This window comes from Pseudomonas sp. No.21, from assembly GCF_054558415.1.
This window is the reverse complement of sequence record NZ_BAAJNO010000001.1, coordinates 227,726-283,408: the sequence shown is the minus strand read 5'-3', so window position 1 is coordinate 283,408 and position 55,683 is coordinate 227,726. Positions and strand designations below refer to the sequence as shown.

At 65.8% G+C, this 55,683-nt stretch carries 54 protein-coding genes (2 of these 54 only partly in view); 35 read left to right on the top strand and 19 right to left on the bottom strand.

The genetic code is table 11. From position 1 onward, the window contains the following. Positions 1 to 949, bottom strand: the 5' portion of a protein-coding gene (locus tag ACYJSS_RS01265; RefSeq protein ID WP_111262131.1) for a pectin acetylesterase-family hydrolase. It extends 446 nt beyond the left edge of the window; only the first 949 of its 1,395 coding nucleotides appear in the window; the start codon lies at positions 947 to 949; its stop codon lies beyond the left edge, outside the window. 562 nt (positions 950 to 1,511) lie between these two features. Between ACYJSS_RS01265 and ACYJSS_RS01260 the strand changes: the two genes are divergently transcribed. The 13 genes from ACYJSS_RS01260 to nuoN all read left to right on the top strand — a co-directional run bounded on the left by ACYJSS_RS01260 (position 1,512) and on the right by nuoN (position 16,373). Next, the gene (locus ACYJSS_RS01260; RefSeq protein ID WP_111262130.1) at positions 1,512 to 1,925 is read left to right on the top strand and encodes an NADH-quinone oxidoreductase subunit A; all 414 of its coding nucleotides are present in this window, start codon (positions 1,512 to 1,514) and stop codon (positions 1,923 to 1,925) included. Between the two features lie 10 nt (positions 1,926 to 1,935). Then, the gene (locus ACYJSS_RS01255; protein WP_111262129.1) at positions 1,936 to 2,613 is read left to right on the top strand and encodes a NuoB/complex I 20 kDa subunit family protein; all 678 of its coding nucleotides are present in this window, start codon (positions 1,936 to 1,938) and stop codon (positions 2,611 to 2,613) included. A 64-nt stretch (positions 2,614 to 2,677) separates the two neighbouring features. Next, on the top strand, positions 2,678 to 4,459 hold the full coding sequence (gene nuoC / locus ACYJSS_RS01250) for an NADH-quinone oxidoreductase subunit C/D (protein WP_111262128.1): 1,782 nt from the start codon (positions 2,678 to 2,680) through the stop codon (positions 4,457 to 4,459). Position 4,460: 1 nt separating this feature from the next. Next, positions 4,461 to 4,952, top strand: coding sequence for an NADH-quinone oxidoreductase subunit NuoE (gene nuoE, locus ACYJSS_RS01245; RefSeq protein WP_111262127.1), 492 nt, complete (start codon positions 4,461 to 4,463; stop codon positions 4,950 to 4,952). After that, positions 4,949 to 6,295: an NADH-quinone oxidoreductase subunit NuoF gene (nuoF, locus tag ACYJSS_RS01240; protein ID WP_111262126.1), complete on the top strand. Its 1,347-nt coding sequence runs from the start codon at positions 4,949 to 4,951 to the stop codon at positions 6,293 to 6,295. Before nuoE ends, nuoF begins: the two co-directional genes overlap by 4 nt. A 98-nt stretch (positions 6,296 to 6,393) precedes the next feature. After that, positions 6,394 to 9,102, top strand: coding sequence for an NADH-quinone oxidoreductase subunit NuoG (nuoG, locus tag ACYJSS_RS01235; RefSeq protein WP_111262125.1), 2,709 nt, complete (start codon positions 6,394 to 6,396; stop codon positions 9,100 to 9,102). Further along, a complete protein-coding gene (gene nuoH, locus ACYJSS_RS01230; protein WP_111262124.1) occupies positions 9,099 to 10,091 on the top strand; it encodes an NADH-quinone oxidoreductase subunit NuoH in 993 nt (330 codons plus the stop codon). The genes nuoG and nuoH overlap by 4 nt, the downstream gene beginning before the upstream one ends. A gap of 11 nt (positions 10,092 to 10,102) precedes the next feature. Continuing rightward, a complete protein-coding gene (gene nuoI / locus ACYJSS_RS01225; protein ID WP_021219042.1) occupies positions 10,103 to 10,651 on the top strand; it encodes an NADH-quinone oxidoreductase subunit NuoI in 549 nt (182 codons plus the stop codon). A 10-nt stretch (positions 10,652 to 10,661) separates the two neighbouring features. Continuing rightward, positions 10,662 to 11,162, top strand: coding sequence for an NADH-quinone oxidoreductase subunit J (gene nuoJ, locus ACYJSS_RS01220; protein WP_021219043.1), 501 nt, complete (start codon positions 10,662 to 10,664; stop codon positions 11,160 to 11,162). A 7-nt stretch (positions 11,163 to 11,169) separates the two neighbouring features. Further along, a complete protein-coding gene (gene nuoK, locus ACYJSS_RS01215) occupies positions 11,170 to 11,478 on the top strand; it encodes an NADH-quinone oxidoreductase subunit NuoK (protein WP_031287559.1) in 309 nt (102 codons plus the stop codon). Next, positions 11,475 to 13,322, top strand: a complete 1,848-nt coding sequence (nuoL, locus tag ACYJSS_RS01210; protein ID WP_111262123.1) for an NADH-quinone oxidoreductase subunit L — start codon at positions 11,475 to 11,477, stop codon at positions 13,320 to 13,322. The genes nuoK and nuoL overlap by 4 nt, the downstream gene beginning before the upstream one ends. Positions 13,323 to 13,347: 25 nt before the next feature. Further along, the gene (gene nuoM, locus ACYJSS_RS01205; protein ID WP_111262122.1) at positions 13,348 to 14,877 is read left to right on the top strand and encodes an NADH-quinone oxidoreductase subunit M; all 1,530 of its coding nucleotides are present in this window, start codon (positions 13,348 to 13,350) and stop codon (positions 14,875 to 14,877) included. Positions 14,878 to 14,897: 20 nt separating this feature from the next. Continuing rightward, entirely contained in the window at positions 14,898 to 16,373 is a 1,476-nt protein-coding gene (gene nuoN, locus ACYJSS_RS01200; protein ID WP_111262121.1) for an NADH-quinone oxidoreductase subunit NuoN, read from the top strand. Positions 16,374 to 16,468: 95 nt separating this feature from the next. Here nuoN and ACYJSS_RS01195 read toward each other — a convergent pair whose 3' ends face one another. Continuing rightward, positions 16,469 to 17,671 carry an alpha/beta hydrolase family protein gene (locus tag ACYJSS_RS01195; RefSeq protein ID WP_146603019.1) on the bottom strand — a complete coding sequence of 401 codons (1,203 nt, stop codon included), beginning with the start codon at positions 17,669 to 17,671 and terminating at the stop codon, positions 16,469 to 16,471. Between the two features lie 154 nt (positions 17,672 to 17,825). Between ACYJSS_RS01195 and ACYJSS_RS01190 the strand changes: the two genes are divergently transcribed. After that, positions 17,826 to 18,350: an alpha-ketoglutarate-dependent dioxygenase AlkB family protein gene (locus ACYJSS_RS01190; protein ID WP_111262119.1), complete on the top strand. Its 525-nt coding sequence runs from the start codon at positions 17,826 to 17,828 to the stop codon at positions 18,348 to 18,350. A 7-nt stretch (positions 18,351 to 18,357) separates the two neighbouring features. On the opposite strand, the gene ACYJSS_RS01185 is transcribed toward ACYJSS_RS01190, so the two are convergent. The 3 genes from ACYJSS_RS01185 to ACYJSS_RS01175 form a co-directional block, all read right to left on the bottom strand. Then, a complete protein-coding gene (locus ACYJSS_RS01185; RefSeq protein ID WP_111262118.1) occupies positions 18,358 to 19,425 on the bottom strand; it encodes an AI-2E family transporter in 1,068 nt (355 codons plus the stop codon). A gap of 145 nt (positions 19,426 to 19,570) precedes the next feature. Continuing rightward, on the bottom strand, positions 19,571 to 21,253 hold the full coding sequence (locus tag ACYJSS_RS01180; RefSeq protein ID WP_111262117.1) for a methyl-accepting chemotaxis protein: 1,683 nt from the start codon (positions 21,251 to 21,253) through the stop codon (positions 19,571 to 19,573). 124 nt (positions 21,254 to 21,377) lie between these two features. Next, positions 21,378 to 22,697, bottom strand: coding sequence for a Na+/H+ antiporter family protein (locus ACYJSS_RS01175; protein WP_111262116.1), 1,320 nt, complete (start codon positions 22,695 to 22,697; stop codon positions 21,378 to 21,380). Between the two features lie 239 nt (positions 22,698 to 22,936). On the opposite strand from ACYJSS_RS01175, the gene ACYJSS_RS01170 reads away from it, so the two are divergent. Together ACYJSS_RS01170 and ACYJSS_RS01165 are read left to right on the top strand one after the other, a co-directional pair. Beyond that, positions 22,937 to 25,081 carry a methyl-accepting chemotaxis protein gene (locus ACYJSS_RS01170; RefSeq protein ID WP_111262115.1) on the top strand — a complete coding sequence of 715 codons (2,145 nt, stop codon included), beginning with the start codon at positions 22,937 to 22,939 and terminating at the stop codon, positions 25,079 to 25,081. 134 nt (positions 25,082 to 25,215) lie between these two features. After that, positions 25,216 to 25,812 (top strand): NADPH-dependent FMN reductase, encoded by a 597-nt coding sequence (locus ACYJSS_RS01165; protein ID WP_111262114.1) that lies wholly within the window; start codon positions 25,216 to 25,218, stop codon positions 25,810 to 25,812. 159 nt (positions 25,813 to 25,971) lie between these two features. On the opposite strand, the gene ACYJSS_RS01160 is transcribed toward ACYJSS_RS01165, so the two are convergent. Then, positions 25,972 to 26,724, bottom strand: coding sequence for an anti-sigma factor family protein (locus ACYJSS_RS01160; RefSeq protein ID WP_236205239.1), 753 nt, complete (start codon positions 26,722 to 26,724; stop codon positions 25,972 to 25,974). Further along, entirely contained in the window at positions 26,721 to 27,230 is a 510-nt protein-coding gene (locus tag ACYJSS_RS01155) for a sigma-70 family RNA polymerase sigma factor (protein ID WP_111262112.1), read from the bottom strand. Before ACYJSS_RS01155 ends, ACYJSS_RS01160 begins: the two co-directional genes overlap by 4 nt. A gap of 135 nt (positions 27,231 to 27,365) precedes the next feature. On the opposite strand from ACYJSS_RS01155, the gene ACYJSS_RS01150 reads away from it, so the two are divergent. The 5 genes from ACYJSS_RS01150 (at position 27,366) to ACYJSS_RS01130 (ending at position 30,859) form a co-directional block, all read left to right on the top strand. Further along, positions 27,366 to 28,424, top strand: a complete 1,059-nt coding sequence (locus tag ACYJSS_RS01150) for a catalase family peroxidase (RefSeq protein WP_236205238.1) — start codon at positions 27,366 to 27,368, stop codon at positions 28,422 to 28,424. Next, entirely contained in the window at positions 28,421 to 28,966 is a 546-nt protein-coding gene (locus tag ACYJSS_RS01145) for a cytochrome b (protein WP_111264186.1), read from the top strand. Before ACYJSS_RS01150 ends, ACYJSS_RS01145 begins: the two co-directional genes overlap by 4 nt. An 88-nt stretch (positions 28,967 to 29,054) precedes the next feature. Further along, positions 29,055 to 29,378, top strand: a complete 324-nt coding sequence (locus tag ACYJSS_RS01140) for a hypothetical protein (protein ID WP_236205237.1) — start codon at positions 29,055 to 29,057, stop codon at positions 29,376 to 29,378. Positions 29,379 to 29,481: 103 nt separating this feature from the next. Further along, positions 29,482 to 30,477: an alpha/beta fold hydrolase gene (locus ACYJSS_RS01135; protein WP_236205236.1), complete on the top strand. Its 996-nt coding sequence runs from the start codon at positions 29,482 to 29,484 to the stop codon at positions 30,475 to 30,477. Between the two features lie 61 nt (positions 30,478 to 30,538). Further along, positions 30,539 to 30,859, top strand: a complete 321-nt coding sequence (locus tag ACYJSS_RS01130) for a DUF5629 family protein (protein WP_111264183.1) — start codon at positions 30,539 to 30,541, stop codon at positions 30,857 to 30,859. 4 nt (positions 30,860 to 30,863) lie between these two features. Here the strand turns inward: ACYJSS_RS01130 and ACYJSS_RS01125 are convergent, their stop codons facing one another. After that, positions 30,864 to 31,454 carry a helix-turn-helix domain-containing protein gene (locus tag ACYJSS_RS01125; RefSeq protein WP_111264182.1) on the bottom strand — a complete coding sequence of 197 codons (591 nt, stop codon included), beginning with the start codon at positions 31,452 to 31,454 and terminating at the stop codon, positions 30,864 to 30,866. Between the two features lie 65 nt (positions 31,455 to 31,519). On the opposite strand from ACYJSS_RS01125, the gene rhtA reads away from it, so the two are divergent. Beyond that, positions 31,520 to 32,407: a threonine/homoserine exporter RhtA gene (rhtA, locus tag ACYJSS_RS01120; RefSeq protein WP_111264181.1), complete on the top strand. Its 888-nt coding sequence runs from the start codon at positions 31,520 to 31,522 to the stop codon at positions 32,405 to 32,407. 78 nt (positions 32,408 to 32,485) lie between these two features. Further along, on the top strand, positions 32,486 to 33,427 hold the full coding sequence (epsC, locus tag ACYJSS_RS01115) for a serine O-acetyltransferase EpsC (protein ID WP_111264180.1): 942 nt from the start codon (positions 32,486 to 32,488) through the stop codon (positions 33,425 to 33,427). A gap of 50 nt (positions 33,428 to 33,477) precedes the next feature. Here the strand turns inward: epsC and ACYJSS_RS01110 are convergent, their stop codons facing one another. Next, positions 33,478 to 33,996 carry a DUF3592 domain-containing protein gene (locus tag ACYJSS_RS01110; RefSeq protein WP_236205235.1) on the bottom strand — a complete coding sequence of 173 codons (519 nt, stop codon included), beginning with the start codon at positions 33,994 to 33,996 and terminating at the stop codon, positions 33,478 to 33,480. Between the two features lie 336 nt (positions 33,997 to 34,332). Between ACYJSS_RS01110 and ACYJSS_RS01105 the strand changes: the two genes are divergently transcribed. After that, entirely contained in the window at positions 34,333 to 35,949 is a 1,617-nt protein-coding gene (locus ACYJSS_RS01105; protein WP_236205234.1) for a sensor domain-containing diguanylate cyclase, read from the top strand. Positions 35,950 to 36,031: 82 nt separating this feature from the next. Here the strand turns inward: ACYJSS_RS01105 and ACYJSS_RS01100 are convergent, their stop codons facing one another. The 3 genes from ACYJSS_RS01100 to ACYJSS_RS01090 are packed head-to-tail and all read right to left on the bottom strand — an operon-like array spanning position 36,032 to position 37,760. Then, entirely contained in the window at positions 36,032 to 36,694 is a 663-nt protein-coding gene (locus ACYJSS_RS01100; RefSeq protein WP_373874013.1) for a DUF799 domain-containing protein, read from the bottom strand. After that, positions 36,691 to 37,044, bottom strand: coding sequence for a DUF4810 domain-containing protein (locus ACYJSS_RS01095; RefSeq protein WP_111264187.1), 354 nt, complete (start codon positions 37,042 to 37,044; stop codon positions 36,691 to 36,693). The genes ACYJSS_RS01100 and ACYJSS_RS01095 overlap by 4 nt, the downstream gene beginning before the upstream one ends. Positions 37,045 to 37,076: 32 nt before the next feature. Next, the gene (locus ACYJSS_RS01090) at positions 37,077 to 37,760 is read right to left on the bottom strand and encodes a CsgG/HfaB family protein (protein ID WP_111264177.1); all 684 of its coding nucleotides are present in this window, start codon (positions 37,758 to 37,760) and stop codon (positions 37,077 to 37,079) included. 585 nt (positions 37,761 to 38,345) lie between these two features. Here ACYJSS_RS01090 and ACYJSS_RS01085 point away from each other — a divergent pair. Further along, positions 38,346 to 39,179 (top strand): hypothetical protein, encoded by an 834-nt coding sequence (locus ACYJSS_RS01085; RefSeq protein ID WP_236205233.1) that lies wholly within the window; start codon positions 38,346 to 38,348, stop codon positions 39,177 to 39,179. Between the two features lie 100 nt (positions 39,180 to 39,279). Here the strand turns inward: ACYJSS_RS01085 and ACYJSS_RS01080 are convergent, their stop codons facing one another. The 3 genes from ACYJSS_RS01080 to ACYJSS_RS01070 form a co-directional block, all read right to left on the bottom strand. Next, entirely contained in the window at positions 39,280 to 39,717 is a 438-nt protein-coding gene (locus tag ACYJSS_RS01080; protein WP_236205232.1) for a GNAT family N-acetyltransferase, read from the bottom strand. A 280-nt stretch (positions 39,718 to 39,997) separates the two neighbouring features. Further along, positions 39,998 to 40,525, bottom strand: a complete 528-nt coding sequence (locus tag ACYJSS_RS01075) for a response regulator (protein ID WP_236205231.1) — start codon at positions 40,523 to 40,525, stop codon at positions 39,998 to 40,000. Positions 40,526 to 40,542: 17 nt separating this feature from the next. Beyond that, the gene (locus ACYJSS_RS01070) at positions 40,543 to 41,874 is read right to left on the bottom strand and encodes an HD domain-containing phosphohydrolase (RefSeq protein ID WP_236205230.1); all 1,332 of its coding nucleotides are present in this window, start codon (positions 41,872 to 41,874) and stop codon (positions 40,543 to 40,545) included. Between the two features lie 365 nt (positions 41,875 to 42,239). On the opposite strand from ACYJSS_RS01070, the gene ACYJSS_RS01065 reads away from it, so the two are divergent. The 6 genes from ACYJSS_RS01065 to dusA all read left to right on the top strand — a co-directional run bounded on the left by ACYJSS_RS01065 (position 42,240) and on the right by dusA (position 50,436). After that, complete coding sequence (locus tag ACYJSS_RS01065; RefSeq protein ID WP_236205229.1) at positions 42,240 to 44,102, top strand: GGDEF/EAL domain-containing response regulator; 1,863 nt, start codon at positions 42,240 to 42,242, stop codon at positions 44,100 to 44,102. Next, positions 44,099 to 45,064 (top strand): cytochrome-c peroxidase, encoded by a 966-nt coding sequence (locus ACYJSS_RS01060; RefSeq protein WP_373874014.1) that lies wholly within the window; start codon positions 44,099 to 44,101, stop codon positions 45,062 to 45,064. The genes ACYJSS_RS01065 and ACYJSS_RS01060 overlap by 4 nt, the downstream gene beginning before the upstream one ends. Continuing rightward, positions 45,061 to 46,878 carry a DAHL domain-containing protein gene (locus tag ACYJSS_RS01055; RefSeq protein WP_236205228.1) on the top strand — a complete coding sequence of 606 codons (1,818 nt, stop codon included), beginning with the start codon at positions 45,061 to 45,063 and terminating at the stop codon, positions 46,876 to 46,878. Before ACYJSS_RS01060 ends, ACYJSS_RS01055 begins: the two co-directional genes overlap by 4 nt. After that, positions 46,862 to 48,268, top strand: coding sequence for an ATP-binding protein (locus ACYJSS_RS01050; RefSeq protein WP_111264169.1), 1,407 nt, complete (start codon positions 46,862 to 46,864; stop codon positions 48,266 to 48,268). Before ACYJSS_RS01055 ends, ACYJSS_RS01050 begins: the two co-directional genes overlap by 17 nt. Positions 48,269 to 48,390: 122 nt before the next feature. After that, the gene (locus ACYJSS_RS01045; RefSeq protein ID WP_111264168.1) at positions 48,391 to 49,089 is read left to right on the top strand and encodes a dual specificity protein phosphatase family protein; all 699 of its coding nucleotides are present in this window, start codon (positions 48,391 to 48,393) and stop codon (positions 49,087 to 49,089) included. A 336-nt stretch (positions 49,090 to 49,425) separates the two neighbouring features. Then, positions 49,426 to 50,436, top strand: coding sequence for a tRNA dihydrouridine(20/20a) synthase DusA (gene dusA, locus ACYJSS_RS01040; protein WP_111264167.1), 1,011 nt, complete (start codon positions 49,426 to 49,428; stop codon positions 50,434 to 50,436). Here the strand turns inward: dusA and ACYJSS_RS01035 are convergent. Continuing rightward, on the bottom strand, positions 50,406 to 50,711 hold the full coding sequence (locus tag ACYJSS_RS01035; RefSeq protein ID WP_111264166.1) for a hypothetical protein: 306 nt from the start codon (positions 50,709 to 50,711) through the stop codon (positions 50,406 to 50,408). The two genes, dusA and ACYJSS_RS01035, sit on opposite strands and share 31 nt — an antisense overlap. Before the next feature lie 299 nt (positions 50,712 to 51,010). Here ACYJSS_RS01035 and tal point away from each other — a divergent pair, with 299 nt between their 5' ends. Further along, positions 51,011 to 51,940: a transaldolase gene (gene tal, locus ACYJSS_RS01030; protein ID WP_111264165.1), complete on the top strand. Its 930-nt coding sequence runs from the start codon at positions 51,011 to 51,013 to the stop codon at positions 51,938 to 51,940. 59 nt (positions 51,941 to 51,999) lie between these two features. Here tal and rssC read toward each other — a convergent pair whose 3' ends face one another. Together rssC and rssB are read right to left on the bottom strand one after the other, a co-directional pair. Then, complete coding sequence (gene rssC, locus ACYJSS_RS01025) at positions 52,000 to 52,482, bottom strand: anti-sigma factor antagonist RssC (protein ID WP_111264164.1); 483 nt, start codon at positions 52,480 to 52,482, stop codon at positions 52,000 to 52,002. Continuing rightward, positions 52,479 to 53,663: a two-component system response regulator RssB gene (rssB, locus tag ACYJSS_RS01020; RefSeq protein WP_111264163.1), complete on the bottom strand. Its 1,185-nt coding sequence runs from the start codon at positions 53,661 to 53,663 to the stop codon at positions 52,479 to 52,481. The genes rssC and rssB overlap by 4 nt, the downstream gene beginning before the upstream one ends. Positions 53,664 to 53,882: 219 nt before the next feature. On the opposite strand from rssB, the gene ACYJSS_RS01015 reads away from it, so the two are divergent. After that, the gene (locus ACYJSS_RS01015) at positions 53,883 to 54,182 is read left to right on the top strand and encodes a PilZ domain-containing protein (RefSeq protein ID WP_111264162.1); all 300 of its coding nucleotides are present in this window, start codon (positions 53,883 to 53,885) and stop codon (positions 54,180 to 54,182) included. Between the two features lie 59 nt (positions 54,183 to 54,241). Here ACYJSS_RS01015 and ACYJSS_RS01010 read toward each other — a convergent pair whose 3' ends face one another. After that, positions 54,242 to 54,943: an MlaA family lipoprotein gene (locus ACYJSS_RS01010; RefSeq protein WP_236205227.1), complete on the bottom strand. Its 702-nt coding sequence runs from the start codon at positions 54,941 to 54,943 to the stop codon at positions 54,242 to 54,244. 108 nt (positions 54,944 to 55,051) lie between these two features. Here ACYJSS_RS01010 and ACYJSS_RS01005 point away from each other — a divergent pair, with 108 nt between their 5' ends. Further along, positions 55,052 to 55,462: an acyl-CoA thioesterase gene (locus ACYJSS_RS01005; protein ID WP_236205226.1), complete on the top strand. Its 411-nt coding sequence runs from the start codon at positions 55,052 to 55,054 to the stop codon at positions 55,460 to 55,462. A gap of 74 nt (positions 55,463 to 55,536) precedes the next feature. Beyond that, positions 55,537 to 55,683, top strand: partial view of an HAD family phosphatase gene (locus ACYJSS_RS01000; RefSeq protein WP_236205225.1) — the beginning only. It continues 594 nt past the right edge of the window; 147 of the gene's 741 nt are visible here — the first part of the coding sequence; it begins with the start codon at positions 55,537 to 55,539; its stop codon lies beyond the right edge, outside the window.

Here is a 55,683-nt window from a genome sequence, read left to right as displayed (position 1 = left end):
GGTCGTTGAGGGTGACGCCCGGCAGGCGGCTCTGCAGCAACTGCAGCGGGCCATTGTCGAGGCCCCAGGCCTGGCGGATGAAAGTCTGCAATGGCAGCGACGGGTAGGCCTGGTTGCTGCCGCCTGCCACCGCGCTGAACACCGGCCCCGAGTCGTCGATCATGAAACCGCGGGTGGGCGCGATGTCCTGGCGGGTCACCGCATGGCTGATCAGGCTCCCCGCCCCGCCGGCGCTGCAGCCGGTGGACAACATCTGCTCCGGGCGCTCCAGGTTGTCCTTGAGCCAGGCCGTCACCGCACGGGTATTGCGCAGCCCGTTGTGGTGCCAGATCAGCTGCGGCTTCTGCCCGGTGGGGTCCTGGTAGACCGCCACCTTGTCGCCGGAATAGATGTCGCCCGTGCAATAGGGCACATAGACCATGTTCCAGTTCTGCGTCTTCACCCGCGTCCAGGGATGCAGCCGCACCACGAAGGGGCTGACCAGGCTGGCGCTGGGGTTCAGCAGCTTCATGTAGTCATCGGGAATCCCGTTGGGGTTGCGCGCACCGCGGATGCCGGTCTGCCCGGTGCAACTGGCGTAGTCCCAGCAGGCGCCGCCGCCTTCCATATAGATGATGGTGTTGCTGGTATTGGGCACCCGATTGACGAAGAACTTGTAGGGCGAGCCGTTACCGCATACCGCACCCGTCTCGGGCGCGAGCTGCACCGTCTGCCAGGCGTAGTAGTTGCCCGCCTTGAAGCCGGAATCGAACCCGGCGGGGTTGGCCAGCAACGGATAGGGCCCGACCCGCTGCTCGGGCAGGACCTTGTTGTCGGCCTTGGGCGGCGAGGTGAGGTTGATCAAGGTCCGCCAGAACCCGTAATCGCCGAGCTCGGCGTGGGCAGGCAAGGACGGCAGGAAGAACAGCAGGAGCACGAAGCAATGACGCAGCGACTTGGCAACGCCCATGGCGATTCCCTCTTTTTTCTTGTTTTTCAAGTGGACCAGCGCGCCCAGGCAGGCGAATCCGTGGTCCAGCCGACCCACTGAGTACGACAGGGAAACAGGGGGAACGCGCCGTATCCACGACGCACCTAGCACGCTAGTACAAGGTCGTCAGAGCAACAACGATAGCCCCATAAGAATTAGGCATAGAGGAAAGAAGTTGTGAGTAACAGCGGCTATTAAGTGCGCATGTTTTAACCACTTTCGTAGGACTCGCTCTGTAGTGGTTATATATTCTCCAGTCAAATGATAATGACTATCATTAACCAGCCTGTATCTGTGCCCTGCGGCATAGCGCCGCAATCCGACCAAAGCCTGACAAAAAACCGGAACCCCCGCCGCCCTAGGCTTTCAGAGCTGTACAAGGTGTTTAAACTGGCTTTCGGGTTAATTTTTTAGTCTGAAAAATTTACTTGTACGCCCATACGGGCATAAAATTGTCCGAATAGATTGCCGGGCACTCTTGTGCGGGCAAGGATCATTTTAATAACGAGTGAACGCCGTTCCTTGTTGAAGGAGTTCAGGCATGTCGGAAGCCACTGCCATTCTTTCCCATAACTGGGGTTTCGCTGTTTTCCTGCTGGGCGTCATCGGCCTCTGCGCCTTCATGCTCGGCGTATCGAGCCTGCTCGGCAGCCGCGCCCACGGTCGCGCCAAGAACGAACCCTTCGAATCTGGGATGCTCCCCACCGGCAGTGCCCGCCTGCGCCTCTCCGCAAAATTCTATCTGGTCGCGATGCTCTTCGTGATCTTCGACGTCGAAGCCCTCTTTCTCTTCGCCTGGGCCGTATCCGTTCGCGAAAGCGGGTGGGCGGGCCTCATCGAAGCTACCATTTTCATAGCAATTCTGTTGGCAGGTCTTGCCTATCTCTGGCGCATCGGAGCCCTCGACTGGGCCCCCGAAGGTCGTCGCAATCGGCAGGCGAAGCTAAAACAATGAGGCTTTGGCGATGCAATACAAACTTACTCGGATCGATCCGACTGCTCCCAACGAGCAGTACCCGATCGGTGAGCGGGAGATCGTTTCCGACCCCCTGCTAGAAGATCAGGTCCACAAGAACATCTTCATGGGCAAGCTGGAAGATGTTCTCAACGGTGCAGTCAACTGGGGTCGCAAGAACTCCCTGTGGCCGTACAACTTCGGTTTGTCCTGCTGCTACGTGGAGATGACCACCGCCTTCACGGCGCCGCATGACATCGCCCGCTTCGGTGCAGAAGTCATTCGTGCATCACCCCGCCAGGCCGACTTCATGGTCATCGCCGGCACCTGCTTCATCAAGATGGCGCCCATCATCCAGCGCCTCTACGAGCAGATGCTGGAGCCCAAGTGGGTGATCTCGATGGGCTCGTGTGCCAATTCCGGCGGCATGTACGACATCTACTCGGTGGTCCAGGGCGTGGACAAGTTCCTCCCCGTGGACGTGTACATCCCTGGCTGCCCTCCTCGTCCGGAGGCATTCCTGCAAGGCCTGATGCTGCTGCAGGAGTCCATCGGCCAGGAGCGCCGCCCGCTTTCCTGGGTCGTCGGCGACCAAGGCATCTACCGTGCCGAAATGCCGTCGCAGAAGGAACAGCGCCGCGAACAGCGTATCCAGGTCACCAACCTGCGCAGCCCCGACGAAGTCTGATCCGGTCTCTTCCACAAGAAGAGGCCCGGCTCACTCTGTACGTTGACCGAAAGCGACCGAGACCATGACTGCAGACACCGTTCTGTCTATTCCGCCTTACAAGGCTGACGACCAAGATGTCGTTGTTGAACTGAATTCCCGCTTTGGCGCCGAGAGCTTCACCCTCCAGGCCACCCGCACCGGCATGCCGGTTATCTGGGTGGCTCGCGAGAAGCTCGTCGAGGTGCTGACCTTCCTGCGCAATTCGCCGCGTCCCTTCGTCATGCTGTACGACCTGCACGGCGTCGACGAGCGCCTGCGTACGCAGCGCCGCGGCCTGCCGGGCGCCGACTTCACCGTGTTCTACCACCTGATCTCCATGGAGCGTAACAGCGACGTGATGATCAAGGTGTCGCTCCAGGAAGGCGACCTCAACCTGCCCAGCGTCACCGGTATCTGGCCCAACGCCAACTGGTACGAGCGTGAAGTCTGGGACCTGTACGGCGTGCACTTCACCGGCCACCCGCACCTCTCGCGGATCATGATGCCGCCCACCTGGGAAGGCCACCCGCTGCGCAAGGACTACCCGGCGCGCGCCACCGAGTTCGATCCCTACAGCCTCACCCTGGCCAAGCAGCAACTCGAGGAAGAAGCCGCCCGCTTCAACCCCGAGGACTGGGGCATGAAGCGCCAGGGCGAGAACGAGGACTACATGTTCCTCAACCTCGGCCCCAACCACCCCTCTGCCCACGGCGCCTTCCGCATCGTGCTGCAGCTCGACGGCGAAGAGATCGTCGACTGCGTCCCGGACATCGGCTACCACCACCGGGGAGCCGAGAAGATGGCCGAGCGCCAGTCCTGGCACAGCTTCATCCCCTACACCGACCGCATCGACTACCTCGGCGGGGTGATGAACAACCTGCCCTACGTGCTCGCGGTGGAGAAGCTCGCCGGCATCAAGGTGCCGCAGAAGGTCGACACCATCCGCGTGATGCTGGCTGAATTCTTCCGCATCACCAGCCACCTGCTGTTCCTGGGTACCTACATCCAGGACGTCGGCGCCATGACCCCGGTGTTCTTCACCTTCACCGACCGCCAGCGCGCCTACAAGGTCATCGAGGCCATCACCGGCTTCCGCCTGCACCCGGCCTGGTACCGCATCGGCGGGGTTGCCCACGACCTGCCGCGCGGCTGGGACGGCCTGGTCAAGGAGTTCGTCGAATGGCTGCCCAAGCGCCTGGACGAGTACACCAAGGCGGCGCTGAAGAACAGCATCCTCAAGGGCCGCACCATCGGCGTCGCCCAGTACAACACCAAGGAAGCCCTGGAATGGGGGGTCACCGGTGCCGGCCTGCGCTCCACCGGCCTGGACTTCGACCTGCGCAAGGCCCGCCCCTACTCCGGCTACGAGAACTTCGAGTTCGAAGTGCCGCTGGCCCACAACGGCGACGCCTATGACCGCTGCATGGTCCGCGTCGAAGAGATGCGCCAGAGCATCCGCATCATCGACCAGTGCCTGAAGAACATGCCGGAAGGCCCCTACAAGGCCGACCACCCGCTGACCACGCCGCCGCCGAAAGAGCGCACGCTGCAGCACATCGAAACCCTGATCACCCACTTCCTGCAGGTTTCCTGGGGCCCGGTCATGCCGGCCAACGAAGCCTTCCAGATGATCGAGGCGACCAAGGGCATCAACAGCTACTACCTGACGAGCGATGGCAGCACCATGAGCTACCGCACCCGGATCCGGACGCCCAGCTTCCCCCACCTGCAGCAGATCCCCTCGGTGATCCGCGGCAGCATGGTGGCCGACCTGATCGCCTACCTGGGCAGTATCGACTTCGTTATGGCTGACGTGGACCGCTGACATGAGCATTATCCAGACCGACCGTTTCACCCTCAGCGAAACCGAGCGCTCGGCCATCGAGCACGAGATGCATCACTACGAGGACCCGCGCGCGGCGTCCATCGAAGCCCTGAAGATCGTCCAGAAGGAGCGCGGCTGGGTGCCTGACGGCGCCGCCGATGCCATCGGCGAGATCCTCGGCATCCCCGCCAGCGACGTCGAGGGCGTGGCCACCTTCTATAGTCAGATCTTCCGCCAGCCGGTGGGCCGCCACATCATCCGCGTTTGCGACAGCATGACCTGCTACGTCGGCGGCCATGAGTCGGTACTCGGCAGCATCCAGCAGAACCTCGGCATCGGCCTCGGCCAGACCACCGCCGACAATCGCTTCACCCTGTTGCCGGTGTGCTGCCTGGGCAATTGCGACAAGGCCCCGGCCCTGATGATCGACGACGACACCTTCGGCAACGTCAGCGCCGACGGCGTCGCGCAACTGCTGGAGGCCTATCAATGAAGACCCTCACCTCCGTCGGCCCAGCCAACCGCATCCAGCGCAGCGCCGAGACGCACCCGCTGACCTGGCGCCTGCGTGACGACGCTCAGCCCGTCTGGCTCGAGGAATACCAGCAGAAGAACGGCTACGCAGCCGCACGCAAGGCCCTGGGCGAGATGGCCCAGGCCGACATCGTGCAGACCGTCAAGGACTCCGGCCTCAAGGGCCGCGGCGGCGCGGGCTTCCCCACCGGCGTCAAGTGGGGCCTGATGCCAGCCGACGAATCCATGAACATCCGCTACCTGCTGTGCAACGCGGATGAAATGGAGCCCAACACCTGGAAGGACCGCATGCTGATGGAACAGCTGCCCCACCTGCTGGTGGAAGGCATGCTGATCAGCGCCCGCGCGCTCAAGGCCTATCGCGGCTACATCTTCCTGCGTGGCGAATACGTCGACGCAGCGCGCAACCTCAACCGCGCCATCGACGAAGCCAAGGCCGCCGGCCTGCTGGGCAAGAACATCCTCGGGTCGGGCTTCGATTTCGAGCTGTTCGTCCACACCGGTGCCGGCCGCTACATCTGCGGCGAGGAAACCGCCCTGATCAACTCGCTGGAAGGCCGCCGCGCCAACCCGCGCTCCAAGCCGCCCTTCCCCGCCGCCGTCGGCGTCTGGGGCAAGCCCACCTGCGTCAACAACGTCGAGACCCTGTGCAACGTGCCGGCGATCGTCGCCAACGGCGTGGACTGGTACAAGGGCCTCGCCCGTCCGGGCAGCGAAGACATGGGCACCAAGCTCATGGGCTTCTCCGGCAAGGTGAAGAACCCCGGCCTGTGGGAACTGCCCTTCGGCGTCCCCGCCCGTGAACTCTTCGAGGACTACGCCGGCGGCATGCGCGATGGCTTCAAGCTGAAAGCCTGGCAGCCCGGCGGCGCCGGCACCGGCTTCCTGCTCCCCGAACACCTGGATGCCCCCATGTACGCCGCCGGCATCGCCAAGGTCGGCACCCGCATGGGCACCGGCCTGGCGCTCGCCGTGGACGACAGCATCAACATGGTCTCCCTGCTGCGCAACATGGAAGAGTTCTTCGCCCGCGAGTCCTGCGGCTGGTGCACGCCGTGCCGTGACGGCCTGCCCTGGAGCGTCAAGGTCCTGCGCGCCCTCGAGCGCGGCGAAGGCCAGCGAGGCGACCTGGAGACCCTCGAAGGGCTGGTCAACTTCCTCGGCCCAGGCAAGACCTTCTGTGCCCACGCACCGGGCGCCGTCGAGCCACTGGGTAGCGCGATGAAGTATTTCCGTCCGGAGTTCGAAGCGGGCATCGCCGAGAACGCACCGGTGATCCGACCCGAACCGGTCGGCGCATAAGAGCCAGTTCCGCCGGTTGGCGGCCGCCGCGCGCGGCCCCGACCGCAACCTGATTCCATTAGCCAAGCCCGGTCAAACGGGCAGATGAAGACTGAACCATGGCCACTATCCACGTAGACGGCAAGACGCTCGAAGTCGATGGTGCAGACAACCTCCTGCAGGCCTGTCTGTCCCTCGGACTCGACATCCCCTACTTCTGCTGGCACCCGGCGCTCGGCAGCGTCGGCGCCTGCCGCCAGTGCGCGGTCAAGCAGTACACCGACGAAAACGACAAGCGCGGCCGCCTGGTCATGTCCTGCATGACCCCCGCCACCGACAACACCTGGATCTCCATCGAGGACGAAGAGGCGAAGCAGTTCCGCGCCAGCGTCGTGGAATGGCTGATGACCAACCACCCGCACGACTGCCCCGTGTGCGAGGAAGGCGGCCATTGCCACCTGCAGGACATGACGGTGATGACCGGCCACAACGAGCGCCGGTACCGCTTCACCAAGCGCACCCACCAGAACCAGCAGCTCGGCCCGTTCATCTCCCACGAGATGAACCGCTGCATCGCCTGCTACCGCTGCGTGCGCTACTACAAGGACTACGCCGGCGGCACCGACCTCGGCGTCTACGGCGCCCACGACAACGTCTACTTCGGGCGGGTCGAGGACGGCACCCTCGAGAGCGAGTTCTCCGGCAACCTGGTCGAGGTCTGCCCGACCGGCGTGTTCACCGACAAGACCCACTCCGAGCGCTACAACCGCAAGTGGGACATGCAATTCGCCCCGAGCATCTGCCACGGCTGCTCCAGCGGCTGCAACATCAGCCCCGGCGAACGCTACGGCGAGATCCGCCGCATCGAGAACCGCTTCAACGGCTCGGTGAACCAGTACTTCCTTTGCGACCGCGGCCGCTTCGGCTATGGCTACGTCAACCGCGAGGATCGCCCGCGCCAGCCGTCGTTCGGCACCCAGAAACTGGGCCTCGACGCCGCCCTGGACAAGGCCGCCGAGCTGCTCAAGGGCAAGCGCGTGATCGGCATCGGCTCACCCCGCGCCAGCCTGGAGTCCAACTTCGCCCTGCGTGAACTGGTGGGCGAAGCCAACTACTACTCCGGCATCGCCGCGGGTGAGCTGGAAAACATCCGCCTGATCCGCGACATCCTGCAGAACGGCCCGCTGCCGGTGCCCACCCTGCGTGACATCGAAAGCCACGACGCCGTGTTCGTGCTCGGTGAAGACCTGACCCAGACCGCCGCGCGCGTCGCCCTGGCCCTGCGCCAGTCGGTCAAGGGCAAGGCCACCGAGATCGCCGCCTCGATGAAGATCCAGGACTGGCACATGGCGGCCGTGCAGAACGTCGCCCAGGACGCGCTGAACCCGCTGTTCATCGCCAGTGTCGCCGAAACCCGCCTCGACGACGTGGCCACCCAGTGTGTACACGCCGCCCCGGCCGACCTCGCCCGCATCGGCTTCGCCGTGGCCCATGCCATCGACCCGAGCGCCCCGGCCGTGGACGGCCTGGACAGCGAGGCCGCCGAGCTGGTCAAGGCCATCGCCGACGCCCTGATCCAAGCCAAGCGTCCGCTGATCGTCTCCGGCTCCTCCCTGGGCGAGAAGGCCCTGATCGAAGCCGCCGCCAACATCGCCAGCGCCCTGAAGAACCGTGAGAAGAACGGTTCCATCAGCCTGGTGGTGCCGGAAGCCAACAGCATGGGCCTCGCCCTGTTTGGCGGCGAATCCCTGGACGCCGCCCTGCAAGCCCTGACCGCCGGCCAGGCCGACGCCGTGGTGGTACTGGAGAACGACCTGTACCGCCGCGCCGAAGCCGCCAAGGTCGACGCCGCGCTGGCCGCCGCCAAGGTGGTGATCGTCGCCGATCACCAGCAGACCGCGACCGTCGAGCGCGCCCATCTGGTACTGCCGGTCGCCAGCTTCGCCGAAGGCGACGGCACCCTGGTCAGCCAGGAAGGCCGCGCCCAGCGCTTCTTCCAGGTCTACGACCCGACCTACTACGACGCCAACATCCTCGTTCGCGAGGGCTGGCGCTGGCTGCACGCCCTGCACAGCACCCTGGAAGGCAAGTCCGTCGACTGGACCCAGCTCGACCAGGTCACCGCCGCCGTCGCCGACAGCAGCAGCCTGCTGGCGTCGATCCGCGACGCCGCGCCCAGTGCCTCGTTCCGCATCAAGGGCCTGAAGCTGGCCCGCGAACCGCACCGCTACAGCGGTCGTACCGCCATGCGCGCCAACATCAGCGTGCACGAGCCGCGCCAGCCGCAGGACAAGGACTCGCCCTTCGCCTTCTCCATGGAAGGCTATGCCGGCAGCGCCGAACCCCGCCAGCAGATCCCCTTCGCCTGGTCCCCGGGCTGGAACTCGCCCCAGGCCTGGAACAAGTTCCAGGACGAAGTCGGTGGCCACCTGCGCGCCGGTGACCCGGGTGTGCGCCTGATCGAGGCCAAGGGCGCCGCCCTGCCCTGGTTCGCCGCCGTCGCTCCGTTCAACCCCGCGCAAGGCACCTGGCAGGTCGTCCCCTTCCATCACCTGTTCGGCAGCGAGGAGAACTCCTCCCGCGCCGCGCCGATCCAGGAACGCATGCCCGAGGCCTATGTCGCCCTGGCCAAGTCCGAGGCGGACCGCCTGGGCGTGAACGACGGCGCCATGCTGTCGCTGCGCGTCAAGGGCCAGGCCCTGCGCCTGCCGCTGCAGGTCCGCGAGGAGCTGGCCGCCGGCCTCGTCGGCCTGCCTGCCGGCCTGCCGGGCATCCCGGGTGCCATCGCCGGTGCCACCGTGACCCTGCTGCAGGAGGCCGCGCAATGAGCTGGCTCACTCCCGAGGTGATCGACGTCATCATCGCGGTGGTCAAGGCCATCGTCATCCTGCTTGCCGTGGTCGTCTGCGGCGCCCTGCTCAGCTTCGTCGAACGACGCCTGCTGGGCTGGTGGCAGGATCGCTACGGCCCCAACCGCGTCGGCCCGTTCGGCATGTTCCAGATCGCCGCCGACATGCTGAAGATGTTCTTCAAGGAAGACTGGACGCCGCCGTTCGCCGACAAGGTGATCTTCACCCTGGCGCCGGTGATCGCCATGAGCGCCCTGCTCATCGCCTTCGCCGTGGTCCCGATCACCCCCACCTGGGGCGTCGCGGACCTGAACATCGGCATCCTGTTCTTCTTCGCCATGGCCGGCATCACCGTGTACGCGGTGCTCTTCGCCGGCTGGTCGAGCAACAACAAGTTCGCCCTGCTCGGCAGCCTGCGCGCCTCGGCCCAGACCGTTTCCTACGAGGTGTTCCTGGCCCTGTCGCTGATGGGCGTGGTCGCCCAGGTCGGCTCGTTCAACCTGCGCGACATCGTCGAATACCAGGCCCAGCACCTGTGGTTCATCATTCCGCAGTTCTTCGGCTTCTGTACCTTCTTCATCGCCGGCGTCGCCGTGACCCACCGTCACCCGTTCGACCAGCCGGAAGCGGAACAGGAACTGGCCGACGGCTACCACATCGAATACGCCGGCATGAAATGGGGCATGTTCTTCGTCGGCGAGTACATCGGCATCGTGCTGGTGTCCGCGCTGCTGGTGACCCTGTTCTTCGGCGGCTGGCACGGTCCCTTCGGCATCCTGCCGCAGATCCCGTTCATCTGGTTCGCCCTGAAGACCGCCTTCTTCATCATGCTGTTCATCCTGCTCCGCGCGTCGATCCCGCGTCCGCGCTATGACCAGGTGATGGCCTTCAGCTGGAAGTTCTGCCTCCCGCTGACCCTGATCAACCTGCTGGTGACCGGCGCCGTCGTGCTGGCCACGGCCCAGTAAGGAGAAAGACCATGATCAAGTACATCTATGACGTGGTGGTCGGCACCTTCACCCAGCTGCGCAGCCTGGTGATGGTGTTCTCCCACGGCTTCCGCAAGCGTGACACCCTGCAATACCCCGAAGAGCCCGTGTACCTGCCGCCGCGCTACCGTGGCCGCATCGTGCTGACCCGCGACCCCGACGGCGAGGAGCGCTGCGTGGCCTGCAACCTGTGCGCCGTGGCCTGCCCGGTCGGCTGCATCTCGCTGCAGAAGGCCGAGACCGAGGACGGTCGCTGGTACCCCGAGTTCTTCCGCATCAACTTCTCCCGCTGCATCTTCTGCGGCCTGTGCGAGGAAGCCTGCCCCACCACCGCGATCCAGCTGACCCCGGATTTCGAGATGGGCGAGTACAAGCGCCAGGACCTGGTCTACGAGAAGGAAGACCTGCTGATCTCGGGCCCCGGCAAGAATCCGGACTACAACTTCTATCGCGTGGCCGGCATGGCCATTGCCGGCAAGCCGAAAGGCGCCGCGCAGAACGAAGCCGAGCCGATCAACGTGAAGAGCCTGCTGCCCTAAGGAGACGTGCGTGGAATTCGCTTTCTATTTCGCTGCAGGCGTCGCGGTCGTGTCCACCCTGCGAGTGGTCACCAACACCAACCCGGTGCATGCGCTGCTCTACCTCATCATTTCCCTGCTGGCCGTCTCGATGTGCTTCTTCGCCCTCGGCGCCCCCTTCGCCGGCGCCCTGGAGATCATCGTCTACGCCGGCGCCATCATGGTGTTGTTCGTCTTCGTGGTGATGATGCTCAACCTCGGCCCGGCCATCGTCGAGCAGGAACGCAAGTGGCTCAAGCCCGGCATCTGGGTCGGCCCTTCGGCGCTGTCCCTGGCCCTGCTGGCCGAACTGCTCTACGTGCTGTTCAGCCAGAGCAGCGGCGCCACCATCGGCCAGACCACGGTAGACGCCAAGGCAGTGGGCATCAGCCTCTTCGGGCCCTACCTGCTGGCCGTCGAACTCGCCTCCATGCTGCTTTTGGCAGCCCTGGTCGCGGCCTACCACCTCGGCCGCCACGAAGCGAAGGAGTAACGCCATGCTGCAAGCAATCCCCCTGGAACATGGCCTTGCCGTCGCCGGCATGCTGTTCGGCCTCGGGCTGGTCGGCCTGATGGTGCGCCGCAACATCCTCTTCGTACTGATGAGCCTGGAAGTGATGATGAACGCCGCCGCCCTGGCCTTCGTCGTCGCCGGTGCCCGCTGGGCGCAGGCCGACGGCCAGATCATGTTCATTCTGGTGATCACCCTCGCAGCCGCCGAGGCCAGCATCGGCCTGGCGATCCTGTTGCAGCTGTATCGCCGCTTCCACACCCTCGATATCGACGCTGCCAGCGAGATGCGCGGATGAACCTTCTATTCCTGACCTTCCTCTTCCCGCTGCTCGGCTGGCTGATCCTGTCGTTCTCCCGCGGGCGCTTCTCCGAAAACACCTCCGCCGTCATCGGCGTGGGCTCCGTAGGCCTCTCCGCACTGACCGCGGCCTGGATCATCTTCCAGTTCAACGTCGCCCCGCCGGAAGGCGGCGTCTACACCCAGGTGCTCTGGCAGTGGATGAACGTCGACGGCTTCGCCCCGAGCTTCACCCTGTACCTGGACGGCCTGTCGCTGACCATGCTGGGCGTGGTCACCGGCGTCGGCTTCCTGATCCACCTGTTCGCCTCCTGGTACATGCGCGGTGAAGAAGGCTATTCGCGCTTCTTCTCCTACACCAACCTGTTCATCACCAGCATGCTGTTCCTGGTGCTCGGCGATAACCTGCTGTTCCTGTACTTCGGCTGGGAAGGCGTGGGCCTGTGCTCCTACCTGCTGATCGGCTTCTATTACAGCAACCCGAACAACGGCAACGCCGCGCTCAAGGCCTTCATCGTCACCCGCATCGGCGACGTGTTCATGGCCATCGGCCTGTTCCTGCTGTTCATGCACCTGGGCACCCTGAACATCCAGGAGCTGATGGTGCTGGCCCCGCAGAAATACGTCGCCGGCGACGCCTGGCTGTGGATCGCCACCCTGATGCTGCTCGGCGGCGCCGTGGGCAAGTCCGCCCAGCTGCCGCTGCAGACCTGGCTGGCCGACGCCATGGCGGGCCCGACCCCGGTTTCCGCACTGATCCACGCGGCCACCATGGTCACCGCGGGCGTCTACCTGATCGCCCGTACCCACGGCCTGTTCCTGCTGACCCCCGAGATCCTCGAACTGGTCGGCATCGTCGGTGGCGTCACCCTGGTACTGGCCGGCTTCGCCGCGCTGGTGCAGACCGACATCAAGCGCATCCTCGCCTACTCCACCATGAGCCAGATCGGCTACATGTTCCTCGCCCTGGGCGTTGGCGCATGGGACGCGGCGATCTTCCACCTGATGACCCACGCCTTCTTCAAGGCCCTGCTGTTCCTCGCCTCCGGTGCGGTGATCAACGCCTGCCACCACGAGCAGAACATCTTCAAGATGGGCGGCCTGTGGAAGAAGCTGCCGCTGGCCTACGCCAGCTTCATCGTCGGCGGCGCGGCCCTGGCGGCCCTGCCCCTGGTCACCGCCGGCTTCTATTCCAAGGACGAGATCCTCTGGGAAGCCTTCGCCAGCGGCCACCAGTGGCTGCTCTACGCAGGCCTGGCCGGTGCCTTCCTGACCTCGATCTACACCTTCCGCCTGATCTTCATCGCCTTCCATGGCGAGGCCAAGACCGAGGCCCATGCCGGCCATGGCGTGGCCCACTGGCTGCCGCTGTCGGTGCTGATCGTGCTGTCCACCTTTGTCGGCGCGCTGATCACCCCGCCGCTGCACGGTGTGCTGCCGCAGAGCGTCGGCCATGCCGGCGGCGAAGCGCAGCACAGCCTGGAGATCGCCTCGGGCGCCATCGCCCTGGCGGGCATCCTCCTAGCCGCCCTGCTCTTCCTCGGCAAGCGTCGCTTCATCAGCGCCGTCGCCCAGAGCGCACCGGGCCGCTTCCTCGGTGCCTGGTGGTACGCCGCCTGGGGCTTCGACTGGGTCTACGACAAGCTGTTCGTCAAACCGTACCTGCTGATCACCCGCCTGCTCGGTCATGACCCGATCGACTCCGGCATCGGCCTGATCCCACGCATCGTGCGGGGCGGTAACGGCCTGCTGAGCAGCAGCCAGACCGGCCAGCTGCGCTGGTACGCAGTATCCCTGGTCGGCGGAGCCGTGCTCGTGCTCGGCGCCGTGTTGCTGACTTGAATCTTCTTAAGGAAACCAGCCCGTCATGATTCTGCCCTGGCTAATCCTGATCCCCTTCATCGGCGGCCTGCTGTGCTGGCAAGGTGAGCGCTTCGGCAACACCCTGCCGCGCTGGATCGCGCTGCTGACCATGTCCCTGCTGTTCGGCCTCGGCCTCTGGCTGTGGGCCACCGGCGACTTCACCCTGGCGCCCTCCCCCGAGGCCGGCCCGGTGTGGGCGCACGAGTTCAAGGTCCAGTGGATCGAGCGTTTCGGCATCACCATCCACCTCGCGATGGATGGCCTGTCGGTCCTGATGGTCACCCTCACCGGCCTGCTGGGCGTGCTGTCCGTGCTCTGCTCCTGGAACGAGATCCAGAACCGCGTCGGCTTCTTCCACCTGAACCTGATGTGGATCCTCGGCGGCGTCGTCGGCGTGTTCCTCGCCGTCGACCTGTTCCTGTTCTTCTTCTTCTGGGAAATGATGCTGGTGCCGATGTACTTCCTCATCGCGCTCTGGGGTCACAGCGGCAGCAAGGGCAAGACCCGCATCACCGCCGCCACCAAGTTCTTCATCTTCACCCAGGCCAGCGGCCTGGTGATGCTGGTGGCCATCCTCAGCCTGGTGTTGATCAACTACAACAACACCGGCGTGATGACCTTCAACTACGCAGACCTGCTCAAGGTCCAGCTCACCCCGACCGCCGAATACCTGCTGATGCTCGGTTTCTTCATCGCCTTCGCGGTGAAATTCCCGGTGGTGCCGTTCCACTCCTGGCTGCCGGACGCCCACGCCCAGGCACCGACCGCCGGTTCCGTGGACCTGGCCGGCATCCTGCTGAAGACCGCCGCCTACGGCCTGATGCGCTTCGCCCTGCCGCTGTTCCCCCATGCATCGGCCGAGTTCGCGCCCATCGCCCACTGGCTCGGCGTGTTAGCCATCATCTACGGCGCCCTGCTCTCCTTCGCGCAGACCGACATCAAGCGCCTGGTGGCCTTCTCCAGCGTCTCCCACATGGGCTTCGTGCTGATCGCCATCTACTCCGGCAGCCAGATCGCCCTGCAGGGCGCGGTGGTGCAGATGATGGCCCACGGCCTTTCCGCCGCGGCGCTGTTCATCCTCTGCGGCCAGCTCTACGAGCGCCTGCACACCCGTGACATGCGCGAGATGGGCGGCATCTGGGGCCGCATGCCCTACCTGCCGGCCATCAGCCTGTTCTTCGCCGCAGCGGCCCTCGGCCTGCCCGGCACCGGCAACTTCGTCGGCGAGTTCCTGATCCTGGTCGGCTCCTTCCAGAAGGCCGCCTGGGTCACCGTCATCGCCGCCACCGGCCTGGTGTTCGGCTCGGTCTACTCGCTGATCATGATTCACCGCGCCTACTTCGGCCCGGCCAAGTCCGACACCCCGCTGCTGGGCCTCAAGCCCCGCGAGCTGACCATGGTGCTCGGCCTCGCCGTCCTGCTGATCCTCCTGGGCGTTTACCCGCAACCGGTGCTGGACACCTCCGCCGCTAGCATGCACGGCGTGCATCAGTGGCTGGATGCAGCCTTCACCCAACTCGCCTCGGCCCGGTAGCTGTTATGGAACATCACGCTGTGGAATTCACGACTCAACACCTGATCGCCCTGCTGCCGCTGCTCGTCGCCTGTGCCACGGTCGTCGTAGTGATGCTGGCGATCGCCTGGAAGCGCAACCACACCCTGACCTTCGGGCTCTCGGTGATCGGCCTCAACCTGGCACTGCTGGCGATCATCCCGGCCCTGGGCGTCACGCCCATCGAGGTCACCCCGCTCCTGAAGATCGACACCTTCGGCTGCTACTACATGGGCCTGGTGCTGGCCTCGACCCTCGCCTGCGTCACCCTGATCCACGCCTACCTGGGCGGCAACACCGGCCAGGGCTACCCGGGCAACCGCGAGGAGATGTACCTGCTGATCCTGCTGTCGGCCTGCGGCGGCCTGGTGCTGGTCACCGCGCAGCACATGGCCGGCCTGTTCATCGGCCTGGAGCTGCTCTCGGTGCCGGTCTACGGCATGGTCGCCTACGCCTTCTTCAACAAGCGTTCGCTGGAAGCCGGCATCAAGTACATGGTGCTCTCGGCCGCCGGTTCCGCCTTCCTGCTGTTCGGCATGGCGCTGCTCTACGCCGACGCCGGCACCCTGAGCTTCACCGGCATCGGCGCGAAGTTCTCCGCCGAAGGCGCGCAGAACATGCTGGTCCACCTGGGCATCGGCATGATGCTGATCGGCCTGGCGTTCAAGCTGTCCCTGGTGCCCTTCCACCTCTGGACCCCGGACGTGTACGAAGGCGCCCCGGCACCGGTCTCGGCCTTCCTGGCCACCGCCAGCAAGGTCGCCGTGTTCGCCGTGCTGCTGCGCCTGTACCAGATCTCCCCGGCCACCGCCGGCGGCTGGCTGAACGACCTGCTGGGCGCCATCGCCATCGCTTCGATCCTGTTCGGCAACCTGCTCGCGCTGGTGCAGAACAACATCAAGCGCCTGCTGGGCTACTCCTCCATCGCCCACTTCGGCTACCTGCTGATCGCCCTGATCGCCAGCAAGGGCATGGCCGTGGAAGCCATCGGCGTCTACCTGGCCACCTACGTGCTGACCAGCCTCGGCGCCTTCGGCGTGGTGACACTGATGTCCACCCCGTACAACGGCCGTGACTGCGACGCCCTGTACGAATACCGCGGCCTGTTCTGGCGCCGCCCGTACCTGACCGCGGTGCTCACCGTGATGATGCTGTCGCTCGCCGGTATCCCGCTCACCGCAGGCTTCATCGGCAAGTTCTTCGTCATCGCCGCCGGCGTCGAGTCGGGCCTGTGGCTGCTGCTGGGCGTGATGGTCCTGGGCAGCGCCATTGGCGTCTTCTACTACCTGCGGGTCATGGTCACCCTGTTCCTGGTGGAGCCCAACCTGCGCCGCCACGACGCCGACCTGCACTGGGCGCAACGCGCCGGCGGCATCATGCTGCTGTTCGTCGCCCTGCTGGCGTTCTTCCTCGGCGTCTACCCGCAGCCGCTGCTGGACCTGGTCCAGCACTCCGGCCTGGTGGCCCTGGCTCACTGAGGCCAGCCGCTGCAATGAAAAACCCGGCCTAGGCCGGGTTTTTTCTTTTCCGGGAGCAGGAAGTGCGCGAGTGCTCCCCTCCCCCGCCGCAGCGGTCAGGGGTTCTTCTTCTCCAGCCAGGCGCCATGGCCCAGCCAGGTCGCCGCGCTCTGGTCCAGCCACTGGCCCGCCGCCGTCGCATGGCGCAGGCGCGAATCGAGAAATGCCAAGGTCACTGCCTGCACATAAGCGGCTTGCCGAGGGTCGAAGTGCTCGCGTATGCCACCGCCGGCGCCAGGCTTGCGGCCGCCATGGCGACCGCCAGGGCCTTCACCTGGGCCACCTCGGCGTCCCTCACCACCGCCCTCATTGAAAGCCGGTGGCCGCGCCATGCCGCCACCCGGCCCGCCACGCTCGCCACCGTGCCCCGGCCCGCCCATCGGGCGTGGCAGTTCGCCCCCCAGCAACGCGTGATCGGCCTCGATCAGGGTCAGCAGGTAGCTGTCGTTCACCTGCAGCCCGCGCCAGAGCACCTGGCGCTGCTGGGGCGAGGGAATCCAGCTGAAGGGGTCTTCGTCGCGGGGCCCGCTGATGCTCAGCACCGGCACGTCGATATGGGTGAAGCGGTCGGTGTCGTAGCTGCTTTCCACATAGGGGCTGAGCAGGATCGCCGCCTTGGGCCTGAGGGCGGAAAGCCGCGCCTGGCCATTGCCACGCTCGCCGGCCAGGGCGGCGGCGGTCTGCGCCCCCAGATCGAAGCCGGCCACCATCCAGTTGTCCCAGTCCACCCCCGCCAGCGCCGGGTCACCCGCCCGGCCGCGTTTCGCCGCCTCGGCCAGTGCCGCCTGGGCCAGGGCGATGCGCTGCCTGAGGGACGCCTGGGAGTAGTTGTCCTGGGCCAGTTTGCGGAAGGCCCCGGCCTGGGCGTCGCCACTGGAATACAGCGCGCGCCCCTGCTGCGGCATCTGGATCGACAGCACCGCATAGCCCGCTTCGGCCCAGGCGCGGCGCCAGAGTTCAGCGGAACGGGCCGACGCCCCCAGCCCCGGCAGGTAGAGGACCAGCGGCGCGGCGCCGTGCTCGCCGGCCGGCGCCAGCCAGCTCACTTCCAGCGTTTGCCCGCCCAGCGTCCAGATGGCATCCCAGCCCTGCACCGGCCCGACCGTCGGCGCGTAGCCGCCCTGGCGCGCCTCCTCAATGGCAGCCACCTGGTCCTGGGGCTTCTCCGGCGGGCTGGAACAGGCCCCCAGCGCCAGGGCGATGGCCAGGTGCAAAGGCAGCAGGGAAAAACGCAAACGACGGGAACGGGGATTGGGCATGGCGATAGCCGACGGAAGACCAGGGAAGGAAGCCGGCATTATCGGCACCGGTGCCGGCAGCGTCGGTCAGCTCAGGGTAAAGACTGGGTAAACCCGCCGATACATGACGCCTGTCCTCGGCATAGAATTTCCCCTTCAGCAAGGATGCCGCCCCATGCACGACACGCCCGACCTGTTGTTCGACCCGCACTTCCTCGATGCCCCGGACGCGCTCTTCCAGCATCTGATGGCCAGCGTCGAGTGGGATACACGGATGCGCGCCCGCCGCACCGCCAGCTATGGCGTCGCCTACAACTACTCGCAGATCGACTACCCCGCCACCCGATTGCCGGATGCCCTCCAGGCCTTGTGCGAGCGGCTGCACCGTCGGCTGGGCTTCCTGCCCAACAACTGCCTGCTCAACCTCTACGAAGACGGCCAATCCTCGATGGGCTTCCATTCCGACGACTGCTCCGAACTGGCCCCGGATACCGGCGTCGCCATCCTCTCGCTCGGCAGCGCACGGCCGATGCATTTCCGCAGCAAGGCGGACCGCCAGCGGGAAGTCACCCGGGAGCTGTTGCCGGGCTCGCTGCTGTACATGGACCAGGCGGTCCAGGCCCAGTGGCTGCACGCCATTCCCCGGGTGGAGACGGCCGGCCCGCGCATCAGCCTGACCTTCCGCCGCATCCTGCGCTGAACGCGGGTCAGGGCAGCCTCACCTGGCGCCGCGTGCTGGCGAACAGGTCCCAACTGGACATGAACAGCGCGGCGATCAGCGGGCCGATGACGAAGCCGTTGAGGCCGAACAGCGACAACCCGCCCAGGGTGGAGAGCAGCACCAGGTAATCGGGCATGCGCGTGTCCTTGCCCACCAGGATGGGGCGCAGCACGTTGTCCACCATGCCGATCACCAGCACCCCGAACACCGCCAGCACCACGCCCTGCCAGGTACTGCCCGAAAGCAGCAGGTAGGCCGCCACCGGCGCCCAGATGATCCCCGAGCCCACCGCCGGCAACAGCGAGAGAAACGCCATGATCACGCCCCAGAGCAGCGCGCTGGGGATGTCCAGCACCCAGAAGATCAGCCCGCCCAGGGTGCCCTGCAGCGCCGCCACCACCACGTTGCCCTTGACCGTGGCACGGACCACGCGGGTGAACTTGATCTGCAAGCGGCGCTTGTGGTTGTCCCCCAGGGGCACCGCCGTGCGGATGCCACGGACGATATCCAGGCCATCGCGCAGGAAGAAGAACAGCAGGTAGAGCATGAGGAAGAAGCCGATCACCACCTGGAAGGTGTCCTGCCCGATGGAGAACGCCTGGGTGGCGATGAACTGGCTGCCCTGCATGGCGCCGCTGACGATGCGGTCGCGCAAGCCGTCGAAGTCGTTGAGGCCGAAGCGGTCGAGCTGGTGCTGGAGGGATTCGGGCAGCACCTCGCGAACCCGCGCGACATAGGAGCCGACGTCCAGCTCGCCGGAATCCAGCCGCTGGTAGAGATCGGCACCCTGCTGCACCAGCAAGGCGGCGATGAGGAACACCGGCAGGATCGCCACCAGCAGGCAGACGCCCAGGGAAATCAGCGCCGACAGGTTGCCGCGCCCGCCCATCCTCAGGGCCAGCCGTCGTTGCAGGGGGCTGAACACCACCGCCAGCACCACCGCCCAGAACACCGCGCCGTAGAACGGCAGGAGAATCCAGCCGAAGGCCAGGGTCACCAGGACCAGCAGCAGGATCAGCGAACGGATTTCGAGGGGGTAGCGGGATTCGGACATGGAGCGGACGCCATCAGGGAGAGTTCCTGATTAGTCCGCCGCGAAGCGGGCAAAGTGCGAAGACTTTACGGGGTGGCGTGTAGCCCGGGCTTCAGCCCGGGGAGGCGAACCGCATAAGGATTCGCCCCCACGGACGGCAACCGGATCAGATGCGGAACTGGCGCACCAGCGCCCCCAGGCGCTCGCCGAGGGCCGCCAGGCTGCGGGCGGTCTGGGCGCCCTGCTGGGTTTCGTCGGCGACGCTGTCAACGGCGACGGCGATCTGGTGCACGCTGCGGTTGATCTCCTCGGCCACGGCGGTCTGCTCCTCGGCGGCGCTGGCGATCTGCGCGTTCATCGCATTGATGGTGCCGATCAGCTGGGCGATGGCGTCCAGCGAGGAGCCGGCCTGGTTGGCCTGTTCGCTGGTGATCTCGCCGGCATCGCTGGAGCGGCGCATGGAGGTCACCGCCTCCTGGGTGCCCTGCTGCAGGCGGTCGATCATGCCCTGGATTTCCTGGGTGCTCTGCTGGGTGCGGCTGGCCAGCGCGCGCACCTCGTCGGCGACCACGGCGAAGCCGCGCCCCGCCTCGCCGGCCCGTGCGGCCTCGATGGCGGCGTTGAGCGCCAGCAGGTTGGTCTGTTCGGCGATGGAGCGGATCACCCCCAGCACGCTGACGATGGACTGCACGTCCTGCTGCAGGCTGTCCAGGGATGCACCGCTCTCGCGGATATCGCCCACCAGCGCATGGATGCGGGTGATGCTGCCGTCCACCACCTTCTTCGCCGCCTGGCCTTCCTGGTCGGTCTGCTGGGCGGCCTCGGCGGCCCCCTGGGCGCTCTTGGCCACTTCGTGGGCGGCGGCGGACATCTCGTTGATCGCCGTGGCCACCTGGTCGGTCTCGTGGCGCTGGCGCTCCATGGCCTGCTCGGAGCGGTGGGCCTGGGCCGACACCTCCCCCACCAGGCCGGTGAGCTGGCCGGTCATGTCGACGATCTGGCGCACCAGGCCGTGGATCTTCTCGACGAAGCGGTTGAAGGAACCGGCCAGTTCGCCCAGTTCGTCATGGCTGTCGGCCGGCAAACGGCGCGTCAGGTCGCCTTCACCGGCGGCGATGTCGTCCAGGTTGGCCTTGATCTGCTGCAGGGGACGCAGGAAGGCGTTGCTCAGCGCGGTGCCGATGATGCCGAACACCACCAGCAGGATCGCGGCGATCACCGCGATGCTGGTGAGGATGGTGCTGATGCGCGCGTCGATCGCCTCCTGCACCACCGCCACCTGGGCCTCCACGCCATCGAGGTTCACCGCGGTGCCGAGCGCCATGTCCCACTTGGGCAGGTAGTAGGTGTAGCCGAGCTTGGGCACCTGCACGCTCTCGTTGCCCGGCAGGGGCGAGCTGTAGAACACGTAGTGGCTGTCATCCTTGGCGACCCGGACCAGCTCGTCGTTGACAGGCACGCCGTTGACGTCCTTGCGGCCCGAGAAGCTCTTGCCCACGTCCACCGGGCTGTCGCCGCGGAACAGGCGGATCACCTGCGAATCGTAGGCGAAGAAGTAGCTGTCCTTGCCGTACTTGATCTTCTTGAGGATCTCGATGGCCTTGTCGCGGGTGGCCATATCGTTGGCCGGGGACGCGTCATAGAGGGTCTGGACCGAGCCCAGGGCGATCTGCATGTAGTGCTGCAGCTCCTGGCGGCTCTCCTGGATCAGCCGTTCGCGGGTTTCCTTCACCTCGCCTTCCGCCAGGTCGAGCAGCACCTTGGCGGCGGCGCCACTGAGCACGAGGGCGAAGAGGATCACCGGCGCGAGCGCCAGCAGCAGGACCTTGGATTTGAGTGTCAGGCGCATATTTCCATTCCTTGAAGGGAGGCAGGCCGGGAAAACGAAACGGGATCGACCGCTTATCGGCAGCCCCGTGAATAGCTGTAGCACCCGGCCGACACCGACGTTCGGCCGGATGGCACGGGGGCTGTCAGAGAAGCATGGCCGCCGCCCAGCCGAATGCCAGTAGCGGCAGGTTGTAATGCAGGAAAGTGGGGACGACCGTGTCCCAGATATGGTCGTGCTGGCCGTCGACATTGAGGCCGGCCGTCGGGCCCAGGGTCGAGTCCGAGGCGGGCGAACCGGCGTCCCCGAGGGCCCCGGCGGTGCCGACGATGGACACGATGGCCAGCGGGCTGAAGCCCAGCTGCATGCCCAGCGGCACGAAGATCGCCGCGATGATCGGCACCGTGGAGAAGGAAGAGCCGATGCCCATGGTCACCAGCAGGCCCACCAGCAGCATCAGCAGCGCACCCAGGGCCTGGCTGTTGCCGATCAGCGCGGCGGAGGCCTCCACCAGGCTGGTCACCTGGCCGGTGGCGCGCATCACTTCGGCGAAACCGGCGGCGGCGATCATGATGAAGCCGATCATGGCCATCATCTTCATGCCCTGGGTGAACAGGTCGTCGACCTCGTTCCAGCGCACCACGCCCGACAACGAGAACACCAGGAAGCCCACCAGCGCACCGACGATCATCGAGTCCAGCCACAGTTGCACCACGAAGGCGACGACGATGGCCAGGCCGGCCACCGCCAGGCTGCGTCGGTCGTACCTGGCCTCCACCTGCTCGGCGCGGGCGATCAGCGCCAGGTCGTAGGTGCGCTTGCGGCGGTAGCTGACGAACACGGCCAGGAACAGGCCGGCCACCATGCCCAGCGCCGGTATCACCATCGCCTCGGTGACGTTCACACCGGTAACGTCGACGCCACTTTTCGCCACGTTGGCCAGCAGGATCTCGTTGAGGAAGATGTTGCCGAACCCCACCGGCAGGAACATGTAGGGGGTGACCAGGCCGAAAGTGATCACGCAGGCCACCAGGCGCCGGTCGATCTGCAGGCGCGTCAGCACGTACAGCAGCGGCGGCACCAGCAGCGGGATGAAGGCGATGTGGATCGGCAGGATGTTCTGCGAGGAGATGGCCACGCCCAGCAACAGGGCGATGAGGCCCCATTTCAGCGCAGCGCCGCCCGCATCCCCGCCACGCTCGACCCGCCCGACGACGCTGTCGGCGAGCGCGTGGGCCAGCCCGGAGCGGGCGATGGCCACGGCGAAAGCCCCCAGCAGCGCGTAGGACAGGGCGACGGTCGCGCCACCACCGAGGCCTTTGTTGAAGGCATCCAGCGTGCCCTGCACGCCCAGGCCGCCGAGCAGGCCGCCCGCCAGCGCGCCGATCACCAGGGCCATCACCACGTGCACCCGGCACAGGCTCAGCACCAGCATGATGGCGACAGCTACAATCACTGCATTCATCCGCTTCTCTCCCGCCTTGCGGTGTCCCGCAAAAAAAGCCGCGTACTCTGCCGAATGAGCGGGCGGGTGTCAAAAGAAACGCCGTGCGAAATACTGGACGCCCTGTGCATAATATTTGCATCCAGATTCGCCGCTCCCATGCATTCCGTATGGAGCCGCATCGCCATGGCAGGCGCATCAAGTTTTTCCCTGCCGCGCCGATAGCGGCTTGCAGTCCGACGAGATAGAAGGAAAGCCCCATGCCGTTCAGTCGCCTGTCCATTCAGTGGAAGATCACCCTGCTCGCCGGCCTCTGCCTGCTGGCCATCGTGACCCTCCTGGTCGGTGCCTCGCTCTACCAGTCCAAGCGCAGCGCCGAGCTGGTGAAGTCCGCGAGTTCGCAGATGCTCGACCAGAGCGCACGCCAGCGCATGCAGGCCCGTGGCGAGCTGCAGGCCCTGCGCATCCAGCGCTACTTCATGGACACCTACCAGTACGGCAAGGGCTTCTCGCGCCAGGTGCTGTTCCTCAAGGACCAGGCCGAGAAGCGCTTCCTCGACGCCTTCGACCTGCGCGAGGACATGACCCGCCAGGTGAAGACCAGCCTGGAGGCCAACCCCAACCTGCTCGGCCTCTACCTGGTGTTCGAGCCCAACGCCCTGGACGGCAAGGACGAGCTGTTCATCGACCAGGCCGAGCTGGGCAGCAACGACAAGGGGCGCTTCTCGCTCTACTGGTCGCAGGCCACCCCCGGCAAGCTGGAGTCCGAATCCATGACCGAGGAGCTGCTCGGCGACAGCAGCCCCATGGCCAGCGGCATGCCCTACAACACCTGGTACACCTGCCCGCTGAAGACCCGCGATTCCTGCGTGCTGGAGCCCTACTACGACGACGTCGGCGGCAAGAAGGTGCTGATGACCAGCATCGCCTTCCCCCTGGAGCTGAACGGCAAGGTGATCGGTGTCATGGGCCTGGACATCAGCCTGGACAGCCTCCAGCAGCTCAGCATCGATGGCAGCAAGGACCTTTACGACGGCCAGGGCCAGGTCAGCATCATCAGCCCCACCGGGCTGCTCGCCGGCCACAGCCGCGACGCCTCGCAGCTCAGCTTCAAGCTGGACAAGGCCTTCGGTACCGACGCCAGCGAGATCGCCTCGGTGGTCACGGCCGGCAAATCCGCCGAAATCGACCACGATGGCGTCCTGCGCGTCATTCAGCCGTTCAAGCCGATCCCCACCAGCGCCGCCTGGAGCGTGCTGCTGGAAGTGCCGGACAAGGTCCTGCTGGGCCCGGCCCTGAAGCTCGAGGCGCAACTCGATGAGCAGAGCGCCTCCAGCAGCCTGGTGGCCACCCTGATCGGCCTCGCCGCCGCCGTGATCGGCCTGCTGCTGGTGTGGCTCACCGCCCTGGGCGTGACCCGGCCCATCCTCGGGGTGGCCGCCATGCTGAAGAACATCGCCAGCGGCGAAGGCGACCTCACCCGCCGCCTGGACTATGCGCGCCAGGACGAACTGGGCGAACTGGCCGGCTGGTTCAACCGCTTCCTCGACAAGCTGCAACCGATCATCGCCGACGTTAAGCGCTCGGTGCAGGACGCCCGCAGCACGGCCGACCAGTCCGCCGCCATCGCCAGCCAGACCAGCGCCGGCATGCAGCAGCAGTACCGCGAGGTGGACCAGGTCGCCACCGCCTCCCACGAGATGAGCGCCACTGCCCAGGACGTCGCCCGCAGCGCCGCCCAGGCCGCCGAAGCCGCACGCGGCGCCGACCACGCCACCCGCGAGGGCCTGGGGGTGATCGGCAAGACCACCAGCGCCATCGAGCAACTGGCCAGCGAGATGAGCGCCGCCATGGAGGAGGTCCAGGGCCTGGCCAGCAGCAGCGAGCAGATCGGCTCGGTACTGGAGGTGATCCGCGCCATCGCCGAGCAGACCAACCTGCTGGCCCTCAACGCCGCCATCGAGGCGGCCCGCGCCGGTGAGGCCGGGCGCGGCTTCGCCGTGGTCGCCGACGAGGTACGCAACCTCGCCAAGCGCACCCAGGACTCGGTGGAGGAAATCCGCCAGGTGATCGAAGGCCTGCAGAACGGCACCCGCGAAGTGGTCGGCTCCATGCACAGCAGCCACCGCCAGGCCCAGGGCAGCGTCGAGCAGGTCGAACACGCGGTCGCCGCCCTGCAGCGCATCGGCGACGCGGTGGCGGTGATCACCGACATGAACCTGCAGATCGCCAGCGCCGCCGAGGAGCAGAGCGCGGTGGCCGAGGAGATCAACCGCAACGTCGCCGCCATCCGCGACGTCACCGAATCCCTCTCCGGCCAGGCCCAGGAATCCGCCCAGGTCAGCCAGGCGCTCAACCGCCTGGCCAACCACCAGCAGGGGCTGATGGACCAGTTCCGCGCCTGATGCGCAGCAGTGGACGCCCACGCCAGGCGTCCACCGCGCCCTGACACCATTTGCCCGCCCCACTGACGCGCCGGTGCTTGTCCGCCGTTTCGCCGCCAGCTAGCCTGCGTCATCCCTCAGCAAGGAAACCCGAGATGCTCAACTACGCCATAGTCGCCGGCTCCAGCCGTGCCAACAGCCAGTCCGGCAAGGTCGCCCGCTTCATTCGCCAGCGCCTGGTGGAACTGCAACTGGCCAGCGAAGCCCACACCAGCGTCATCGACTTGGGCGCCCAGCCGCTGCCCCTGTGGCCGGCCGAAGACACGGGTCCCTGGCCCGAATTCCAGCAGCAGCTGAAGGCCGCCGACGCGGTGATCGTCATCGCCCCCGAGTGGAACGGCATGGCCTGCCCGGCGATCAAGAACTTCTTCATCTATGCCAGCAAGGCGGAACTGGCGCACAAGCCGGGCCTGCTGGTGGGCGTGTCCTCCGGCATCGGCGGCGGCTACCCGATCAGCGAGCTGCGCGCCTCCAGCTACAAGAACTGCCGCCTCTGCTACCTGCCCGAGCACCTGATCGTGCGCGGCGTGGAGAAGGTGCTCAACGGCGCCGAAGTGACCGGTGAAGACGACCAGCGCATCCGCGCACGCATGGACTACGACCTGGACATCCTGGCCAAGTACGCCAGCGCGCTGAAACCCGTCCGCGAAACCATCGACCTGAGCATCCCGGCCTTCGCCAACGGCATGTAACTGCCCCGCCCCGCGCCACTCGGCGCGGGGCTCCCGCTTCCAACCGCTGCGCCCCGGCAGGGTGTACGACGCGTCACCCGGCCACCACTGCGCTCCCATCACGCAGGTGTCCCCATGAGCCGCCCGCGCTGCGCTCGGCGCCCACCGGCGGTGCCCGGCTTACAACGAGAACGCCCGCTGCACCACCTCGCCGCGCGGATCATCGCTGGGCGCGACCAGGGCGTAGTTGTAGCCATCGCGTGACCAGTAGCGCGCCTGGAGCTCGCCATCGCGACGGTTGCCGGCGGGCATCTCGGCATAGAGCGAGCCCGGCGAGCGCAGGTACAGGCTGATGCGCTGCCCGCCCACATCCTCGAACAGCAGGATGGCCGCGACGCCCTGCTCGTTGGTCAGCAGGCGCCCGCCCACGGGGTGGAAACCGTAGGGCGCGAGGTCGGGGATGCGCGAGGCATGGCTGAAGCGCTGGTCCAGCCAGGCCTGCAACTGCCCCGGATCACGAGCGGCGACGTCGACCACGCCGGCCTGCCCGGTGGCGAACAGGCGGTGGGCCTCCAGGGCGTCCTGCATCGGCGGGTTCTCCGCCAGCAACGTGCGGTCGCGGGCCTGCCAGCCACCCAGGCCGCCGAAGCCCAGGGCCAGCACCAGCGCGGCGGCCGTGGCCAGGCGCTGGCGCCGACGCGCACGCAAGGAGCGGCGGATGGCCAGCGGGTCCAGCGCCGGGTTGGCCGGGCGCGCTTCCAGGTTGGCAAGGCCGGCCCGCAGCTGCTGGGCATCACGGCGCCAGGCCTCCACGCGCGCGCGCGCCTCGGGGTCGTTCGCCAGCCAGGCTTCCACCCAGGCCCGCTGGCCTGCGTCCAGCTGGCCGTCCAGGTAGGCGTGCAGGTCGTTCTCACTGGGTTCCAGGCGATTCATTTGAGTATCCGTAGCGGTGGGTTGGCGATTTCGCCCTCGGCCAGCTCGCGCAGGGCCTTGCGCGCCCGGGACAGGCGGGACATCACGGTGCCGATGGGTACGTCCAGGGCCACGGCGGCCTCCTTGTAGCTCAGGCCCTCGACGCTCACCAGCACCAGCAGCGCCCGCTGCTCGGCCGGCAGCCTGGCGAAGGCTTCCAGGGTGGATTGCGCCATCACCAGTTCCTCGGTGGAGGGGGCTTCGGCCGGCGCCGCGCCGAAGAACTCGAGGATGCGCGCATAGCGCCGTGCACGCCGCTGGCCGTCGAGGAACTTGCGGTAGAGGATCGCGAACAGCCAGGCACGCAGGCTGCCATCGGTACGCGGCCCGGCGCGGCCGTCCAGCGCCCGCTCCAGGGTCGCCTGCACCAGGTCGTCGGCGCTGGCGGGGTTGCGCGTCAGCCACAGGGCGAAGCGGCGCAGGCGCTGCAACAGCTCGCGTAGTTCGTCGTCATCGATGTCGTGCATGGGTGGCGCGGCTCGTCGTGGATCGGGTGCGAGGAAGACGCCCGGGAAACGACTTTATTCCAGGTGCCGGGAATAAATCGCCATCCCGTTCGTCCCACAGGCTCGACGACCCGATCGCTCACCCTGGAGCCACCGATGAGCCAACCCCCGCTTTCCCCCTCCCAGACCCTGGGCCGCCTGGCGCTGATAGGCCTCGGCCTGGCCACGCTGGCCGGCACCTTCGCCTATGTCGCCGGCTGGATCGGCCCGCAGCGCCTGACCCCGCAACGCATCATCGATACCTTCGAGGCCAACGCCGGCAGCTACCCCGGCTACCGCAAGAACCACGCAAAGGGCCTCTGCATCAGCGGCCACTTCGCCAGCAACGGCGCGGCCGCCGGCCTTTCCCGCGCCGAGGTGTTCGCCCCGGGCGACGTGCCGGTGGTCGGGCGCCTGGCCATCGGCGGCAGCAACCCCTACGCGCCCGATGCCAGCGTTCCGGTGCGCAGCCTGGCGCTGCAGCTGCGCACGGCCAGCGGCCAGGAATGGCGCACCGGCATGAACACGCCACCGGTGCTGCCGGTGTCCACCATCGAGGGCTTCTTCGAGCAGGTGCTGGCCTCCAAACCCGATCAGGCCACCGGCAAGCCGGACCCGGCGCGCCTGCAGGCCTTCTTCGCCGCCCACCCGGAAAGCGCCGCCTTCCGCCAGTGGGCCAAGGACAACAAGCCCTCCAACAGCTTCGCCAACGCCACCTATAACAGCATCAACGCCTTCCGCCTGGTGGACGGCGACGGCAAGGGTCGCTACGTGCGCTGGGCCATGGAGCCGGAGACGCCCTACCAGCCGCTGGCCGGCGAGGCGGACGACAAGGACTTCCTCGCCCACGACCTGTTCCAGCGCCTGCAACGGGGGCCGCTGCGCTGGCACCTGGTGCTGACCCTGGCCGAGGCCGGCGACCCCAGCGACGACCCGTCCCGCCCCTGGCCCGCCACGCGCCAGCGCATCGACGCCGGCACCCTGGTGATCGACCGGGCGCAGCCCGAGGACCAGGGCACCTGCCGCGACCTCAACTTCGACCCGCTGATCCTCCCCGACGGCATCGAGCCCTCGGCCGACCCGATCCTCGCCGCCCGCTCGGCGGCCTACGCCGTGTCCTTCAACCGCCGCACCCGTGAAGGTGCGCCCACCGCCCCCGCAGGAGCCCACCCATGAACCACCACGCCTCGGGCTTCAGCCCCCTCGCCCGCCTGCTGCACTGGTCCATGGCGCTGCTCATCCTCGCCATGCTGTTCATCGGTGCCGGCATGGTGATCACCCTGTCCACCCGCCACACCTGGCTGGTGGAGCTGCACAAGCCGCTGGGCCTCCTCCTGCTGGTCCTGGTACTGCTGCGCATCACGGTACGCCTGCGTCGGCCACCGCCCGCGCTGCCTGCCGACCTCCCGGGCTGGCAGCGCGGGCTCGCCCACCTCTCGCACCTGCTGCTCTACGCGCTGATGCTGGCGATGCCGCTGGTGGGCTGGGCGATGCTGTCCGCCGGCGGCTACCCGGTGGTGTTGCTCGGCTGGCTGCAGCTGCCGGCGATCGCGCCCCATGACGCCGCGCTCTACGCCGTGCTGCGCCAGGCCCATCACTGGCTGGGCTACCTGCTGTTCGCCACGGTGCTGCTGCACCTGGGCGCGGCGCTGTTCCACGGCCTGATCCGCCGCGACGGCGTGCTCGCCAGCATGACGACCGGCAACGCGGAACGCTGACGGCAGGCACCAGGCGCATGGCCGGGCCGGCAAACCAACGGCCATGCGTGCGGTCTACGCTGCTGAACCCATTGAGCGGAGAACGCCCTTGAAGACTCGCCACTGCCTGCTCGCCACCCTGCTGTTCTGCGCTGCAGGCACCCAGGCCTCCACGCCCGAAGCCTGGCAGGAACAGGACAAACGCATGCTCGCCGCCTGCACCCAACTCAGTGACCTGAAGGCGGTTAAGGCCGCTGGCCAGCCGGTGCTCTTCGACGACCGCCTGGGCATCACCGCCCTGGCCCTCAGCGGCCGCTACCCCCAGGCCCACATGAAAGACCGCGCCGGCCGCGAGCTGTGCCTGTACCAGCGCAAGAGCGGCAAGGCCTTCATCAGCGAGGCCGACAACCTGATCGACGCCCACAAGCCCTGACCGAAAAGAACGGTTACAGCGCGGCGCCGATTTTTCCTGTCGCCGCGCGCCGTTGTCTGGCAAAACCCTTGCCCACCCCACCCCGGAACCAAGGAGCCCGACCATGCGCACCGCCTGCGCCGCACTCTTGCTGAGCCTCGCCCTCCCCGCCCTGGCCGCCGAACCGCCCGCCTACGGGCCGGAACTCGAAGGCTTCGACTACCCGCACCCGGTCAAGCGCTTCGCCTTCGAATCCCAGGGCGAGAAGCTGCAGATGGCCTACATGGACATCCAGCCCGGCACGCCCAACGGCCGCACCCTGGTGCTGCTGCACGGCAAGAACTTCTGCGGGGCGACGTGGGAAGGCAGCATCGAGGCCCTCACCCAGGCCGGCTACCGCGTGGTGGTGCCTGACCAGGTAGGCTTCTGCAAATCCAGCAAGCCGCAGCGCTATCAGTTCAGCTTCCAGCAACTGGCCGCCAACACTCATGCGCTGCTGGCCACCCTGAAGCTGGAGAAGGTCACGCTGATGGGCCATTCCATGGGCGGCATGCTCGCCACCCGCTATGCGTTGCAGTACCCGGAGCAGGTCGAGCAGCTGGTGATGGTCAACCCCATCGGGCTGGAGGACTGGAAGGCCAAGGGCGTGCCCTGGCGCAGCGTCGACGCCTGGTACCAGCGCGAGCTGAAGACCACCAGCGACGCCATCCGTACCTACCAGAAGAACACCTACTACTCGGGCCAGTGGCGGCCGGAGTTCGACAAGTGGGTGGAAATGCAGGCCGGCCTGTACCGCGGCAAGGGGCGCGAGGCAGTGGCCTGGGACTCGGCGCTGACCTACGACATGATCTACACCCAGCCGGTGGTGCACGAGTTCGACCGGCTGCGCATGCCGGTGCTGCTGCTCATCGGCCAGACCGACAGCACCGCACCGGGCAAGGACACGGCGCCCGAAGCGCTACGAAGCCAGCTCGGCAACTACAAGGTGCTCGGCCAGCAGGCCGCCGAACGCATCCCCGACGCCCGCCTGGTGACCTTCGCCGACCTCGGCCACTCGCCGCAGATCCAGGCGCCCGAGGTCTTCCACAAGGCCCTGCTGGAAGGCCTTGGCAACCCCTGAGGTCGCACCCTGGCCGGCGCTGCACTATCATCGCCGGCCATTCACCCCGGGATCCCCGCCCATGAACGACGAAATCACTCTTCTCAACCGCCTTGCCAACAGCGACATGCTGGAGATCGACGGCCTGCACGCCTGGCAGTTCGAGCTGGACGCCGGTGCCCTGCTGGTCGAATGCGTCGATGGCCGTACCCAGCGCCGCTGGCATTTCAGCGCGGAGCAGGTCCTGGCGGCGCGGTTCGACGGGGACAAGGGCGCCTGGACGATCCATGACGACCAGGGCCCGCACAGCCTGGTGTGCATGGAAGCCTTCAGCGGCAGCAACGACGACGATGACGACGAGCCGGACGAGGCCGCCAACGACGACGGCATCGACCGCGGCTGAGGCTTCAGCTCACCACGTTGCGGATGTAGCGCACCGCGACGTCGCCACGGTTGGCGTAGCCATAGGGCTGGCTGCTGGCGAAGACATGGAAGTCCCCCGCGCCGACGCGCACCTCGCCACCTGGCAGCTCCAGGGTCAGCTCGCCTTCGGTGACATAGACCATCTCCCGCCAGCCTTCGGCGTCGGCCTCCGACACGTAGCGCTCCCCCGGTTCCAGCGACCAGGCCCAGAGCTCGACCTCGCGCCGCGCCGGGGCGCTGGCCAGCAGGATGGCGCGGCTGCGGGGGTCGCGGCCGACCCAGGCGACCGCCTCGATGCGCGAGCGGTCAGGCCGGCTCGGCGCCTGCACGAGATCGGGGAAGAGCACGCCCAGCGCCTCGGCGATGCGGTCCAGGGTGGCCAGGCTGACGTTCACATCGCCGCCCTCGATGCCGACGATCATCCGCCGGCTCACCCCTGATGCGGTGGCCAGGGCGTCCTGGCTGAGGCCGAGTGCCTTGCGCAGCCGGCGCACATTGCCGGAGACGTGTTCGAGTACGTTGGGTCGGTCCATGGTGCTGGGCAATATATTGCTCAAAAGCTGAATTTTGCGCATTATGTTGCACATAACCAACCAGAACAAGCGCCACCTCCTCGCCACTGCCTGATCCGGACCCTCCCATGAATTCCCGCACCCTCACCTCGACGCTGCTGCCCGTCGGCATCCTGCTGGTCGCCATGACCTCGGTACAGAGCGGCGCCTCCCTGGCCAAGTCGCTCTTCCCCGTCATCGGCGCCCAGGGCACCACCAGCCTGCGCCTGATCTTCGCCGCCCTCTTCCTGCTGCTGGTGCTGCGCCCCTGGCGCACCCGCATCAACACCAGCGCCCTGGGCAGCGTCCTGGCCTACGGCACGGCGCTGGGCTTCATGAACCTGCTGTTCTACATGTCGCTGCAAACGGTGCCGCTGGGCATCGCCGTGGCGCTGGAGTTCACCGGCCCGCTTGCGGTGGCGATCCTGTCCTCCCGACGCCTGCTGGACTTCGTCTGGATCGCCCTGGCCGTGGCCGGCCTGGCGCTGCTGCTGCCCATCGGCGAAGGCGCCGCCGGCATCGACCCACTGGGCGCCGCCTATGCGCTGGGCGCCGGGGTCTGCTGGGGGCTCTACATCATCTTCGGCCAGCGCGCCGGGGCCGAACACGGCATGCAGAGCGCCTGCCTGGGCGTGATGGTGGCCGCCTTCGTCGCCGCGCCCTTCGGCATGGTGCACGCCGGCACGGACCTGTTGAACCTCGCCCTGATCCCCACCGCGCTGGGCGTGGCGCTGCTCTCCACCGCCATCCCCTACACCCTGGAGATGTACGCCCTGACCCGCATGCCGGCGCGCACCTTCGGCACGCTGATGAGCATCGAGCCGGCCCTGGGTGCCCTCTCCGGCCTGCTGTTCCTCGGCGAGCGCCTGTCCTTGCTGCAATGGCTGGCCATCGGCGCCATCATCCTCGCCTCCATCGGCACCACCGCCAGCATGAAGAGCCGCCAGGAAGCCGAAGGGCTGATTCCCGCCGACTGATCCGCTGCGAATGTTCTTGCCGAGAAGCGCCCTCCTGCGCAAGGCTATCGCCAGCCTTGCGCACCAACAGGATCAACCATGAACAAGTTCACTCCCGGCCCCAGCGGCTGCCCCCCGGTCAGCTGGCAGCTGGACCAGATCGTCTCCGAACTGCGCGCCGCCCGCGCCGAATGGCGCAACCGCAATGGCCGTACCCGGGACCGCGGCGGCCGCGAACTGCCGTCGCGCGTCGCGGTCGGCCAGATCATCGAAGCCATCAGTGGCGCCCTCTTCCCCATGCGCCTGGGCCCTACCGACCTGCGCGAGGAGAGCGAAGACTTCTACGTCGGCCACACCCTGGACACGGCGCTCAACGCGCTGGTCGTCGAAGTGCGCCGCGAGCTCGGCTACGCCGCCCGCAACGGCAGCGCCGACGATGGCGACAGCGAGTGCCAGGCGATCCGCGTGGTGAAGGGCTTCGCCGCCGCGCTGCCACAGCTGCGCGTGCTGCTGGACACCGACGTACTGGCCGCCTACCAGGGCGACCCCGCCGCACGCAGCGTCGACGAGGTGCTGCTGTGCTACCCGGGCGTGCATGCCGTGATCCACCACCGCCTGGCGCACTACTTCTACAGCAACGGGCTGCCGTTGCTGGCGCGCATCATCGCGGAGATCGCCCACTCGGCCACCGGCATCGACATCCACCCCGGCGCCACCATCGGCAAGAGCTTCTTCATCGACCACGGCACGGGCGTGGTGATCGGCGAGACGGCGATCATCGGCGAGCGGGTGCGCATCTACCAGGCGGTGACCCTGGGCGCCAAGCGCTTCCCCTCGGACGAGTCGGGCAACCTGCAGAAGGGCCAGCCGCGCCACCCGATAGTCGAGGACGACGTGGTGATCTACGCCGGCGCGACCATCCTCGGGCGCATCACCATCGGCAAGGGCTCGGTCATCGGCGGCAACGTCTGGCTGACCCGCAGCGTGCCGGCGGACAGCAACATCACCCAGGCCACCCTGCAGAACGATTGCGGCGCCTGAGACGCCCTGCCCCGCCAGCAAAGAACCCCGCGCACGCGGGGTTCTGCGCATCAGGCCGAGGTTTCCCGTGGCACGAACAGGCGGCGGGTCAGCATCAGGTGGAGGACGAAGGCGATCAGCGCGGCCAGCGGGATCGCCGTCAGCGCGCGGGTGATGCTGGAGCCGAAATCGGCCTGGCCCCGCAGCACCTCCAGGCGGCCGAAACGGGAAGGCTCGGCATTGGCGTAGGCCACCTTCACCGAGGCGCCCTCCCTGAGGTAAGGCTCGGCATTGGCGGCGGAGGTCTCGAAGGTGCCGTCGTAGGCCTTGCCGGCCACCTCGAAGACATAGTGGAAGTGGTAGGTCTCGCTGGTACGGCCGCGGCGGTGGTGTTCCTCGGTCACGGTGTCCAGGCTCACGGGCGCCACCACCTCGGAATGGTCCTTGAGAATGGCGTTGGCATCGAGGTAGTTGAGGATCGCGGTGACGATGAGGAAGCCGGCGCCAAGCAAGGCGGCGAGGCTCAGCAGGATCATCGACACCTTGCTGAGGGTGCGGTGGGTTTCGGGCGAAGTCTTGAAGCTGATCATGGTGTCCCTTCCGGTTGGTTGCAGTGCCCTGGCGCGCAACGGGTGGCGGGGCCGATGGGTCGATCCACCCGAGGTAACCATGGAAGGCGGCACGGCACCGGAGCACGCAGTACGCACGCCTGCAGCACGGGCCAATCCGTCCATGGAAAGTTAATAGCACTAAGCTAGCATCCAGTTTCAAGGAAGCCCTTGATTGAAGTCACACCCTGTTACATTCATAGCAAGGCCGAGGGCAGACCGCTGCGCGGCAGGGATCGCACTGCCGCCAATGGGCCATGGACGGAACGCTGAGCCACCCCTTCATCCAGTGCAGATAGCCGTTCTAGAGGTACCGATGTGAGCACCACGGCCAACCGATTCTCCTCCCTGCTGCATCTGGTGCGCCTGCACTTCGGCGTTGGCGCCGTCGTGCTCATCGAACCCGACGGCCCGCTCGCCTGCGACGGCATCGACCAGCAAAGGGCTGCGCGCGCGCTGGTCTCCGGCACCCCGCAACCGATAGCCCGCTGCCCCATCGCCGATGGCGGCGGCGAACTGCTGCTGTTCGACGACCAGCCCCGCGAGGTGGACCCGGTGGCGCTGGCCGAATTCGCCAACCTGGCGAGCGAGCTGTTCACCCGGCACCGCGAAGTGCTGGGCATGCGCGAATGGCTGCGGGTGCTACGGGAAAAGGAACAGCGCCTGGCCCTCGCCGTCGCCGGCAGCGGCACCGGCATCTGGGACCGCGACGTGGTCAATGGGCTGATCCACTACTCGCCCGGCTGGAAATCACTGCTGGGCTATGCCGACGACGAGATCGGCACGCGCATCGAGGAGAGCTATACCCGCGTCCATCCCGACGACCTCGACTACGTGAAGCGCAGCATCCTCGAGCATTTCGAGCAGCGCACCCCTGACTACCAGGTCGAGCATCGCCTGCGCCACAAGGATGGCCACTACATCTGGGTGATCAGCCGCGGCAAGGTGGTGGAACGCGACGACCAGGGCCGCCCCCTGCGGATGCTCGGCACCACCACCGACATCACCCGGACCCGCCACATGGCAGAGCGCCTGCAACAGAACCTCGACCTGCTGACGGACCTGACCAACGAGATCCCCGGCATGGTCTTCCAGTACCTGCGCCTCGCCGACGGCAGCGGCAGCTACCGCTACGTCAGCGCCGGCAGCCAGGACGTCTACGGCCTCTCCCCCGAACAGCTGAAGCTGCCGACAGGGCGCGAGCGCATCCTGGCGCTGATCCACCCGGACGACCTGGCCGCCTACCAGGACTCCCTGGAAACCTCGGCGCTGGCCCTCACCCCCTGGCACATGGAATACCGGGTACTGGTCCCCGGCCGCGACACCGGCTGGCGCCAGGGCAACGCCCACCCCAAGCGCCTGGCTGACGGCAGCGTGCTCTGGCACGGCTTCGTCACCGACATCACCGAGCACAAGCGCATCGAGGCGGAGTTGCAGGCGCTGGCCACCACCGACTTCCTCACCCAGTTGCCCAACCGCCGTCACTTCATGTCGCGCATCGAGGAAGAACTGGCCCGGCTGCGACGCCCCACCGGCCATGGAGCCGCCCTGCTGATGCTCGACCTGGATCACTTCAAGGTGATCAACGACCGCTGGGGCCATGCCGTGGGCGATGAGGCGCTGCGCCATTTCGCGACCCTGCTGGTGCAGCAGATGCGGCGGGTGGATTTCGCCGGGCGCATGGGCGGCGAGGAGTTCGCCGTGGTGCTCAACGATGCCAGCCACGACAGCGCCCTGGTGTTCGCCCAGCGCCTGCAGCAGCAGTTGGCGGAGACCCCGCTGCGCCACCAGGGCGAGGTGATCCCGCTGACGGTGAGCATCGGCATCACCCGGATCAGCGCCGACGACGCCACGGCCGAAGCCGCGCTGTCGCGCAGCGACCTGGCGCTCTACCGCGCCAAGGCCAACGGCCGCAATCGCATCGAGAGCCACTGAGCGCACACGCCGCCGTGGCGATGCGGGGGCGAAGCTGGAAGAAGAAGGAGCCGACGCACCGGGCGGTGCGCCGGCGATCCGATCAGTCGGTGCCGTATTTCGGCGAACGCGGACCGTAGAGCAGGCCACCGTTGCGGCCGGTCGAGAGCAGGCGCGCACTGGTCATCCCGGCGATGGGATAGGACGCGTCCTCCATGGAGCTGTTGATGATCTGCTTCACCGCAGCGGTCACCAGCATGCCCACCAGGCCACCGCTGTTGCCGTTGTTGCCCTCCTCGCTGGAGGCGGTCGCCGAGCCGGTCCACAGGGTGGTTCCGCTCTTCAGGTCGACCAGGCGGGCGCTGGCGGTGACGATCGAGGCGCTGCTGATCAGCATGTACTGGGTACCGTACTCGCTCACGGTGACGTAGAGCGCGGCGTCGGCGCCGAAGACCTCGCGCAGCTTGGCCGGCGGCAGCTGGTGGATGTCACCGGCGGCGGTCAGGCCGTTCTGGCGGAAGGTCTCGTCCACCAGGGCCACCGGCAGCACGTAGTAGCCGGCCTCGGCCAGGGGATAGGTGACCTGGGACAGCATGCTGTAGGTCGCCTTCACGTCGGGCGACTCGTTGAGCGGCGGCAGCACGAGGATCGAACGCGGGCGCGCCTCCTTGAAGGCCGAGTAATCCACGCTCTTGGTCGGTGCGCAGCCGCTGATCAGCGCACCGAGCATGGCGCAGGCCAGCAACCGGGAAAACAGGCGGGTCATTGTGCGCCTCCCTTGGCGTTCTTCATCAGGAAGTCCATGTACGAGGCGGACTCGGGGAACAGCGCCTTCTCGGTCTGGAACGCCTGGATCATCTGGTCATCCTTGCCGAGGGTCGAGTACAGCAGGCCGAGCTGGGCGTGGTAGCCCGGCGGCACCGCGCCATTCTTCGCCTTGATCTTCTGCAGGTCGGCTTCCAGCGCCTCGACCTGCGCCTCCCGGGCCTCGCCCTTGAAGTACTGGTTGACCTGGGTCTGGTAGCCCTCCCACTGGTACAGCGTCTTCGGCCCGCTGCAGCCGGCCAGCATCAGGCTGCCCAGCAGTGCCGCCGAGCAGGCGATGGTCTTGCGCATTTCCATTGTCATTCCCTAGAGCATCCGTGATTTCAGTTCTGCGGCTTCCAGGCACCGCTGTCGACCGCATTGACCAGCTTGTTCACCGCCTCGCGCATGGCCAGGTCCAGCACCTTGCCGTTGAGGGTGGAGTCGTAGCTGGCGGTGCCGCCGAAGCCGATCACTTCGCGGTTGGACAGCGCGTACTCGCCCGCGCCCTGGGTCGAATAGACGACCTCGGAGGTGGAGATGTTGACGATGTTCAGCGCCACCTTGGCGTAGGCGATCTGGGTCTTGCCACGGCCGAGGATGCCGAACAGCTGGTGGTCGCCCACTTCCTTGCGACCGAACTCGGTGACATCGCCGGTGACCACGAAATCGGCACCCTTGAGGCGCTGGGCCTGGCCCTTGATCGCCGCTTCCTGCTGGATCTCGCTCATGTTGTCGCGGTCCAGCACGCTGAAGCGGTTGGTCTGCTGCAGGTGGGTGATGAGGATGGTCTTGGCCTGGCCGCCGAGGCGGTCGACGCCGTCGGAGAAGATGCCGCGCATGTAGCTGGAACGGTTGTCGAACTTGCCCACGGCGATGGGCGAGCGGGGGCCGCTATACGGGCGGTTGACGCTTTCGACCTGCTGCACCGCAACGGCGGTGGAGGTTTCGGTGGCGCAGCCCGACAGGCCGGCCAGGGTCACGGCTGCCAGGAGCGGCAGCAGTGCGGTTCTCGAGACGATGCTCATGGGGTTCTCCTTGAACGTGCGGAAAGTGCCGGCGACGACAGCCTGGCGGGCAGCGGCGCGTTGGCGGAATGGATTCGACGGGGCGATCAGGCTGAAGACAAGCGGCGGCAAGCGATCCCCAGGGGCGCGCTCCGGGAAAATCTGCCGGCGGTGATCATGTCGACGAAATGCCGGGCGGCATCGGGCGGTAGCCCAGTGACGGTGCGAGATCGGTACGGGATCGGTGCGGCGGGCCGGAAGAAAACCGGCCGGGCCGAGGGGTGAAGACGACATCCAATGTCCTGCTGCTACGGCTCCATGGATCTTGCTCCCGGACGGCGCGCCGACGCTGCATGCGGACAGGCGCCCCGCCAGGGAACAGACAGGCGCGCGAGAATACTGGCCTTTCGCCGCGAAACCGATGCCGGCCCGACCAGCGGGCGTATCGGCAGGACCTGCTGACCATGCCGTCGCACGCCCTCGCCTTGAGGCTGGCGTCACCCTTTCCAGCTGCGGGGGCCCGAACCCTGAGGCAATTTGCCGCGAGGCGGGTGGAGCCGGGCCTGCATAGATTTAATCCAGACGATTCGTTCTGGAGCCCTGCATATGGATAGCGACGGCGACACCCTCACCCGGGACCACCAGCGGATTCACCAGGAGGCGACGCTCCTGGCCGGCGCCATCACCAACCTGGGGCAGCGCGCCTCGGTCTATCACCATCTCTTTGAGTGCTCCGGCGGACGCAACGTCTTCCCCCTGATCGCCGCACACGGCGCACTGTGGGGTGCCGGCTACTTCGCCCTCGGCATGCGGGTCGGCGCCCTGCTCTCCGCCCAGTTCCTCTTCTCCCCCGCCCTGCGCCAGGACAAGCTGCGCCAGCTGCACGCCTTCGCCGACGCCTTCCGCGAGATCAACCGGCAGGTCTGCGTCGAGGCCTACACGGCCTACCACTTCAGCCGGTTGCATGGCCAGGCGCCGGGGGCAACGCGCTTCCTGCAGCCCCGCCTGCTGGCCGCCCTGGACGCCTGCCACCGCGCCCAGGCCCTGGGCGAGCCCTTGTCGCAACCGGAGCGGCGCGAGCTGTTCGAAGCGTTCTTCCTGTGGGAGCAGGCTGCCATCGTCGGGCCGGCCGTGGAACGTGCCCTGGCGGCATTGGACTGGCCGCTGATCCGCCAGGTCGCGCTGCGCCCGCGCATCGAATTCGCCTACTTCCCCAGCAGCCGCGACATGAAGTTCGCCGACTTCGCCAGCACCGCCGAGCGCATCGAAAAGGGCATGCGCGCCTATGAGCTGGCCGAGCGGGCCGGACTGGACCGGGTGGAGCATGCGCTGCGGGACTACGGGGTACTGCCGGCAGCCTTCTTCCGCGATTCGCTCGCCCATTTCCGCGAGCTTCGCCAGCGCCTCGACCTGCCCGCACAATGCCCGGCCACCGGCTGAGCCAGGCGGCACCACCCGGTGCCGCCATCGATCGTCACCACCGGGGGCAGCGGCATCGCGGAACCCGATCCGCCAGCGATGCCGCACCGGGCCGGGAGGTTCAGGCGGGGTAGAGATGGACGATGCGCTTGCCGTTATGCAGGTCATGGACCTTGTAGCCCTGCAACACGGTCTCCCAGAACGCCGCCGCGCCTTCGCTCTCGACTTCCAGCACCAGCTCATCCTTGCCCCGCCTCTTGAGCAACTCAATGAGCTGGGCGACCGCGCGCCTGCCCACGCCCTTGCCGCGCGCGGGGACGGCGACGAACAGCCGGAATATCTCGAAGAAGCCCGAGTTGCCGGCGGAGGCGCCTCGGATCACGGCGAAACCGACGTAGTCGCCCTCGAGGGCCACCAGGTAGCACTCCTCGTCCAGCGCCGCGGACATCTCCCCGCTCATGACCTGCCTGAAACTGCCGTAACCATCCAGCTCGAGCAGCTTCTCCGCAGCCTGGATACCCGGAGCGCCCGCCAGGTGAATGGAAACCCGATCTGACATGAAGAACTCCTTTTCGTGGTTGGATTCGGGCGCATCCTAGCGACTGGAAACCCGCCGCAATTGATCCGGCGCATGGATTGCCGCACTCTCCCGGACGCACGCTCTCGGGTTCGTGACGCTGTTGGCAAGACGGCGAATGCGGGCCGGGGCCCGGTGCGAGGCGATGGCAGCAGGACGTCCGGCACGGGCAGGACCGATGATCCATGGCCACGCCCCGGGGCGTGATTCCACGGGTTCGAGGAGGAGCGACTGGGAAGGACGGGGACCGTAGCGCCGGGGCTCACTCCTCCCCGTCCAGCACGATGCGACCCTGTTCATCTCGCTGCACTTCGTACAGCTCACCGTGGCGGGTCTTGAGCACCTTGATCTGCATGCGCTCGGCTTCGCCCCGGTGCTTGTGGATCTGCAGGAGGTCGAGTTCCCTGCGGTCATGCTCGCGCGTCCGGTACAGGTTCAACGCCCCCCGGATGGTGGCGAGCAGCTCTTCGTTTTCCCAGGGCTTGGGGATGAACCGATAGATTTCAGCCTGGTTGATCGCCTGCATCAGTGCCTGGTGATCGGCCATGCCGCTCAGGAGGATACGGATGCTGGCGGGCTGGCATTGCTTGGCGAATTGCAGGTAGGTGACGCCATCGATGTCGGGCATATGGTGGTCGCAGACGATCACCTCATAGGGCTTTTCCGCCAGGGCGTGCAACGCCAGGACCGGATCGTCGAACGGTTCCAGCTCCCAGTCGGCATCCCGCATCGCTCGCTGGAGCGTGCGGAGGATCAATGGGTCATCGTCGACCAACTGGATACGTGCCATGGGGACCTCCAGTGAAATCAGGCTGTTTCCGCAACGCGCACGAATACGGTGTAGCGCGTGCCTTCCATCGCCTCGAAGGCGATCAGTTTCTCCACCAGCACCGGGGTCAGCACCTTGCCCGCGTTGAGCAGCAACATGCCGTTGTCCGCGTTGAGGTTGCGTGCCAGCACCATGCCGCCTTCGAGGTCGCGCGTACCCAGCCCGCGCACGCGGGGATCGGCGAGCGTGATGTCCGTCAGGTATGAGGCGCAGACCTGGACGAAGGGCTCGATCATGTCGGGGTCGTACAGCCGCCCCGCGTACTTGCGAATGAACATCAGGGCCTCGTCCCGGTTCATGTTGCGCTCCAGCACCAGGCCTCGTTGCAACTCCACGAAGTCCACGGCGAGCTTGAGCAATCTCGAACCCTGGGGGATGGCGCTGCCCTTGAGGTGGTCTGGAAAGCCGCTGCCATCCCAGCGCTCTTGATGGTGGCGGATCAGCCTTGCCGCATCCTGCATCGGTTCGAGCGACATCAGCAGCGATTCGCTGGTTTCCGGGTAAGCCCTGAAGGTGTCGCGCTCATGGTGGTGCATCAGGTCCGACGGCCTCCCCAGCATGCTGTCGCTCCAGCCGAGCTTGCCCACGTTGTAGAGCGCAGCGGCCATGATCAGGTCGTGCTCCAGCGAAGGCTCCACGAGGCCCGCATTGCAGCAGGCACGGACCAGTTCGTTGAGCGCCTGGTTGGTTTGCTTGCCCTGGGGAAGCCGCTGGTTGACCAGAAGGGAAAAGACCTCGGTGCTGACCACGTAGCTGCGCTTGAGCTCCGCGTAGGCCAGGTCGAGCATGTCGGCCGTCTGCTGGAGCTCTGCGGTACGCGACTCGACGCGTTTCTCCAGCGTCGCATTGAGCTGTTCGAGGGCGGCCTTCTGCTGCCGGGTCACCTTCTCGAGCCGCTGGCGCTCGCGTTCGGAGTGCAGGTGGGCCAGCGACTGTTCGAGTGTGGACAGGAGCTCCGCGTCATCCCAGGGCTTGCTCAGGTAACGGTATATGCGCCCCTCGTTTATCGCCTTGATCAGCGTCGGCATGTCCGTGTAGCCCGTGAGCAGGATGCGGATGGTCTGCGGATGACGTCGATAGATTTCCGCCAGCAGCGTCGCACCGTCCATCGATGGCATGCGGGCATCGGACACGACCAGATCGACGGGATGGCTGGCGAGCAGTTCGAGAGCCTGCTCGCCGCTTTCCGCCAGGAGCAGATCGTAAGGCTGGCTGCGCAGAAGCCTCTTCAGGCTGTTGAGGATGAAGACCTCATCGTCAACCAGGAGCACAGTGAAACGGGTCGCATCCGTGGGTATGTTGTCTTCCATGCCATCCGCTCTTGCCATGGCTCGCATCGGAGCCGGGTCGAAGATGTTTTTCAGCGTAGTCGCTTTCACTGCCCGTAAAGCGGCGAGACACGAGCAATTGCAGGATGGAGATCGACAGGAACGGCACACTTGGACATGACTTGTACGCACTGACGACCGTGTAGCGGAACCATTCAGGTTTTCTCGCCATCGACCCTGGCGCTTGCGAACTGCACCGTATCACCACCCGGCGAGTGAACTTGAACAATGGCCAAGCCCGTACTTTAAGAAGTAAGGGACGGGCCAATTGCAGGGATGTGGCAACCGATGCGCGTATTGTTTCCAGCCAGTCGGGCGGCGCGGCGACATCGACCGCGTGCGCTGCCATGAGCCACTACATTCCTGCGGGAAACCGGCGCGTCCTGATCATCGACGACACCCCTTCGATGCATGAGGACTACCGCAAGATCCTCAGCCCCGAGGCGACACAGGGCCTCTCCTCGATGGAGTCCCTGCTCTTCGGAGTAGCGCAACCCACACCCTCCACCCGCTACGAACTGGATCATGCCTACCAGGGCAAGGACGGCCACGCCCTGGCGGAACAGGCGCTGGCCGAATACCGCCCCTACGCGATGGCATTCGTCGACATGCGCATGCCTCCGGGTTGGAACGGCCTCGAAACCATCGAAAGGCTCTGGCGGCTCGATCCTGATCTGCAGATCGCGTTGTGCACGGCGTTCTCCGACCTGGCCTGGGACGAACTGAGCGAACGCCTGAACCTCAATGACCGGCTGCTGGTGCTGAAGAAGCCATTCGATGCGATCGAGATCCGCCAGATCGCCAACACCCTGACGGCCAAGTGGCAGGCCATGCAGGAGAACAAGATCAGGGTCAAGGCGCTGGAGATCACCATCGAACACCGGGCATCGGAGTTGCTGAAACTCGCGCACCATCTTCAGTACGACGCGCTGACCGGGCTTCCCAACCTGAACCTTCTCCGGGACCGGCTGGTGCGGTGCATCCGCACATCGCCGACGTCCGGATTCTCTCTCCTGTACATCGGCCTAGACCGTCTCAAACATATAAACAACGCCTGGGGCTATCCATTCGGGGATGCCGTGCTGCAGGCGAGCGGCACCGCCATCCAGCGCGCGCTGAAGGACGAGGACGTGCTCTACCGGCCAGGCTCGGACCAGTTCGTGGTGGTGGGCGACTTCGCCGAAAGAGGGGGCGACACCGTTTTTTCCGCCCAGCTCCTGGCCGCCATCGCCACACCGCGCCTCATTGCAGGCGAGGTGCTGGCCGTGACGGCGAGCATCGGGGTAAGCCGCTACCCCGAACACGGCGACGACCCGCGCATGTTGATCAAGCGGGCCGAGACCGCCATGCACGAGGCCAAGGGCCAGGGACGCAACACGGCACGGCTCTACGATCCGATGCTCAAGCAGCGCGCGCGGGACCAGCAGTCACTGGAAGTGGCGATCCGGCGCGCATTGGAAAACGACGAGTTCGTGCTCCATTACCAGCCCAAGATCGACCTGCGTAGCGGCCGCGTCATCGGCTGCGAGGCCCTGATACGGTGGTTCCAGCCCAACGGCGAGGCCATTCCGCCGACCCGCTTCATCCCGGTGGCGGAGGAGTCCGGCCTCATCGTGCCCCTGAGCCGATGGGTGCTGAAGGAGGCGTGCCGGCAGACGCACCTGTGGCATCTTCATGGGCTCGGGCCGCTCTGTACCGCGATCAATCTTTCCCCCGTGGACTTCCGCCAGGGCGACTTCCTCCCGGCACTGAAGCGCGTGCTGGAGAGCTCGGGGGTCGATCCCGGCTGCATTGAACTGGAAATAACCGAGCGCCTGCTGGTGCAGGATCATGAAGGCAGCGCCCTCGTGCTGCAGGGCGCCAAGTCGCTCGGGGTACGGCTGGCGATCGACGACTTCGGCACCGGCTATTCCAATCTCGGCTACCTGAAGCTGTTCCCGGTCGATACCTTGAAGATCGACCAGTCGTTCGTCCGCGACATAGGCGTGCATGAGAAGGACGCGGCCCTCGTCGCCGCCATCATCGCCATGTCCGACAGCCTCGGGCTCACCGTCACGGCCGAGGGGGTCGAGACTGCCGAGCAGCTGGAGTTCCTGACGAGCCGGCACTGCGATGAAGCCCAGGGCTACTATTTTTCACGGGCCTTGCCGGCCGCCGAATTCGCTGAATTCGCCAGGCGTCGCAACGGCCACGCCGGAGCGGAACGATGAACGCCGACATCAAGCGGCGCATCCTGCACCTCGCGCTGGCGATGTTGCCGCTGGCCTCCCCGTGCATCGCCGCGCCGCTCAATGAACCGATCAAGCCCCTGCCGCGCTGGCATACCGAAGACGCGGGCCGAGCCGAGCTGGGCCGCCGGCTGTTCAACGACAGGCGCCTCTCCGCCAACGGGGCCGTGGCCTGCTCCAGCTGCCACCAGCTGGACCGGGGCGGGGCCGATGACAAGCGCCTGTCCGTCGGCCTCAACGGTGACCTGACGCTGGTGAACACGCCCACCGTGTTCAATGCCAGCCTCAACTTCCGCCAGTTCTGGAATGGCCGCGCCGCGAGCCTGGAGGCGCAGGTCGACGATGTCATCCGCAACCCCAGGGAAATGGGGTCCGAATGGCCTGCGTTACTCGCGCGCCTGGCGGCGGACGAGACCTACAGGGACGCCTTCGAGTCGAGCTACGCGGATGGGGTGACCCAGGCCAATGTCCAGAACGCCATCGCGACCTACGAGCGGACGCTGCTCACGCCCAAGGCCCGATTCGACCTGTTCCTGGAAGGCGACTCCACGGCCATCAGCGATGAGGAGAAGGCGGGGTATGCGCGCTTCAAGCAGAGCGGATGCATCTCCTGCCACCAGGGCATGAACGTGGGCGGCAACATGTTCCAGAAATTCGGGGTCATGGGGGACTACTTCAAGGACAAGGGGAGCAGCTCCGAAGCCGACCTCGGGCGCTTCTCGGTCACCGGCCGGGACGAGGACCGCCACGTGTTCAAGGTGCCGGGCCTGCGCAACGTCGAGCTCACCGCGCCCTACTTCCACGATGCCTCGGCGCAGACCCTGGAAGAGGCCGTGGACGTGATGTTCAAGTACCAGCTGGGCCGCAAGGCGGACCCGGAGGATAAGCGGCTGATCATCCTCTTCCTGAAAACGCTGACGGGCGAAACGAAAGGTGCGCAGTGAGCGATATCCGCAGGGGTAACCTCTGGCTCGTGCTGGTAGGCGCCGCGCTCGCGCTCGCCGGCACGCTCCTGTTCCTGTTCTTCCGGGCGGATGCCTACGAGCCAACCCGCTACTTCGGGTCGCTGGCGATACTCCGCCAGATCAAGCAGAGCGATGCCCAATGGGAAGTCCAGGTGCTGCGCTCGCGCATCGGCATCAACCTCGACTACGACCTGCTGGTCGACCCGCTCAGCGAAATGGACAGCAACTGGCAGCGCCTCGAACAACGCCTCGCAGAGGCGCCCCTGCACAACCCGAAGCGCTGGGAACGGAACAAGGAACTCTACAGGACGGCGCTGGAGGAGAAGTCCGGCCTGATCGAGGCGTTCAAGTCGCATAACGCCATCCTGCGGAACTCCCTGAATTTTCTACCCACTGCCGAAGACGACGTGCAGAACCTGATCAATGACCAACGCAGCAGCATGGTGCTCGACACGATGTCCGGCTACGTGTTCGACGCACTCCTGAGCACGATGGAGTATTCGCAGGTCACGACAAACGAAAAGGCCGAGGAGATTCAGCTCAACCTGCAGAAGATCGAGGAGCAGAAGGCCGGGCTGAGCCCGGACATCGGCAGCGCCCTCGATCTGTTCTCGGCTCATATTCGGACCGTTCTCAGCGAACAGAAGCAGGTCAACGCCCTGCTCAATCAGATTGCCGCCGTGCCTGTAGCCGCACGCCTGGATGCGCTGATCGAAGTCCTGAGCGGGGAGCAGTTCGCGGCCGCCGCCCAGGACCAGGTTTCCCACCGATACCTGCTTCTGTTCGCGGCCATCCTGGCGGCGCTGCTGCTGTTCCTGGGCTATTGGCTCCTGCGCAGCTATGCGCAGATCAACCGCATGAACCAGGCGTTGCAAGCCGCCAATGACGAACTCGAACGACGGGTACAGGTGCGGACCCATGAACTGCAACACGCCCAGAGCGAGCTGGTTGCCGCTGCCCGGCATGCGGGCATGGCCGAGATCGCGACCAACGTGCTGCACAACGTCGGTAATGTGCTGAACAGCGTGAATATTTCCGCCGACCTGGTGGCGCGCAGGGTGCGCAACTCCAAAGCGCTCGGCCTGGCCAGGGCGGTGGAGATGATGACGGCGCACCAGGAGGACCTCGGCGCCTTCATCAGTCACGACGAGAAGGGGAAGCTGCTGCCCGGCTACATTGCCCAGGTATCGGAGGCGCTCTCTTCGGAGCGGGAGAGCATCGTCAATGAGCTCGAGCAGATGACCCGGAGCGTCAACCACATCAAGGAGATCGTCTCGACCCAGCAGTCCTACGCTGGCCCCTCCAGCATCGTCGAGCCCATCAGCATCAATGAACTCATGGACGATGCGTTGCGCATGCAGTCCGATTCGCTGGTCCGGCACCAGGTCGAGATCGTGAAGGAGTATGACGACCTGCCGGAGGTCGTCCTGGACAAGCACCGCACCCTGCTCATCCTGGTGAACCTGATCAGCAACGCCAAGCAGGCCATGAGTGCGCAGGAGGATCGGCCACGGCGCCTGACCCTGTCCGTGCAACTGGGGGCCTCCAGCCTGACCATACGCGTCCGGGACAACGGCGAGGGGATCGAGCAGGCCAACCTGACGCGCATCTTCGCCCACGGCTTCACCACCCGGAAAGACGGCCACGGTTTCGGGCTTCACAGTTGCGCGCTCGCCGCCATCGAGATGGACGGCTCGTTGCGGGTCGAAAGCGACGGCCCGGGAATGGGAGCCTGCTTCACCCTGGAAATCCCTATGAAGAAGAGAGGGCTGGCGCATGGACAACCCGGGTAACCGCCGCATTCTGCTGATCGACGACACGCCGTCCATCCACGACGACTTTCGCAAGATCCTCGCGCCGGAGCCCAGCGATACCCAGGCGCTGGATGCATTCGAAGCGCAGTTGTTCGGCACGGGCCCGACCATGGAGGCGAGAGAGTTCGAGATCGATTCGGCCTGTCGCGGCCAGGACGGCCTGAAGCTGCTGGAGATGGCACTGGCCGAGGACAGGCCCTATGCGATGGCCTTCGTCGACATGCGCATGCCGCAGGGGTGGGATGGAGTGGAAACCATTGAGCACCTCTGGCAGGCGGACCCACGGCTGCAAGTCGTCGTCTGCACGGCATATGCCGACTATTCATGGGAAGAGCTGCTCGCCAGGCTGCGGGTGGCGGACAGGCTGCTGATCCTGAAGAAGCCCTTCGACAATATCGAAGTCAGCCAGCTCGCCTGTTCGCTCACCGCCAAGTGGGACATGACCCAGCGCCTGCAGCAGCAGATGGAAAGCCTCGAACACCAGGTGCGGGTCCGGACCGAGGACCTGACACGTACCAACAGCGTCCTGCAGCAGGAGATGGCCGAGCGCAAGCAGTTGGAAAGCCAGTTGATACAGAACGAGAAGCTGGCGTCGATCGGCCAGCTCGCCGCTGGCGTGGCGCATGAGATCAACAACCCGATCGGCTTCATCTCGTCCAATCACAGCACGCTGGAAACCTACTTCCGCGAACTGCTTGAAGTCCTTAAGGCCTATGAATCGGCGGAGCCATCCATCGCAGACGAGGACTTGAAGGCGCGGGTGATCGCCCTTCGCAAGCGGGTCGACCTGGATTACCTCAAGGACGACATCCCCTCGCTGCTGAATGAAACGAGGGAAGGCATCGGCCGGGTCCGCAAGATAATCCAGGACCTGAAGGACTTCTCCCGCGTCGATACCGACACGGAGTGGCAATGGGCCGATATCCATCAGGGCATAGAGTCGACGCTGAACATCGTGGCGAGCGAGGTGAAGTACCGCGCCGACATAGTGCGGAACTTCGGCGACCTGCCGGAGGTGAAATGCCTGCCCTCGCAGATCAACCAGGTCGTCATGAATCTCGTGGTCAACGCAGCGCAAGCCATGGGGGAGGCACGAGGAAGAATCGTGATCACCACCTGGGCGGGCGACGGGCGGGTGTGGATCGAGATAGCGGATGACGGCAGCGGCATTCCTGCTGATGTGCTGCCCCACATCTTCGATCCGTTCTTCACCACCAAACCGGTCGGCAAGGGCACGGGCCTTGGGCTTTCGCTCTCCTATGGGATCGTGCAGAAGCACGGCGGCGCCCTGTCGGTGCAAAGCCATGAAGGCGAAGGAACCCGCTTCAAGATCGAACTACCGATCGATGCGTCACATCGCCAGGCATGAGCGCTGCCCTTCTTCGGATCGCTAGCGGCATACCGCTCCAGCTACTAGATTGATTCAGCGCACTGGCGTAGCAGCACCCGGCGCGCACAGACAGGGAACAGTGGCGAGAATGGAGGCAGGTCATGCCATACCGTAAAAATGGCTGGGAAATTTCTGCAGGCTATCGAGGCGGAGAAATAAGCGGTCCGGGAGGGGAAATCATCTATTTCGGAACCCATCACGACCTGTCGAAGATCGCGAACAGAGTTGATCTGCGCCATATGAGCCATGGCATGGATGACACCGCAGATAAGTGCATTCCCTGTTTCATAGCGGCTGCGGACATCATCCATTCGGAACTGCAAACCAGGGGCTCCGCGACGGTACATTGCGCTAACGGTAACAGCAGGACCTCCTTCGCACTCATCGCGTACCTTTGCCGTTACGCCGGGTTCACGATCGAAGACGCCGGCACGTTCCTGACAAAGGGCCAGGCAGAGCGCACCGACATCACCTTCTCCCTTACGAAACAGGTCAATAACAACAGCTATTGGGGTTGGCTAAACGAGGCGAAGTGGTCCGAGATTGTTACCGATGCCTCCAGGGGGACTGACTACAGGGCGATGTACAGCGTCTCGGGCCCATCAAAAAGCGGAAACAAGGTGCACCACGCCGTTCAGACGAATATCTCCCGCGAGATACCCAGCGCACACGCAGTGGAGGATGACGACAGCTCCAGCAGTTCCGACTCTGTGCATTACTCCTATGGAATGCGCATTCGGGAATCCGAAGTCCGCGAACTCAAAAAGAATGCGGCGGTTTATATGGGGTACAAGTATTAGGTCAGCCCGATTTGCGTGTGAAGCTGTGTGCTTTCTAACGGGGAGCCTTGCCAATCAACCGGATAGCACTTGCCCGACACCTGGAGCCACCCGTGGCAAAGGGATGATCACAGAGGGCAGAGAGCGTTGCCTGGAGTGGCAAGACCACCTGAGCGCCCGAGCCCTGGCGCTGTGCAGCCAGCGGAGGGCAAGGCTTCCTGATAGACTTGCACCCCTTCCCGCATGATCCGGATCTGGGCCAGACAGGCCGCAGTTCCATCCGTGCGCTTTCGTTTCCTGAGCGTCGCCATGTCATCCGGAAACGGCCCCAAACCGCCCTCTATCAGCTGTACGAAAATGCTTAAAGAAATAGCCTCTAGCCCAGCAACCACGCGCCCTGCGCTGTCCCGCCGCTTCTCCGTTGCGCCGATGATGGATTGGACGGACAGAAATTGTCGGTTCTTTCTGCGCCTGCTCTCGCGCCATGCGCTGCTGTATACGGAGATGGTCACCACAGGGGCGCTTCTGCAAGGGGATCGGGCGCGTTTCCTCCGCCACGACGAGGCGGAGCACCCGCTGGCGTTGCAGCTAGGTGGCAGCGTACCGGTGGACCTGGCGGCCTGCGCACGCTTTGCGGAGCAAGCGGGTTACGACGAGGTGAACCTCAACGTCGGCTGCCCCAGCGACCGGGTGCAGAACAACATGATCGGTGCCTGCCTGATGGGCCATCCGGCCCTGGTGGCCGACTGCGTGAAGGCGATGCTGGATGCGGTGGCGATCCCGGTTACGGTCAAGCACCGCATCGGCATCAACGGTCGCGACAGCTACGCCGAACTATGCGATTTCGTCGGCCAGGTGCGGGAGGCTGGCTGCCGCAGCTTCACCGTGCATGCGCGCATCGCGATCCTCGAAGGGCTGTCGCCGAAGGAAAACCGTGAAATCCCGCCACTGCGCTACGACGTCGCCGCGCAGCTGAAGAAGGATTTCCCGGATCTGGAGCTGATCCTCAATGGCGGCATCAAGACCCTGGACGAGTGCGCGACGCATCTCGAGGTATTCGACGGCGTGATGCTTGGCCGCGAGGCCTATCACAACCCCTACCTGCTGGCGGGCGTGGATGCGCGGCTGTTCGGCGACGACAGGCCGCAACCGACCCGCGCCGAGGCCCTGGCGGCGTTGCGCCCCTATATAGAAAGGCACATCGCGGAGGGCGGGCAGATGCATCACATCACCCGCCATGTACTGGGACTGGGCCAGGGCTTCCCCGGCGCACGGCGCTTCCGCCAGTTGCTCTCGGTGGACGTGCACAAGACCACCGAGCCGCTGGGGTTGCTGGATCAGGCCACCGAGCTGTTGCGCGGCCACTGAGCCGCGTTCTGGCTCGGCGCCAGGCAATACCCCTTATGCCCACCGGGCACGACAAGGCCGCTCTCCAGCATGCGGCCGAGCACCTGGCGCACGCTGATCAGCGAGAGAGGCTCGCCGGCGGCATTCAGGCGTTCGTGCAGCAACCGGGTGGATATGCCGCCGCTTTCCTGGCTGGCGTCGCAGAGCACTTCCAGTACTTTCAGGCGAGGCAGGCTGGCTTTCAGTCCGACCTCCTGCAGCAGGTGGCGCAGGTGCTGGTGGTCGCTCATCGGCATGGTATGACTCCTTGACGTATCTGTTGCCTGTTCGGCTTGCATGGAGGCTGGCGGTCCTGCCGGCCTCTTTTTCCCTGAAAAATCAGGGGCTCTAACAATAAAGACGAACGGGAACGAAAAACCCGCAAGAAAAACGGAAAAAAATCAGAATCCGGCGGTCAGACAGGGGCGGTACTTCCCCTCGATCCCTTCAGGGAGAAAGACGCGGGACAGGGCCGCGAATTTACCCGCGCCACCCCGTTGAGCGCGCCAGGGCGCTCGGGTAAGGTCACGCCATCTGCAACGACAAGGCTTCGTCCATGACATCCAAGCTGGATCAACTCAAGCAGTTCACCACCGTGGTCGCCGACACCGGTGACCTCGACGCCATCGCCCGCCTCAAGCCGGTCGACGCCACCACCAACCCCTCGCTGCTGCTCAAGGCCGCCGCCCTGCCCCGCTATGCGGAACTGCTCGATGCAGCCGTGGCCGGCAGCGCGGGCGATCTGGGCCTGGCCTGCGACCGCTTCGGCGTCGCCGTCGGCCAGGAGATCCTCAAGGTGATCCCGGGCCGCATCTCCACGGAAGTCGACGCGCGCCTGTCCTTCGATACCCAGGCCACGCTGCGCCGCGCCGAGCGCCTGATCGGCCTGTACGACAAGGCTGGCATCGGGCGCGAGCGCGTGCTGATCAAGATCGCCTCGACCTGGGAAGGTATCCGTGCCGCCGAGCAACTGGAGCGCGACGGCATCCAGACCAACCTCACCCTGCTGTTCAACTTCGCCCAGGCAGTCGCCTGCGCCGACGCCGGGGTATTCCTCATCTCCCCCTTCGTCGGGCGCATCTACGACTGGTACAAGAAGGCCGAGGGCCGCGACTTCGCAGGCGCCGAAGACCCGGGCGTGCAGTCGGTCTCGCGCATCTATCGCTACTACAAGGCTCACGGCTACGACACGGTGGTGATGGGTGCGAGCTTCCGCAACCTCGGCCAGATCGAGCAATTGGCCGGTTGCGACCGCCTGACCATCAGCCCCGACCTCCTGCAACAGCTCGCGGACGACCAGGGCAGCCTGGAGCGCAAGCTCAGCGCCGGCAGCGACAACGAAGCACGCACCGCGCTGGACCAGGCCCAGTTCCGCTGGCAGTTCAACGAAGATGCGATGGCCACCGAGAAGCTCGCCGAAGGCATCCGCCTGTTCGCCCGCGACCAGGAAAAGCTCGAAGCTCTGCTCAACGCCCGCCAGAAATAAAAACGCGCGCGCAGCCACAAGGCTGCGCGCGCGGGTTCACCAATCAGGGGGAAAGACGATCAGCTGCGCTCGAGGGCGCTCACCAGATCGTGGAAGGCTTCTCGATTGGACTCGTTGAGCCCCATCAGGATGCGGTGTGCTTCCAGCACCTTGGTGCGTACCACGTCCTCGGTCTGGTCCTGCGGAGGCAGGTCTTCCAGGCATTCCGGGCATGGCAGCGGCTTGCCGACGATGTTGAACACCTGATCGAACCCCATCGACTGCAAGAGTCGGGTGATGTCCGGATGGGTGGTCACTACGGTCGGCAACAGTCCCACCTTCTGCCGCGAGAGGATCGACAACTTGGCCAGGAGGCCCAGCGTGGTGCTGTCGATGCTACGAGTTTCCGTGAGATCGATGACGATCGCAGAGAAATTCAGCGCGGAGAAGATCTTTTCAATGGTCGCATCCAGAGCCGAACACAAGGTAAGGCGAATTTCACCGACGAACTTCAGGACGAAGGTCCCGTTCTGCTCGGCAAACTGGATTTTACCGGTACTCATGCAAGGTTCCTGCTCAACACCAGCAAGGCGATATCATCCGGCATCTCGCCCAGATTGGCCAGTCCAAACACCTGTCGCAAGCCATCCAGACTGCCACCTGCCGTGCACACCAGTTCCGGTAGCGCGGCTTCTTTTTCTTTGAGCGTATCTCCCGGCAAAAGGTCCAGAATGCCGTCGGATAAAAGGGTCAGGCTGAAGGATGGCGGCAACTCGAGGACCTGATCCTCGTAGGTCGCCTCATCGAACAGTCCGACGGGCAGGCCACGCCCGCTCAGGTAGCGTGCCTTGCCTTCGCTGAACAGCACCGGCAGCGGCAGGTGCCCGCCAATGCTGTAGGTCAGCAAACCGCTCTCCTCGTCTATCACCCCGCCGAGCATGGTCACGTGCTTGCCCAGCTTGCAGTTGATCAGGCCGCGGTTGATGTGGCCGAGCACATCGGAGGGCTTGAACTCGGGAAGCATGCCGCCACGCCGGGACTCATAGAGCAGCCGGGTGGTCATGAACTTCAACAGCACGGTGACGAAGGCCGAGGACGCGCCATGGCCCGAGACGTCGGCCAGGTAGAAGGCGACGCGGCGCTCGTCCACGCGGAAATAATCGACGAAATCCCCAGACAGGTAGAGCGACGGGATGATCTGGTGGGCGAACTTCAGTCCGTCCACCGTCCAGGGCGTCACCGGCAGCATGTTCATCTGCACCTGGCGCCCGGCGTTCTGGTCTTCCTGCAGCAGGTGCAGGCTGGCCTGGAGCTCGCGGTTGGCCGCCTCCAGCTCCTCGCGGTAGCGCTGGTTCTCGACGCGCAGGGCGTAGCGATCCAGGGCCCGATGCACGGAGTGCTCGAGCACCGCCAGGTCTTCCAGGGGCTTGATCAGGTAGTCGGCAGCGCCCAGGCGCAAGGCCTCGACGGCATCGCTCATGACACCCGCACCGGACACGACGATGACCGGGGTATCGGATTGCAGTTGATTTACGCGGCGGATGAGTTCGAGGCCGTCGACTTGGGGCATGCGCAGGTCGCAGATCACCAGATCGGGATGTTCCTGCTCGAAAACCTGCAGCCCCTGCAAGCCATTGGCAGCCTGCAGGACGCTGAAACCACTGTCTTCCAGATAGGCCGCAAGGCTTGCGCGCACTACCTCGTCGTCATCGATGATCAGCAGCTTGGCACTGGTATTGTGCATGGAGTATCCAGGCAAACGGCGCCGGGGGACGGGCTGGTTGAACACCCGGCCCAAGGCCCTGGTGCGCGTATGGGGGTTCGCTTCAAGGCGCAGACGGTACTCCCATCCGCGGGGCGATTCAAGCGTGCACCGATTGTCGAAACCTGCCTTTACACAAGAAATCGACGGGAGTTATAAGAAGCTCGGGGAGAGTCCATCAAATACAAGAGGACAGTGGCAATGAGCCAAAGCGATCGAGCCTATAGCGAGAAACGCGATTTCATCCGGATGCAAGTCGAAGCCCATGTCGTCCTGCATCATGCCGGACGCGAGATTCCCGCCCTTTGCCGCGACCTCTCCAGCACCGGCATGCAGCTGGAAGCGGACGTGGAGCTGGCGATCGGCGACAAGGTCAAGGTCCACATCCCATCCGATCACGCCGAACTGCAGGGCCTCGAAGCCGAGGCAGAGGTGGTGCGCGTGAGCGACGGGGAGAACGGTGGCAAGTCCATCGGGCTCGCCATCATCTCGATGCGCTGAGCGATGACCTGAAACGAAAAAGGCGGCCAGATGGCCGCCTTTTTCATGCCCACGAAGGCCTAGAAGTCGTCCTCGACCTCACCGTCGCGCACCTTGAACTCACGGTTCTGCAGGTAGGCGTTGCGGATGAAGTTGTACTTGTCGCCCTGGATGAACTTCTCCGCCGACAGCAGGTTGGCGCGGGTGTCGATGACGTTGACGCCACGGATCACGTTGCGGGTCGGCACATGGTCGATGTACGGGTACGGGCCGAGGTAGCTGTCCGGGATCTTCGCAGGCGCGTCGCGCAGGGTGCTCGGGCCCAGCAACGGCAACACCACGTACGGGCCACTGCCCACGCCCCAGGCGCCCAGGGTCTGGCCGAAGTCCTCGTCGTTGCGCTGCAGCCCCATGCGGGTGGCCACGTCGAACACGCCCAGCAGGCCGAAGGTCGTGTTGAAGATCAGGCGACCGGTGTCGACACCGGCGTCGTGGAACTTCGCCTGCAGCAGGTCGTTGGCCAGGTTGCTGACATCGCCGACGTTGCTGAACACGTTGTGCACGCCATCCTCGACGAAGTCGGGGGTCACCGCCTGGTAGCCCTGCGCGACCGGCTTCAGCGCGTAGGTGTCGAGGGTGTCGTTGAAGCGGAAGATCACCCGGTTGACGCCCTCCCACGGGTCGCTTTCCGCCGCACCCGCCGCCAGCGGCAGCAGCGCCAGCCCAGCCACGACGCACACACGACCAAGACGATCGAGCCACCCGGTGCCGATCATTCGCATTGCAGACTCTCCTAGAGAAAAGTAGTGTGGCAGCCCCGCGGGCAGCCCGGTGAGGCGCGCATTATACGGCCATCGGGAACGCAATAGGCAGCATAGCGAAGGCCACCGATGCAGGAAAAACGATTGCTTCATATTGCTCGCATCCCAGTGCGCTGGGGCGACATGGACAGCTACGGCCACGTCAACAACACCCTCTATATCCAGTACCTGGAAGAAGCCCGGGTCGCCTGGTTCGAGCGCCATGGCATCCCCATGAGCAACGTCGAGCAGGGCCCGGTCGTCCTGCAGACCCTGCACACCTACCTGCGCCCCGTGGTGCACCCGGCCACCGTGGTTGTCGAACTGTTCGCCGGCCAGGTCGGCAGCTCCAGCCTGGTGGTCGAGCATCGCCTGAGTACCGAGGAAGACCCGCAATCCACCTACGGCGAAGGCTACTGCAAGCTGGTCTGGGTCGATCACGCCAGCAACCGGCCGATCCCCGTGCCCGCCGCCCTGCGCGCCTTGATGGACGGCGCCTGAGCGTCATCTTTCCGTCATCGCCGCGTCATCCGCCGAAGCTAGGCTGGACCTGACCCCGTCAGGATGACCTCGCCATGCCCACCCGCACACCGCCCGCGTTCAACGCCCTGCTCTTCGGCCTGTCAGGCTGCCTCGTGGACTTCGGCGCCCGGACCCTCCCCGTAGCCCTGACCCGCACCCTGCCCCGCTGCGCCCCGGAGCGCCTGCAGGAAGCCGCCAAC

Coding starts and splice junctions, on each gene's coding strand:
- ACYJSS_RS01260 (WP_111262130.1), top strand. CDS start 1,512: ATGTCGGAAGCCACTGCCATTCTTTCCCATAACTGGGGTTTCGCTGTT.
- ACYJSS_RS01255 (WP_111262129.1), top strand. CDS start 1,936: ATGCAATACAAACTTACTCGGATCGATCCGACTGCTCCCAACGAGCAG.
- nuoC (WP_111262128.1), top strand. CDS start 2,678: ATGACTGCAGACACCGTTCTGTCTATTCCGCCTTACAAGGCTGACGAC.
- nuoE (WP_111262127.1), top strand. CDS start 4,461: ATGAGCATTATCCAGACCGACCGTTTCACCCTCAGCGAAACCGAGCGC.
- nuoF (WP_111262126.1), top strand. CDS start 4,949: ATGAAGACCCTCACCTCCGTCGGCCCAGCCAACCGCATCCAGCGCAGC.
- nuoG (WP_111262125.1), top strand. CDS start 6,394: ATGGCCACTATCCACGTAGACGGCAAGACGCTCGAAGTCGATGGTGCA.
- nuoH (WP_111262124.1), top strand. CDS start 9,099: ATGAGCTGGCTCACTCCCGAGGTGATCGACGTCATCATCGCGGTGGTC.
- nuoI (WP_021219042.1), top strand. CDS start 10,103: ATGATCAAGTACATCTATGACGTGGTGGTCGGCACCTTCACCCAGCTG.
- nuoL (WP_111262123.1), top strand. CDS start 11,475: ATGAACCTTCTATTCCTGACCTTCCTCTTCCCGCTGCTCGGCTGGCTG.
- nuoM (WP_111262122.1), top strand. CDS start 13,348: ATGATTCTGCCCTGGCTAATCCTGATCCCCTTCATCGGCGGCCTGCTG.
- ACYJSS_RS01195 (WP_146603019.1), bottom strand. CDS start 17,671: ATGCCCAATCCCCGTTCCCGTCGTTTGCGTTTTTCCCTGCTGCCTTTG.
- ACYJSS_RS01190 (WP_111262119.1), top strand. CDS start 17,826: ATGCACGACACGCCCGACCTGTTGTTCGACCCGCACTTCCTCGATGCC.
- ACYJSS_RS01185 (WP_111262118.1), bottom strand. CDS start 19,425: ATGTCCGAATCCCGCTACCCCCTCGAAATCCGTTCGCTGATCCTGCTG.
- ACYJSS_RS01180 (WP_111262117.1), bottom strand. CDS start 21,253: ATGCGCCTGACACTCAAATCCAAGGTCCTGCTGCTGGCGCTCGCGCCG.
- ACYJSS_RS01175 (WP_111262116.1), bottom strand. CDS start 22,697: ATGAATGCAGTGATTGTAGCTGTCGCCATCATGCTGGTGCTGAGCCTG.
- ACYJSS_RS01170 (WP_111262115.1), top strand. CDS start 22,937: ATGCCGTTCAGTCGCCTGTCCATTCAGTGGAAGATCACCCTGCTCGCC.
- ACYJSS_RS01165 (WP_111262114.1), top strand. CDS start 25,216: ATGCTCAACTACGCCATAGTCGCCGGCTCCAGCCGTGCCAACAGCCAG.
- ACYJSS_RS01160 (WP_236205239.1), bottom strand. CDS start 26,724: ATGAATCGCCTGGAACCCAGTGAGAACGACCTGCACGCCTACCTGGAC.
- ACYJSS_RS01155 (WP_111262112.1), bottom strand. CDS start 27,230: ATGCACGACATCGATGACGACGAACTACGCGAGCTGTTGCAGCGCCTG.
- ACYJSS_RS01150 (WP_236205238.1), top strand. CDS start 27,366: ATGAGCCAACCCCCGCTTTCCCCCTCCCAGACCCTGGGCCGCCTGGCG.
- ACYJSS_RS01145 (WP_111264186.1), top strand. CDS start 28,421: ATGAACCACCACGCCTCGGGCTTCAGCCCCCTCGCCCGCCTGCTGCAC.
- ACYJSS_RS01135 (WP_236205236.1), top strand. CDS start 29,482: ATGCGCACCGCCTGCGCCGCACTCTTGCTGAGCCTCGCCCTCCCCGCC.
- ACYJSS_RS01130 (WP_111264183.1), top strand. CDS start 30,539: ATGAACGACGAAATCACTCTTCTCAACCGCCTTGCCAACAGCGACATG.
- ACYJSS_RS01125 (WP_111264182.1), bottom strand. CDS start 31,454: ATGCGCAAAATTCAGCTTTTGAGCAATATATTGCCCAGCACCATGGAC.
- rhtA (WP_111264181.1), top strand. CDS start 31,520: ATGAATTCCCGCACCCTCACCTCGACGCTGCTGCCCGTCGGCATCCTG.
- epsC (WP_111264180.1), top strand. CDS start 32,486: ATGAACAAGTTCACTCCCGGCCCCAGCGGCTGCCCCCCGGTCAGCTGG.
- ACYJSS_RS01110 (WP_236205235.1), bottom strand. CDS start 33,996: ATGATCAGCTTCAAGACTTCGCCCGAAACCCACCGCACCCTCAGCAAG.
- ACYJSS_RS01100 (WP_373874013.1), bottom strand. CDS start 36,694: ATGACCCGCCTGTTTTCCCGGTTGCTGGCCTGCGCCATGCTCGGTGCG.
- ACYJSS_RS01095 (WP_111264187.1), bottom strand. CDS start 37,044: ATGCGCAAGACCATCGCCTGCTCGGCGGCACTGCTGGGCAGCCTGATG.
- ACYJSS_RS01090 (WP_111264177.1), bottom strand. CDS start 37,760: ATGAGCATCGTCTCGAGAACCGCACTGCTGCCGCTCCTGGCAGCCGTG.
- ACYJSS_RS01085 (WP_236205233.1), top strand. CDS start 38,346: ATGGATAGCGACGGCGACACCCTCACCCGGGACCACCAGCGGATTCAC.
- ACYJSS_RS01080 (WP_236205232.1), bottom strand. CDS start 39,717: ATGTCAGATCGGGTTTCCATTCACCTGGCGGGCGCTCCGGGTATCCAG.
- ACYJSS_RS01075 (WP_236205231.1), bottom strand. CDS start 40,525: ATGGCACGTATCCAGTTGGTCGACGATGACCCATTGATCCTCCGCACG.
- ACYJSS_RS01070 (WP_236205230.1), bottom strand. CDS start 41,874: ATGGAAGACAACATACCCACGGATGCGACCCGTTTCACTGTGCTCCTG.
- ACYJSS_RS01065 (WP_236205229.1), top strand. CDS start 42,240: ATGAGCCACTACATTCCTGCGGGAAACCGGCGCGTCCTGATCATCGAC.
- ACYJSS_RS01060 (WP_373874014.1), top strand. CDS start 44,099: ATGAACGCCGACATCAAGCGGCGCATCCTGCACCTCGCGCTGGCGATG.
- ACYJSS_RS01050 (WP_111264169.1), top strand. CDS start 46,862: ATGGACAACCCGGGTAACCGCCGCATTCTGCTGATCGACGACACGCCG.
- ACYJSS_RS01045 (WP_111264168.1), top strand. CDS start 48,391: ATGCCATACCGTAAAAATGGCTGGGAAATTTCTGCAGGCTATCGAGGC.
- dusA (WP_111264167.1), top strand. CDS start 49,426: ATGCTTAAAGAAATAGCCTCTAGCCCAGCAACCACGCGCCCTGCGCTG.
- ACYJSS_RS01035 (WP_111264166.1), bottom strand. CDS start 50,711: ATGCCGATGAGCGACCACCAGCACCTGCGCCACCTGCTGCAGGAGGTC.
- tal (WP_111264165.1), top strand. CDS start 51,011: ATGACATCCAAGCTGGATCAACTCAAGCAGTTCACCACCGTGGTCGCC.
- rssC (WP_111264164.1), bottom strand. CDS start 52,482: ATGAGTACCGGTAAAATCCAGTTTGCCGAGCAGAACGGGACCTTCGTC.
- rssB (WP_111264163.1), bottom strand. CDS start 53,663: ATGCACAATACCAGTGCCAAGCTGCTGATCATCGATGACGACGAGGTA.
- ACYJSS_RS01015 (WP_111264162.1), top strand. CDS start 53,883: ATGAGCCAAAGCGATCGAGCCTATAGCGAGAAACGCGATTTCATCCGG.
- ACYJSS_RS01010 (WP_236205227.1), bottom strand. CDS start 54,943: ATGCGAATGATCGGCACCGGGTGGCTCGATCGTCTTGGTCGTGTGTGC.
- ACYJSS_RS01005 (WP_236205226.1), top strand. CDS start 55,052: ATGCAGGAAAAACGATTGCTTCATATTGCTCGCATCCCAGTGCGCTGG.